This is a genomic window from Bacillus ndiopicus, from assembly GCF_000612805.1.
Taxonomy (GTDB): Bacteria; Bacillota; Bacilli; order Bacillales_A; family Planococcaceae; genus Metasolibacillus; species Metasolibacillus ndiopicus.
On sequence record NZ_HG964403.1, the window covers coordinates 1 to 57,671 of the forward strand.

At 37.6% G+C, this 57,671-nt stretch carries 61 protein-coding genes, 2 pseudogenes and 1 riboswitch (1 of these 64 running past the window's edge); of the genes and pseudogenes, 45 read left to right on the forward strand and 18 right to left on the reverse strand.

The window, feature by feature from the left end; genetic code table 11:
- Nucleotides 1–200 (forward strand): hypothetical protein (locus TY13_RS20925; RefSeq protein ID WP_042470113.1); only part of this gene is annotated, 200 nt, incomplete at its 5' end.
- A gap of 380 nt (nucleotides 201–580) precedes the next feature.
- A riboswitch (Lysine riboswitch) is annotated at nucleotides 581–762 on the forward strand.
- A 79-nt stretch (nucleotides 763–841) separates the two neighbouring features.
- The gene (locus TY13_RS00010; RefSeq protein WP_042470115.1) at nucleotides 842–2,305 is read left to right on the forward strand and encodes an amino acid permease; all 1,464 of its coding nucleotides are present in this window, start codon (nucleotides 842–844) and stop codon (nucleotides 2,303–2,305) included.
- Between the two features lie 196 nt (nucleotides 2,306–2,501).
- Here TY13_RS00010 and TY13_RS00015 read toward each other — a convergent pair whose 3' ends face one another.
- Both TY13_RS00015 and TY13_RS00020 read right to left on the reverse strand, forming a co-directional pair.
- The gene (locus TY13_RS00015) at nucleotides 2,502–3,767 is read right to left on the reverse strand and encodes an Nramp family divalent metal transporter (protein WP_042470118.1); all 1,266 of its coding nucleotides are present in this window, start codon (nucleotides 3,765–3,767) and stop codon (nucleotides 2,502–2,504) included.
- 252 nt (nucleotides 3,768–4,019) lie between these two features.
- Entirely contained in the window at nucleotides 4,020–5,906 is a 1,887-nt protein-coding gene (locus TY13_RS00020) for an SEL1-like repeat protein (RefSeq protein ID WP_081796890.1), read from the reverse strand.
- A gap of 162 nt (nucleotides 5,907–6,068) precedes the next feature.
- On the opposite strand from TY13_RS00020, the gene TY13_RS00025 reads away from it, so the two are divergent.
- The gene (locus TY13_RS00025; protein ID WP_042470120.1) at nucleotides 6,069–6,461 is read left to right on the forward strand and encodes a YkvA family protein; all 393 of its coding nucleotides are present in this window, start codon (nucleotides 6,069–6,071) and stop codon (nucleotides 6,459–6,461) included.
- A 28-nt stretch (nucleotides 6,462–6,489) separates the two neighbouring features.
- On the opposite strand, the gene TY13_RS00030 is transcribed toward TY13_RS00025, so the two are convergent.
- Together TY13_RS00030 and TY13_RS00035 are read right to left on the reverse strand one after the other, a co-directional pair.
- A complete protein-coding gene (locus TY13_RS00030; RefSeq protein WP_407637695.1) occupies nucleotides 6,490–7,401 on the reverse strand; it encodes an EamA family transporter in 912 nt (303 codons plus the stop codon).
- Complete coding sequence (locus tag TY13_RS00035; RefSeq protein ID WP_042470123.1) at nucleotides 7,401–7,961, reverse strand: GNAT family N-acetyltransferase; 561 nt, start codon at nucleotides 7,959–7,961, stop codon at nucleotides 7,401–7,403. The genes TY13_RS00030 and TY13_RS00035 overlap by 1 nt, the downstream gene beginning before the upstream one ends.
- A 194-nt stretch (nucleotides 7,962–8,155) precedes the next feature.
- On the opposite strand from TY13_RS00035, the gene TY13_RS00040 reads away from it, so the two are divergent.
- The 3 genes from TY13_RS00040 to TY13_RS00050 all read left to right on the forward strand — a co-directional run bounded on the left by TY13_RS00040 (nucleotide 8,156) and on the right by TY13_RS00050 (nucleotide 10,526).
- Nucleotides 8,156–9,100 carry a carbohydrate kinase family protein gene (locus TY13_RS00040; RefSeq protein WP_042470126.1) on the forward strand — a complete coding sequence of 315 codons (945 nt, stop codon included), beginning with the start codon at nucleotides 8,156–8,158 and terminating at the stop codon, nucleotides 9,098–9,100.
- A 12-nt stretch (nucleotides 9,101–9,112) separates the two neighbouring features.
- Entirely contained in the window at nucleotides 9,113–9,520 is a 408-nt protein-coding gene (locus TY13_RS00045) for a protein-tyrosine phosphatase family protein (protein ID WP_042470129.1), read from the forward strand.
- Between the two features lie 307 nt (nucleotides 9,521–9,827).
- Nucleotides 9,828–10,526, forward strand: coding sequence for a CBS domain-containing protein (locus TY13_RS00050; RefSeq protein WP_042470131.1), 699 nt, complete (start codon nucleotides 9,828–9,830; stop codon nucleotides 10,524–10,526).
- On the opposite strand, the gene TY13_RS00055 is transcribed toward TY13_RS00050, so the two are convergent.
- On the reverse strand, nucleotides 10,523–11,230 hold the full coding sequence (locus TY13_RS00055) for a YetF domain-containing protein (RefSeq protein WP_407637696.1): 708 nt from the start codon (nucleotides 11,228–11,230) through the stop codon (nucleotides 10,523–10,525). The genes TY13_RS00050 and TY13_RS00055 overlap by 4 nt on opposite strands.
- Nucleotides 11,231–11,305: 75 nt before the next feature.
- On the opposite strand from TY13_RS00055, the gene TY13_RS00060 reads away from it, so the two are divergent.
- Nucleotides 11,306–12,511, forward strand: coding sequence for an MFS transporter (locus TY13_RS00060; protein WP_042470134.1), 1,206 nt, complete (start codon nucleotides 11,306–11,308; stop codon nucleotides 12,509–12,511).
- A 53-nt stretch (nucleotides 12,512–12,564) separates the two neighbouring features.
- Here TY13_RS00060 and TY13_RS00065 read toward each other — a convergent pair whose 3' ends face one another.
- The gene (locus tag TY13_RS00065; RefSeq protein ID WP_042470136.1) at nucleotides 12,565–13,005 is read right to left on the reverse strand and encodes a DUF4279 domain-containing protein; all 441 of its coding nucleotides are present in this window, start codon (nucleotides 13,003–13,005) and stop codon (nucleotides 12,565–12,567) included.
- 88 nt (nucleotides 13,006–13,093) lie between these two features.
- On the opposite strand from TY13_RS00065, the gene TY13_RS00070 reads away from it, so the two are divergent.
- Together TY13_RS00070 and TY13_RS20930 are read left to right on the forward strand one after the other, a co-directional pair.
- Complete coding sequence (locus TY13_RS00070; RefSeq protein WP_042470139.1) at nucleotides 13,094–13,510, forward strand: hypothetical protein; 417 nt, start codon at nucleotides 13,094–13,096, stop codon at nucleotides 13,508–13,510.
- Between the two features lie 156 nt (nucleotides 13,511–13,666).
- Nucleotides 13,667–13,920 (forward strand): annotated as a pseudogene (locus TY13_RS20930) (IS3 family transposase); the annotation flags it as partial.
- A 1-nt stretch (nucleotide 13,921) separates the two neighbouring features.
- On the opposite strand, the pseudogene TY13_RS20935 reads toward TY13_RS20930, so the two are convergent.
- Nucleotides 13,922–14,200 (reverse strand): annotated as a pseudogene (locus TY13_RS20935) (IS3 family transposase); the annotation flags it as partial.
- Nucleotides 14,201–14,326: 126 nt separating this feature from the next.
- A complete protein-coding gene (locus tag TY13_RS00080) occupies nucleotides 14,327–15,013 on the reverse strand; it encodes an adenine nucleotide alpha hydrolase family protein (protein WP_042470143.1) in 687 nt (228 codons plus the stop codon).
- Between the two features lie 390 nt (nucleotides 15,014–15,403).
- Here TY13_RS00080 and TY13_RS00085 point away from each other — a divergent pair, with 390 nt between their 5' ends.
- The 23 genes from TY13_RS00085 (at nucleotide 15,404) to TY13_RS00195 (ending at nucleotide 32,825) form a co-directional block, all read left to right on the forward strand.
- Nucleotides 15,404–17,803: a Na+/H+ antiporter subunit A gene (locus TY13_RS00085; protein ID WP_042470146.1), complete on the forward strand. Its 2,400-nt coding sequence runs from the start codon at nucleotides 15,404–15,406 to the stop codon at nucleotides 17,801–17,803.
- Entirely contained in the window at nucleotides 17,793–18,215 is a 423-nt protein-coding gene (locus TY13_RS00090; RefSeq protein ID WP_042470148.1) for a Na(+)/H(+) antiporter subunit B, read from the forward strand. Before TY13_RS00085 ends, TY13_RS00090 begins: the two co-directional genes overlap by 11 nt.
- Nucleotide 18,216: 1 nt before the next feature.
- Nucleotides 18,217–18,555, forward strand: coding sequence for a Na(+)/H(+) antiporter subunit C (locus TY13_RS00095; RefSeq protein ID WP_042470150.1), 339 nt, complete (start codon nucleotides 18,217–18,219; stop codon nucleotides 18,553–18,555).
- A complete protein-coding gene (locus TY13_RS00100; RefSeq protein ID WP_042470153.1) occupies nucleotides 18,548–20,029 on the forward strand; it encodes a Na+/H+ antiporter subunit D in 1,482 nt (493 codons plus the stop codon). The genes TY13_RS00095 and TY13_RS00100 overlap by 8 nt, the downstream gene beginning before the upstream one ends.
- A gap of 14 nt (nucleotides 20,030–20,043) precedes the next feature.
- Nucleotides 20,044–20,526 (forward strand): Na+/H+ antiporter subunit E, encoded by a 483-nt coding sequence (locus TY13_RS00105; protein WP_042470155.1) that lies wholly within the window; start codon nucleotides 20,044–20,046, stop codon nucleotides 20,524–20,526.
- A complete protein-coding gene (locus TY13_RS00110; protein WP_042470157.1) occupies nucleotides 20,526–20,810 on the forward strand; it encodes a Na(+)/H(+) antiporter subunit F1 in 285 nt (94 codons plus the stop codon). Before TY13_RS00105 ends, TY13_RS00110 begins: the two co-directional genes overlap by 1 nt.
- Nucleotides 20,788–21,198 carry a Na+/H+ antiporter subunit G gene (locus TY13_RS00115; protein WP_042470161.1) on the forward strand — a complete coding sequence of 137 codons (411 nt, stop codon included), beginning with the start codon at nucleotides 20,788–20,790 and terminating at the stop codon, nucleotides 21,196–21,198. Before TY13_RS00110 ends, TY13_RS00115 begins: the two co-directional genes overlap by 23 nt.
- Nucleotides 21,199–21,373: 175 nt before the next feature.
- Nucleotides 21,374–22,264, forward strand: coding sequence for a nuclease-related domain-containing protein (locus TY13_RS00120; protein WP_042470163.1), 891 nt, complete (start codon nucleotides 21,374–21,376; stop codon nucleotides 22,262–22,264).
- Nucleotides 22,265–22,666: 402 nt separating this feature from the next.
- A complete protein-coding gene (locus TY13_RS00125) occupies nucleotides 22,667–23,038 on the forward strand; it encodes a GntR family transcriptional regulator (protein WP_042470166.1) in 372 nt (123 codons plus the stop codon).
- A gap of 2 nt (nucleotides 23,039–23,040) precedes the next feature.
- Complete coding sequence (locus TY13_RS00130) at nucleotides 23,041–23,904, forward strand: ATP-binding cassette domain-containing protein (RefSeq protein ID WP_042470167.1); 864 nt, start codon at nucleotides 23,041–23,043, stop codon at nucleotides 23,902–23,904.
- Nucleotides 23,888–24,598, forward strand: a complete 711-nt coding sequence (locus tag TY13_RS00135; RefSeq protein ID WP_154661479.1) for a hypothetical protein — start codon at nucleotides 23,888–23,890, stop codon at nucleotides 24,596–24,598. The genes TY13_RS00130 and TY13_RS00135 overlap by 17 nt, the downstream gene beginning before the upstream one ends.
- Nucleotides 24,595–25,302: a hypothetical protein gene (locus TY13_RS00140; protein WP_042470172.1), complete on the forward strand. Its 708-nt coding sequence runs from the start codon at nucleotides 24,595–24,597 to the stop codon at nucleotides 25,300–25,302. The genes TY13_RS00135 and TY13_RS00140 overlap by 4 nt, the downstream gene beginning before the upstream one ends.
- Nucleotides 25,303–25,323: 21 nt before the next feature.
- Nucleotides 25,324–26,142: a metallophosphoesterase gene (locus TY13_RS00145; RefSeq protein ID WP_042470174.1), complete on the forward strand. Its 819-nt coding sequence runs from the start codon at nucleotides 25,324–25,326 to the stop codon at nucleotides 26,140–26,142.
- A gap of 317 nt (nucleotides 26,143–26,459) precedes the next feature.
- Nucleotides 26,460–27,023, forward strand: coding sequence for a hypothetical protein (locus TY13_RS00150; RefSeq protein WP_042470178.1), 564 nt, complete (start codon nucleotides 26,460–26,462; stop codon nucleotides 27,021–27,023).
- Between the two features lie 311 nt (nucleotides 27,024–27,334).
- The gene (locus TY13_RS00155) at nucleotides 27,335–27,595 is read left to right on the forward strand and encodes a metal-sensitive transcriptional regulator (RefSeq protein ID WP_042470180.1); all 261 of its coding nucleotides are present in this window, start codon (nucleotides 27,335–27,337) and stop codon (nucleotides 27,593–27,595) included.
- A gap of 50 nt (nucleotides 27,596–27,645) precedes the next feature.
- A complete protein-coding gene (locus TY13_RS00160) occupies nucleotides 27,646–28,125 on the forward strand; it encodes a DsrE/DsrF/DrsH-like family protein (RefSeq protein WP_042470183.1) in 480 nt (159 codons plus the stop codon).
- Nucleotides 28,126–28,135: 10 nt separating this feature from the next.
- A complete protein-coding gene (locus TY13_RS00165) occupies nucleotides 28,136–28,483 on the forward strand; it encodes a rhodanese-like domain-containing protein (protein WP_042470185.1) in 348 nt (115 codons plus the stop codon).
- A 5-nt stretch (nucleotides 28,484–28,488) separates the two neighbouring features.
- The gene (locus TY13_RS00170; protein ID WP_042470188.1) at nucleotides 28,489–28,791 is read left to right on the forward strand and encodes a rhodanese-like domain-containing protein; all 303 of its coding nucleotides are present in this window, start codon (nucleotides 28,489–28,491) and stop codon (nucleotides 28,789–28,791) included.
- Nucleotides 28,792–28,796: 5 nt separating this feature from the next.
- Nucleotides 28,797–29,354 carry a sulfurtransferase TusA family protein gene (locus TY13_RS00175; RefSeq protein ID WP_042470191.1) on the forward strand — a complete coding sequence of 186 codons (558 nt, stop codon included), beginning with the start codon at nucleotides 28,797–28,799 and terminating at the stop codon, nucleotides 29,352–29,354.
- A 64-nt stretch (nucleotides 29,355–29,418) separates the two neighbouring features.
- Nucleotides 29,419–30,546, forward strand: a complete 1,128-nt coding sequence (locus TY13_RS00180) for an MBL fold metallo-hydrolase (RefSeq protein WP_042470192.1) — start codon at nucleotides 29,419–29,421, stop codon at nucleotides 30,544–30,546.
- Between the two features lie 171 nt (nucleotides 30,547–30,717).
- Nucleotides 30,718–30,945 (forward strand): sulfurtransferase TusA family protein, encoded by a 228-nt coding sequence (locus tag TY13_RS00185; RefSeq protein ID WP_042470195.1) that lies wholly within the window; start codon nucleotides 30,718–30,720, stop codon nucleotides 30,943–30,945.
- A gap of 113 nt (nucleotides 30,946–31,058) precedes the next feature.
- A complete protein-coding gene (locus TY13_RS00190; RefSeq protein WP_042470196.1) occupies nucleotides 31,059–31,832 on the forward strand; it encodes a sulfite exporter TauE/SafE family protein in 774 nt (257 codons plus the stop codon).
- Between the two features lie 66 nt (nucleotides 31,833–31,898).
- Nucleotides 31,899–32,825: a dipeptidase gene (locus tag TY13_RS00195; RefSeq protein ID WP_042470198.1), complete on the forward strand. Its 927-nt coding sequence runs from the start codon at nucleotides 31,899–31,901 to the stop codon at nucleotides 32,823–32,825.
- 63 nt (nucleotides 32,826–32,888) lie between these two features.
- On the opposite strand, the gene TY13_RS00200 is transcribed toward TY13_RS00195, so the two are convergent.
- Nucleotides 32,889–33,374, reverse strand: a complete 486-nt coding sequence (locus TY13_RS00200) for a PCYCGC motif-containing (lipo)protein (RefSeq protein ID WP_042470201.1) — start codon at nucleotides 33,372–33,374, stop codon at nucleotides 32,889–32,891.
- Nucleotides 33,375–33,791: 417 nt separating this feature from the next.
- On the opposite strand from TY13_RS00200, the gene nhaC reads away from it, so the two are divergent.
- On the forward strand, nucleotides 33,792–35,222 hold the full coding sequence (gene nhaC, locus TY13_RS00205; RefSeq protein ID WP_042470203.1) for a Na+/H+ antiporter NhaC: 1,431 nt from the start codon (nucleotides 33,792–33,794) through the stop codon (nucleotides 35,220–35,222).
- A gap of 48 nt (nucleotides 35,223–35,270) precedes the next feature.
- Here nhaC and TY13_RS00210 read toward each other — a convergent pair whose 3' ends face one another.
- The 6 genes from TY13_RS00210 to TY13_RS00235 all read right to left on the reverse strand — a co-directional run bounded on the left by TY13_RS00210 (nucleotide 35,271) and on the right by TY13_RS00235 (nucleotide 40,900).
- A complete protein-coding gene (locus TY13_RS00210; protein ID WP_042470205.1) occupies nucleotides 35,271–37,676 on the reverse strand; it encodes a heavy metal translocating P-type ATPase in 2,406 nt (801 codons plus the stop codon).
- Between the two features lie 78 nt (nucleotides 37,677–37,754).
- Nucleotides 37,755–37,961 carry a copper chaperone CopZ gene (copZ, locus tag TY13_RS00215; RefSeq protein WP_042470207.1) on the reverse strand — a complete coding sequence of 69 codons (207 nt, stop codon included), beginning with the start codon at nucleotides 37,959–37,961 and terminating at the stop codon, nucleotides 37,755–37,757.
- Nucleotides 37,962–37,975: 14 nt separating this feature from the next.
- Nucleotides 37,976–38,299 (reverse strand): metal-sensitive transcriptional regulator, encoded by a 324-nt coding sequence (locus tag TY13_RS00220; protein ID WP_042470208.1) that lies wholly within the window; start codon nucleotides 38,297–38,299, stop codon nucleotides 37,976–37,978.
- Nucleotides 38,300–38,662: 363 nt separating this feature from the next.
- Nucleotides 38,663–39,175, reverse strand: a complete 513-nt coding sequence (locus TY13_RS00225; RefSeq protein WP_042470211.1) for a peroxiredoxin family protein — start codon at nucleotides 39,173–39,175, stop codon at nucleotides 38,663–38,665.
- The gene (locus TY13_RS00230) at nucleotides 39,168–39,725 is read right to left on the reverse strand and encodes a hypothetical protein (RefSeq protein WP_042470212.1); all 558 of its coding nucleotides are present in this window, start codon (nucleotides 39,723–39,725) and stop codon (nucleotides 39,168–39,170) included. Before TY13_RS00230 ends, TY13_RS00225 begins: the two co-directional genes overlap by 8 nt.
- Complete coding sequence (locus TY13_RS00235; protein ID WP_042470215.1) at nucleotides 39,722–40,900, reverse strand: serine-tRNA(Ala) deacylase AlaX; 1,179 nt, start codon at nucleotides 40,898–40,900, stop codon at nucleotides 39,722–39,724. Before TY13_RS00235 ends, TY13_RS00230 begins: the two co-directional genes overlap by 4 nt.
- Nucleotides 40,901–41,022: 122 nt before the next feature.
- Here TY13_RS00235 and TY13_RS00240 point away from each other — a divergent pair, with 122 nt between their 5' ends.
- The 7 genes from TY13_RS00240 to TY13_RS00270 all read left to right on the forward strand — a co-directional run bounded on the left by TY13_RS00240 (nucleotide 41,023) and on the right by TY13_RS00270 (nucleotide 49,358).
- A complete protein-coding gene (locus TY13_RS00240) occupies nucleotides 41,023–41,313 on the forward strand; it encodes a DUF6509 family protein (protein WP_042470217.1) in 291 nt (96 codons plus the stop codon).
- Nucleotides 41,314–41,718: 405 nt separating this feature from the next.
- Nucleotides 41,719–43,128 carry a VanZ family protein gene (locus TY13_RS00245; protein WP_042470220.1) on the forward strand — a complete coding sequence of 470 codons (1,410 nt, stop codon included), beginning with the start codon at nucleotides 41,719–41,721 and terminating at the stop codon, nucleotides 43,126–43,128.
- Between the two features lie 495 nt (nucleotides 43,129–43,623).
- On the forward strand, nucleotides 43,624–44,676 hold the full coding sequence (locus TY13_RS00250) for a DUF418 domain-containing protein (protein ID WP_042470224.1): 1,053 nt from the start codon (nucleotides 43,624–43,626) through the stop codon (nucleotides 44,674–44,676).
- A 50-nt stretch (nucleotides 44,677–44,726) separates the two neighbouring features.
- A complete protein-coding gene (locus tag TY13_RS00255) occupies nucleotides 44,727–46,037 on the forward strand; it encodes an FAD-dependent oxidoreductase (protein ID WP_042470226.1) in 1,311 nt (436 codons plus the stop codon).
- Nucleotides 46,038–46,394: 357 nt separating this feature from the next.
- A complete protein-coding gene (locus TY13_RS00260; protein ID WP_042470229.1) occupies nucleotides 46,395–47,162 on the forward strand; it encodes an ABC transporter ATP-binding protein in 768 nt (255 codons plus the stop codon).
- The gene (locus TY13_RS00265; protein WP_230199372.1) at nucleotides 47,140–49,005 is read left to right on the forward strand and encodes an ABC transporter permease; all 1,866 of its coding nucleotides are present in this window, start codon (nucleotides 47,140–47,142) and stop codon (nucleotides 49,003–49,005) included. Before TY13_RS00260 ends, TY13_RS00265 begins: the two co-directional genes overlap by 23 nt.
- The gene (locus tag TY13_RS00270) at nucleotides 49,002–49,358 is read left to right on the forward strand and encodes a YxeA family protein (RefSeq protein WP_042470232.1); all 357 of its coding nucleotides are present in this window, start codon (nucleotides 49,002–49,004) and stop codon (nucleotides 49,356–49,358) included. The genes TY13_RS00265 and TY13_RS00270 overlap by 4 nt, the downstream gene beginning before the upstream one ends.
- Before the next feature lie 165 nt (nucleotides 49,359–49,523).
- Here TY13_RS00270 and TY13_RS00275 read toward each other — a convergent pair whose 3' ends face one another.
- Together TY13_RS00275 and TY13_RS00280 are read right to left on the reverse strand one after the other, a co-directional pair.
- A complete protein-coding gene (locus TY13_RS00275) occupies nucleotides 49,524–50,897 on the reverse strand; it encodes a sensor histidine kinase (RefSeq protein WP_042470234.1) in 1,374 nt (457 codons plus the stop codon).
- 12 nt (nucleotides 50,898–50,909) lie between these two features.
- Complete coding sequence (locus TY13_RS00280; protein ID WP_042470235.1) at nucleotides 50,910–51,611, reverse strand: response regulator transcription factor; 702 nt, start codon at nucleotides 51,609–51,611, stop codon at nucleotides 50,910–50,912.
- A gap of 305 nt (nucleotides 51,612–51,916) precedes the next feature.
- Here TY13_RS00280 and TY13_RS00285 point away from each other — a divergent pair, with 305 nt between their 5' ends.
- Entirely contained in the window at nucleotides 51,917–52,744 is an 828-nt protein-coding gene (locus TY13_RS00285; RefSeq protein WP_042470237.1) for a VOC family protein, read from the forward strand.
- A gap of 24 nt (nucleotides 52,745–52,768) precedes the next feature.
- On the forward strand, nucleotides 52,769–53,530 hold the full coding sequence (locus TY13_RS00290; protein ID WP_042470238.1) for a helix-turn-helix domain-containing protein: 762 nt from the start codon (nucleotides 52,769–52,771) through the stop codon (nucleotides 53,528–53,530).
- A gap of 43 nt (nucleotides 53,531–53,573) precedes the next feature.
- Here TY13_RS00290 and TY13_RS00295 read toward each other — a convergent pair whose 3' ends face one another.
- Nucleotides 53,574–53,981 (reverse strand): VOC family protein, encoded by a 408-nt coding sequence (locus tag TY13_RS00295; protein WP_042470240.1) that lies wholly within the window; start codon nucleotides 53,979–53,981, stop codon nucleotides 53,574–53,576.
- A gap of 88 nt (nucleotides 53,982–54,069) precedes the next feature.
- On the opposite strand from TY13_RS00295, the gene TY13_RS00300 reads away from it, so the two are divergent.
- The 3 genes from TY13_RS00300 to TY13_RS00310 all read left to right on the forward strand — a co-directional run.
- Nucleotides 54,070–54,756 carry an RNA polymerase sigma factor gene (locus tag TY13_RS00300; protein ID WP_042470242.1) on the forward strand — a complete coding sequence of 229 codons (687 nt, stop codon included), beginning with the start codon at nucleotides 54,070–54,072 and terminating at the stop codon, nucleotides 54,754–54,756.
- 178 nt (nucleotides 54,757–54,934) lie between these two features.
- Nucleotides 54,935–56,272, forward strand: coding sequence for an acetamidase/formamidase family protein (locus TY13_RS00305; protein WP_042470243.1), 1,338 nt, complete (start codon nucleotides 54,935–54,937; stop codon nucleotides 56,270–56,272).
- A gap of 199 nt (nucleotides 56,273–56,471) precedes the next feature.
- Nucleotides 56,472–57,671, forward strand: the 5' portion of a protein-coding gene (locus tag TY13_RS00310) for a hypothetical protein (protein ID WP_042470244.1). The gene runs 213 nt beyond the window's last position; the window shows 1,200 of its 1,413 coding nt (coding positions 1–1,200); it begins with the start codon at nucleotides 56,472–56,474; its stop codon lies beyond the right edge, outside the window.

Here is a 57,671-nt window from a genome sequence, read left to right on the forward strand (position 1 = left end):
GAAGGCTAACAATCGCTATCAAGCGTATCTCACATGAAGCAGTGCAGATGAGCAATTTTTTGTATGCAAATAGAATTTTCTATGGCGTTCCTGATAGAACTCAAAAACTTCCTGATAGAAACCTAAAAGTTACTGATAGAACAAAAAAACATGCGGATAAAACATCAATAGATGTTAAAAATCCCTTCATTTTAGGGTGAATTCCCTATAATTTCTTGAATCATTACTCCGGATCAAGCTAAAATAGTTTTTATAAAGGGTGTGTTCCCAAAAAGCATTCGGAAACATCAATATTTTATGAGAACTTGATATAACTCAATGCTTGTTAAGTCATACATGAACGCCACAAATGATATAGATAATAAAACAATGCTATGTTAAAGCATTGATAGTAGAATGCTGCTTCAAACCAATAAATATAGATTTTATATTTTTGGGCAATCCCTTCTTTTTTGTAATATAACTCAAAAAGTCTAAAAGGTTTTACTTATACTGAAGTATAAATCGCATAATGTTGCAATTAAACTATTATTATGTTAAATTAATATGCGTTGAAAACTTAATAATAAACCTCAAGTTTAATTGAGGTAGAGGTCGCAATATTTAAGAGTACATTAATGGAAATGACAAGCATTGATGAAATTTGTGGAAAGGAAATATTGCCGAAGTGTGAAGGGACTTGAAAACTTCATGCTGGGGCTGCGTTCGAAAGGAGCAGAACTGTCACGTTTGATTTAGGCAGCGTGTTGAGCTATCAAAGGAAAAACTAAGGATGAATGTAGCCATCACAATGTCTTGTGGTGGTATTTTTTTGTCTAAAAATTAGGAAGGAAGCTACATAGTGAGTGATATTAAAATTAATCAGCTTGGTAATAAACCACCACAGCTGCAAAAAGCATTAAAAAGTCGTCATATTACAATGATTTCTTTAGGAGGGACTATTGGAACAGGGCTGTTTTTAGCCAGCGGGGGAGCTATAGCACAGGCAGGTCCTGGGGGAGCGTTGTTAGCATATGCATTGATTGGTATAATGGTTTATTTTTTAATGACAAGCTTAGGGGAAATGGCAGCTTATATGCCGTCCTCTGGTTCCTTTAGCACGTATGCTAGTAAATTTGTCGATCCAGCGTTAGGATTTGCGATAGGATGGAACTACTGGTATAGCTGGGCAATTACGATTGCAGCAGAAATTGCAGCAGTATCCTTGATTATGAAGTATTGGTTTCCAAATAGCTCATCAACGCTTTGGACCGTGCTATTTATCGTTATTGTATTAACTCTTAATCTTTTATCTGTTAGAAGCTATGGAGAAAGCGAATATTGGTTTGCGATGATAAAAGTAGCAACCGTTATTGTTTTTATTATCATAAGTTTTTTAATGATTTTTGGCATTTTAGGTGGGCAAGCACCAGTAGGTTTTACAAACTTTTTTATTAGTGATGGACCGTTTCATGGTGGATTTTTAGCTACCTTTGGTATTTTTCTTGCAGCGGGATTTTCTTTTCAGGGAACAGAACTAGTGGGCATTACAGCAGGTGAGACGGATGATCCAGAGAAAAATATTCCGAAGGCTGTCAAATCAGTATTTTGGCGTATTTTATTATTTTATATTTTAGCTATTGCGGCAATTGGACTGCTAATTCCATTTACTGATGAGCGCTTATTATCTGAGGATGTTGCGATATCACCATTTACTTTAATATTTGACCGTTTAGGGATTGCTGTGGCTGCCTCTTTCATGAATACGATTATTTTAACGGCGATGTTATCGGCAGGTAATTCAGCACTTTATGCGTCTTCTCGTATGCTTTGGCAGCTAGCTGTAGAGGGGAAAGCACCGAAATTATTCGCGAAGCTAAACCGTCGAGGTATTCCAATATATGCGTTAATTGCGACAATAGCAATTGGGTGTTTAGCATTTTTAGCTTCCTTTTTTGGCGATGGAGTTGTCTATATTTGGCTACTTAATGCTTCAGGGATGTCAGGCTTTATCACATGGCTTGGGATTGCTTACAGCCATTATCGATTCCGTCGAGCGTTTATCGTACAAGGTATGGACCTATCCTTGTTACCATATAAGACAAAATGGTATCCATTCGGCCCTTTGTTCGCACTTACGGTTTGTATAGTTGTTGTACTTGGTCAAAATTACACAGCATTTATTGGAGATAAAATCGATTGGTACGGCATTCTTGTTTCGTATATCGGAATTCCGCTATTCTTGATACTGTGGATAGGCTATAAAATTAAATTTAAAACAAGGCTTCTTCCACTAGAAGAATGTGATTTAAAGATAGAGAAATAAAAATGAGATTGATCAAGAAGCTGAAATTACCTTTGACACAACAAGAAATGTAATTTTACTTATTTATTTTGAAATAAAATAGAATCCAGTGTTTCCAATCATTTAATGAATACTTACATGTTTGAACAATTTAATAAAATAGCAAAAGTTGTCCGGAAAGCGGCGTGCTAGCCTGCTTTTCGGACAACTCTATTTTTTAAGCAAATAATGTTTCCCAAATTAAATAAATATTTAAGGTAACCACAATAAATACGACAAACCATCCCAGAATAGTTGTAATACGATGGTTTACTAAGCTACCCATAATATCTCGTTTGCTTGTAAACATAACAAGTGGTACGAGGGCAAAGGCGATACCAAATGATAAAACTACTTGGCTTAAAACAAGAGCATAGGTTGCATTAACACCTGATGCAATAATGAGAAGAGGTGGTAGCATTGTTATGGTACGTCTTAAATATAGCGGAATTTTCCTTCTAATAAACCCTTGCATCACAACATCGCCTGCCATTGTTCCGACAGATGAGCTTGCAAGCCCTGCAATCAATAGACCAAGGCCAAAGGAGATTGCAGCCATTGGGCCAAGTGCATTGTATAGACCATCGTATGCTACATCTAAATCTTCTACAACAACACCTTGTGTATGGAAAACAGCTGCTGCAATAATCAGCATCGTCATGTTGATAGCTCCTGCAATAACCATCGCAATAATTATATCTACAAGTTCAAAGCGGAAAATCTGTCTTTTCTCATTGTCGTTGCGACCAACAATACGATTTTGTGTTAAAGAAGAATGTAGATAAATTGCATGTGGCATAACAGTTGCTCCTAAAATTCCTGTTGCAAGTAAAATTGATTCTACACCATCAAAGTGAGGGACGAACATCCCAACTGTTACTTCTCCCCAATTTGGCTGTGCTAAAAATGTTTGAAATGCGAATGCAAGCACAACGATAAGTACCATACCTGAAATCCCTGCTTCAAATGCTCTAAAGCCCCTACGCTGTAATTCTAAAATAGCAAATGAACCCACGGCAGTAATAAGTGCTGCAGGCAGCATTGGAATATTAAATAATAAATATAATCCTAATGCGGCACCAATAAATTCTGCAAGATCAGTTGCAATGATAACTAATTCTGCTTGAATCCAAAGAACAATAGACGTTTTTTTTGAAAAATGCTCACGTGCTACTTCAGGTAAGTTTTTTCCTGTGGCAATTCCAAGCTTAGCAGATAGAGATTGAATTAGTACTGCCATTAAATTAGAAAAGACAATTACCCACAGTAATAGATATCCGTATTTTGAGCCAGCAGTGATATTTGTCGCGAAATTACCAGGATCAATATAGGCAACTGCCGCAATAAAAGCTGGACCAAGAAATGGTAGAAATCGTTGCCATCCTTTAATATCACCATTTAGCACAGCTTCAGCGGATATTTGGGTTGTTTGTTTATCTAACATTTTTCCTTCACCTCAAAAAGTATCCCTGTATAAAAAAAGTTTCTCAAAGGAAAATTTAATGCTCTTATTCTACTCCTAAGATGGTAAAATGTGAAGTGATTTTTAAAATAATAATGAATTTTTTATTTGCCTTCGGTGGATTTTATTAATTTTGGGTAAGTATTCCTAAATGGATTAATAAAAAGAGCTGCTAGGGAAATGGGGTAAAATCTATATTTCCTGACAGCTCATTTTTATTATTTTTTTGAAAGACTATTGGATTGACTTTTTCAGCCAATATGTTGCCTCTGTATAGTCCTGTGCAACACCAAGCCCTTTTTTATAAAGCATACCTAGTTGAAATTGTGCTTTAACGTGTCCATTGGAAGCAGCTCGCCGATACCATTTCGCGGCTTCTGTATAATCCTGTGCAACGCCCTCACCATTTGCATACATTTGACCAAGCTGAAATTGTGCTTTTGAATAGCCCTTAGAGGCAGAGAGTAGTATCCATTTGGCAGCCTCTGTATAATCGATGTTGACGCCTAAGCCTTTGTCGAAAATATTACCTAACTTGTATTGCGCTAGCATATGATCGCGTTCAGCTGCAAGACGGTAGCAGTGGCGAGCTTCATCATAATTTTTCTCAACGCCAAGGCCTTGCTCATAAAGCAATCCAAGTTCGTATTCTGCTTGTAGATGACGTTGTTCAGCAGCCGATTGAAGCCATTTGGCAGCCTCTGTATAGTTTTGTGTAACACTTTGTCCATACAAATAGCAAATAGCTATTTCAAATTGGGCATCTGCGTTACTGTGTACTGCGGCGCGTTTTAACCATTTCATAATAAGCGGATTTTCACTATCTAATGTTTTATATAGCATAGCTAAGTCATAGCATGCGCTAATATGCTCATTAGCAGCAGCCTTGGAAAGCCAGTCTATTGCTAGCTTTGTAGATTTTTCATTGTTTTGCAGCTTGTAAATAAGGCCAAGTGTATATTGTGCATTTGTATGATCTGCATTAGCAGCAAGCAGGAGCCATTTAGTAGCCTCATCAATATTTTTTTCTACGCCATTTCCTGCCCGATATAATAATGCCAGTTGAAACTGTGCATTCGTATGGTTTTGCAGGGCAGCGCTTAAAAACCATTTGGCAGCTTCTTTATAGTTAATGGGAGCACCCCGTCCTTTGCTGTACATATAGCCTAGGTTATATTGAGCACTTGCATCACCTGCTAGTGCGGCTTTTGAAAATAGATCAATTGCTTGTTCGAAGTTTTGATTTACTCCAGTACCATTATGATATAAGAAGCCTAGATTATTGAGCGCACTCGTATTGCCCTGGTTAGCTGCGAATTGGTACCATTTAGCGGCCTCTGTGTAGTTTTGAACCACACCTTTCCCATGATTGTAAAGTGAGCCTAAATTGTATTGTGCATCGGCATTCCCATTTTGAGCGGCCAGGGTGTAAAGCTCCGCGGCACGTTCATTGTTTTGTGGAATACCAACTCCTAACTCGTATAGCACACCTAATGCATATTGAGCGTCAGCTTCATTTTGTGCAGCCGCTAAGGAGTACCATTTTATAGCCTCCTCATAATTTTGTGCAACGCCTTTGCCATGATTATAAAGAACACCTAAATTGTACTGGGCGCTAGCATTTCCAGCAGTAGCCGCTACTAAAAACCATTGAATCATCGCATCAAAGCTGTCACTAGTTTGTTCGTTATTATGCGTGAGACCGACAGCAGAGGAGGCTAGGCCATCATTTTCCTGTAGCTCACTTAAATACCATTCGCAAATATCTATTATATAATCAAGAACAATTTGCGCCGCTTTCGTATCAACTTTTGAATTTGCTTGTGTTGTTGTCATTTGATAGACCAGATTCATTAATAGATAAATACGACTTGGCTGAATTTTTGATATAAACGTTTTGTTTTTTAATAAAGTGCGTAATGTAGCATATGCAACTGGCTGGAGCATTTTTTTCTCATACATATCTTTTATGATTATGTTCAACGCTTCATTTGAGTGCTGTAAAGAACGTGATGGGTAATCGTTCATATTTACAGCGGCTTGCTGCAACGCTATTATGAGAGGCTGATGTGTGCTAGGAATAGCGCTTAAAATAGATGAAAGCTCTTCAAGTTTGTACATGCTAATCACTCCTTCTTATAAGTTTTATCGGGCGAAAAGCATAATAGTGTTGAAACTTTTTTTAAGAAGATTCGTACATATAGGCAAGTACTACATCGGGCTACAATCTTGCAGGGGCTTTGTAGTACTTGGTACTTGAAATATAGTAAAGGAGGAATGAATATGAGCAAGTTTCAAATGGAAGAAATGATTGCTGGTAAGGACAAGCATTTCTCTAATGATAAATTTTTAGCAAAGGTGAAATCAACAGGTTTAAAATTGGGAATGTCGACATTGCATGCGGCAAGTACGTTATTTTTCGCTGTGAAAAATCCTGATATGTCCAAGGCCAATAAATTAATTATTTTAGGGGCATTAGGTTATTTTGTTTTACCTTTTGATGTCATTGCAGATATTTTACCGTTTGTCGGCTTAACAGACGATATTTTTGTGATTACTACAGCATTAGCGAAGGTTTATTCATCAATTACAGATGAAACAAAGCTTGAGGCACATCAGTTTTTGAAAAAAACATTTGGTGAGCATTATGAGTATGAGCTAACACCTAAAGAATAATAAGAGGAGCTGTAGGAAGGTCAGCCTTTTATCTGACCTCCTGGACAGCTCCTTTTTTAGCTTTTCTCATAGATATATAAGAAGGTAAAGTCATTCCGATAAGTACGAGAGCAATACCGACAAATTGTAATATGGACAGTGTTTCCTTAAGCACAAGCATAGACGTTATAATAGCTACAGGTAGCTCCATTGCACTTAGAATAGAGGCAAGACTGCCACCTACTTTCGGAACGGCAATTGAGAATAACAAAATCGGTAAAATAATGCCGAATGCCCCTAGTGCTAAACCAAACTTCCAAAGACCTGCGCCAAACAATTGACCATTCCATAGAATTTCGGGTGTTAATGCAAGACTTATGACAATTAGCGCTACAAGTGATACAAGGAAAGTACGTGAAACTGTCGTGATTCCTTCAACTTGTCGTGAATTTACTTGAATAAATAGCGCGAAGCTTAAAGCCGATAGCAAGCCAAGTCCCCAACCTTGCCAAGCAATTGCTGACAAGTCTACGTCGACAATTCCCGCAGCAAAAATGGTTCCACCTATTAAAAAGATGAGCGAAATAGCTTCTCCGCGGCTTGGTAAACGTTTGTTCAAAGCGCAATCAATAAAGAGGCCAATCCATGTAAATTGAAATAGCATTACGACCGCTAGTGATGCGGGCAAATAATTTAAAGCTTGTCCGTAAACAATGCCTGTAGTAGCAGTAAGTGCCCCAGCTAACAATAAGATAATGACACCAGATTTATTGAGCTTAGGCAGAGTACGCTGTGTTATGACAAATAGTATAAGGGCAAGGAAAAATCCAACCATATATTGGCTTGTGACGGCTTCGGCTGTAGTGAAGCCATGCTGCATAGCAACTTTAACAATTGTTGATAGAATACCGTAGCTACTTGATGCAATCACAACCATTAAAGGGAAAATAAAATTCTTCATTATAGCACTTTTACCATATGGTGAAAAGGTTCGTCGATAATTGTCCAAGACTCTGTAATAACGAAGCCAAGTCGCTCATATAAAGCGCGTGCCTTTTCTTTTTCTAGCTCGACATTTAAAGAAAGCTTTTTATAGCCATTTGCTTTCGCTTGTTGTTCTGCAAAATGTAATAGCTTTGTGCCGATTCCAAGGCCACGTGAGCTTGATGTTACACATACTGTATCGATGTAAAACTCATCATCATGTGCTTCAGCATCAATTATTGCTGAGGCATTTTTGGTTTCTAGCCATGCAGATAGATTCGCATCAAGGGTTTTCGCAGTTAGGCCATCGTATAATACCGCAATACCAAGAAGTGTATCATCTTGTTTTGCAACATATGTATATAAATAGCTATGTCGATTATCTGTTCGTTTAACAAGCTCTGCTAATGTTGCTAATACTACCTGCTTTTCAGTTTCTCCAGTTAAGCGATGAGCAATATCACCAATTGCATCATAAATAAGAGGTGCAATCTGTTCTGCATCTATCGGTTGTGCTTGTTGAATAGAAATTTCCATTATTGTTCGCTTCTTTCGTTATAGTTTTCTGTCTAGATAGTCTTCACTAAGTGAAACTGTACCTTATAGAAGTATATCAAAATTATTAGGGAAAGGTTGCTTTTTCTATTTATCAAAATACTTTAAAACTTTAATGAAACTACAGTTTCGTGGTAATCTAAAGTAAGCATAATTTCGGAGGTTAGAAGGTCAAAATGAGCCAGTCAAATAAAGACTTCATTCTTATTTATGGAGATGCGTTTGTTGATTACATCGCAGACGATATAACAAATACAACATTTACAAAATATTTAGGCGGGGCAACAATTAACGTAGCGGCAGGTATAAGTCGTATTGGTGCACCATCAGCCTTAATTACAATTACAGGCGATGATGAAACATCTGAATTCGTTCGTAATGAGATTACGAACGAGGGAGTCAATTTAGATTATGCTGTTTATGTACCAGAAAAACGGGTAAGTGGTGTGTATGTGCATTTAACAGCTGATGGCGAGCGCATTTTCAGAGATTATATAGATGAAACGCCAGATTTACAAGTAGTAGAGGAGCAGCTACAATTAGCGGCATTTAAGCGCGCATCGATTTTCAACGTCTGCTCAGGTACAATGTTTCATCCAACTGCACTGGCAACGACGACAGCGGCAGTAGAGTTGGCGAAGGAACACGGAGCCATTATTGCGATTGATGCGAATATTAGACCACTACGTTGGGACAGTGAGGCAATTTGCCGTGAGACGATTACAAGCTTTTTTGAGGATGCTGATATTTTAAAGCTGACAGATGAGGAGCTATTTTTCTTAACGGAAACTGAAACAATTGAGGATGGTATTGCGAAGCTGGATTCATTGCTTGTACCAATCATATTGATTACAGTTGGAGCAGAAGGCTCTTATGCAATATTAAATGGCGAAACTATTCATGTACCAGCTGAAAAGGTAATAGCAGTTGATACAACGGGTGCAGGAGATGCATTTATGGCAGGGGTGTTGCGCTATGTTCATTATAACGGTTTACCGACAACTACGGAGGAAATCGTGGAGTGTGTTGCATTCGGTAATAAATTAGGTGCGCTTGCTGCGACAAAGCCTGGAGCTTTAACAGCATTGCCACAATACGAGGAAATTAAAGATCTGCTGTAATGGAGGAATAATATGAGCTACGATGAATTAGTAAAAGGTCGAATTTATTTTGGTGGCGCTGCAGATACTAAAGATGCTGTTGCGAAAGAAAAAATTGATTTAGTAGTCGATGTACGTCTTAATGGTACAGTGGAGGCAGCAAATTGTAAAACGGTTCATGCCTCAATTGAAGAACAATCTCCAGCTGAAAGCATTAAGGCGGGGGTAGAGCGCATTGCTCAATCTTATAAAGCTGGAGAAAATATATACTTGCATTGTGGTAGCGGTGGCGGCCGTGCGGGTGTAATGGCAACTGCCGTGCTAATAGAGCTAGGACTAGCAGACAATTTAGCCAGTGCTGAGCGGATGGTAAAGGAAGCCCGCCCAATAGTAAATATACGCCCGAATATGCGCGAGGCGTTAGAGAAGCTATATAAGTAATATTAAAGCTGTAAGTAAGCCTGATGAAAGAGTCAGGTTTACTTACAGCTTTTTATCTTGGTTAGGCAAATTTACTTACCAACAGGAACAAAAAAATTCCTATTTGAGCAGAAAGGGCATTTGTTAAAATAAAGTTTGTTTGAGGAACTATGAATTAATAATAATCAAGTATTTTATATTAGCATTATATTTTATGAGAAAGTTAAGGGGTTTAAGTAAAAATCTGCCTTCCTAACTATCCTTTATTTCAAAATCCGAAAATTAAGACTATAATATATCATAATAATGCAAAGTAAGGAGGGACTAAATGTCTACAAACTCTGATCGCTTTATAACTGCTTTTAATCGGATTGACCATACATTGCGTGAAATTGCTGATGTAAGAGAGTTTATGCCGTTTTATCGTCTGATTGAACGTGCGCGTAGGAAAAATCCACTTGTGCAAAAATATGAGGATGATTTGCGGGCATATGCTGATTTGCGCAATGCTATAGTGCATCATAGGACAGCGATTGAATTTGTTATTGCTGAGCCCCATATACAAATTGTCGAAGAAATCGAGGCAATTGATGCCGCTCTAGCAAAACCTAAGCTTGTTGGAGAGTTATTTCGAAAGCGTGTAATGGTGTTCCAAACGACAGATTCACTTACATATATGTTAAAAATCATTCGTAGGCATAAATATACACAGTTTCCTGTGTATATGGGGCAACAATTTCAAGGGCTGATTACGACGGTTGGTATAACGAATTGGCTTGCGACATCAATGGGGAAAGGAAATTGGTCGAACCGCGTTACTTTGCAAGATATTTTATTACATGAAAAGAAATCAAAAAACTACAAATTTATTAGCAGGTCAATGACTATTTATGAGGCGGAGGAAATTTTCAAACAAGGAGTGGAGCGAGGGCAACGTTATGAGGCACTCTTAATTACAGAGCATGGTCGCCCGCACCACAAGTTAATTGGTATGGTTACACCTATTGATATTATGAAAGTAGATTAAGTATTTTGTTTTTCCTTTAAGCTTACATAAAGAGAGTGATCATCTAATACTTGGGCAAAAAGAACTTCTTCTACAGATTGAACTTTTTTGCCTCGAAGCTTTTTCAACAGCCATTCTTCGGTTAAATCTAGCTGCTGTAAGTTTCGGTGAATAATTTTCCCGTTGGAAATAACTTCTGTAGGCATACAAAGAGGTGGTGTTAAATTAGCCTGCGTATCCTTTTTAGTGGCGCCAGCAAAAGGGGGCTTTTTCATAACACTTAATTCCCCATTTGTTTCGAAAACGGCGTAGGCAACTTCATTTGCTGAAAAAATACTTTGCTCACGTAATAGCATCATTAATTCATCCAAGTGGAGTCGTGCTTTTTTTAAATTTTTTTCACAAATAACGCCATTTTGAATAATGATAACTGGTTTATCGTCAACGAGCACGCGCATTTTCGTTGATTTTAATGCGATAGCGCTTAGTACAATGGTTAAAATTGACCACCAAATAAGTGAAATCATACCATCCCAAAAGGGCGTTTCCTCCTGAGAAGATATTTCACCTGCGATAGAGCCGAATGTGATGCCTGTCGTATAGTGGAAAAATGTTAGTTGACTCAATTGTTTTTTACCGATGATTCTAGCTAAAATCAGTAAGGCAATAAAAGTAATCGTTGTGCGAAATATCATTTCCCAAAAATTAATATCGTTCATGCTCATATATATCACTCCTTGATACTTAGCATGAACGAAAAGTACATATGCTATACAGCATGGAAAGCGTGAATATAAATTATGAATGCAACTACAAAATATAACCAACCAATTTATGCGATGATGGTTGCAATTGGTATTTGTCATTTAATTAACGATACGATGCAGTCTGTTGTGCCTGCGATGTTTCCACTTTTAGTGGATAATTTGGGTTTAACCTTTACACAATTAGGGCTTATATCCTTTGTATTAAATATGTTTGCTTCAGTTTTGCAGCCAGTGGTGGGCTTTATTACAGACAAAAAGCCTATGCCGTTTGCTTTACCAATAGGCATGGTAAGCTCCTTTGTTGGAGTTGCAATGCTGATTTTAGCAAGTAGTTATTGGATGATTTTAATTGCTGTTTTATTTTTAGGATTGGGTTCCGCTGTGTTTCATCCTGAGGGCTCTCGCGTATCTTATATGGCTGCTGGAACAAAGCGCGGCTTAGCACAGTCTATTTATCAAGTAGGAGGCAATTCTGGACAAGCATTAGCACCACTGATTAGTGCCTTTATCCTTTTACCATTCGGCATGAAGGGGGCTTCAATTGTTTTAGCCTTATCAGCTATTGGTATTGCTATGTTAACTAAAATTGCTCAATGGTATAAGGCACAGCTAGAGGCTGAGAAATTATCGAAGGTGAAGCGGCAGCTTGTATCATCGTTACCACCATTGACGAAAAAGCAAGTAATGATGGCTTTAGTGTTATTGTTTATTATTATTTTTGCTCGTTCTTTTTATACGACAAATATTACAAGCTTTTATGTATTTTATTTAGTTGAAAAATACGGATTAACGATTACGGTAGGTCAAATTTTTATATTCATATTTATGGCTTGCGGTGTAATCGGAACGTTTTTTGGAGGCCCATTATCAGATCGTATCGGACGCAAAAATGTAATTGTCTTATCAGTAGTCGTACCAATACCATTTTGCTTAGTGTTACCATATGTACCTTTATGGCTTGTTCCCGTTTTCTTAATTATTATTGGAACATTAATAATGATTAGCTTTTCGGTGACAGTCGTTTACGCACAAGAGCTTGTACCAAGTAAAATTGGGACAATGGCTGGTTTAACAGTAGGTCTTTCATTTGGGATGGGAGCGATAGGTGCTATCGCAACAGGTAGGCTAATTGATATTTATGATATTACGGTAACGATTATTGCGGTGTCTTGTTTATCTATTTTACTGCTAGTTGCGTTCTTGCTGCCGAAGGATAAGGCGGAGAATGCGGAAGGATAAAGGGATTGTGGGGGAAGGTAGGCCTTCTTCCCCACAGTTCGGATATTTTCCATTTAGCTCAATTCACCATCTTCTGATGGTCCAATACAGTAAGTATCCAGTGAATATGTTGAATTTGTGTCATACGCAAATTTAATTAATTTGTGATCTAAGTTAAGACCAGGTGATTGATTTTCTGGGTAATGAACCACGATAACGATTTGTGATTGTAGATTAAATTCTTTTTTAAAGTAATTAATAAAATCTACTTTATTTATAAGTTTACCCACTAATTCATGCAATTGTATAAGTGGGTTAAGTGTAGGTTGAAAGCCTGTTTCATAAGTCCAATCAGTAGTGTAGCTAACATGCTTAGTTGTTCCTTTCATAAAAATTTCCCCTTGCTTTCTACTTTTTGTCGGTATTACCTCCATTTTTTTGGTGAATTCATCTGTTGGGAAGTCATCGCCATAAATACAGAAATATATATTTGCTTCCATGGTTGATTCTAGCATTCTATAGTCCTCCGTTATTTTTAATTTTTAGAAAATACTTGATAATAATTATATCACAGCTTATAATATTGTCAAAAAGAGGTATTTTATGTTAAAAATATTTAAATTGTCATTTTGTGGATTATTTACTTTTGTACTGATGTTGGGGTTATTAGTTCCTGCTGCGGGTGCACAAATCTTTAGTTTACCAATTGAAAATGAAGTGCCAGCTGAGCTAAATTATATAGAAATCGAGGTGACACCTTATTCTAGAAATCCAAACCTACAACGCTTTGATATTGGTAGCTTGAAAGGGCTTACAAAAATGTCAGATTCACAAGCGATGAGTTTTACGAGAGCCAGAGGGTATGATGGAGGGCCACATGAATTTAAAGAGAGCTATTTAGGTAAATATATTGATAAATCATTATTTAATATTTATTATATAAATGACAAGGTCAATAGAGGAGATGTGTACATACTCGATAAACAACTTCGAGGTGTCAAAGCATATGAAAAGTATTGAAAAATACTTTCAATAAATAAAAAAAGCTGTAGGGAATGTTGTGGTACTGAGTACTATTTTTGAGATAGTAAGAAAACACCTTATTTTACAACCAGTTGACGGTAATGAACCGGCGACTGGTTGTTTAATTTCGTTTTAATTCGAATACTGTTACTTATGGACTGTAATGAGGAAACTGTGCAACGTGTGATGCGAAAATACGGCTGGCAATGTCGCGTAAAGGTAAAGAAACGTAAGCGTACAGACAGCTGGCTCACATTATTCCTAACTTATTAACACGTGATTTTACAGCATTAAAACCGCTAGAAAGGCTCGTAACAGATATTACTTACTTGCCTTTTGGACAATCCATGATGTACCTTTCAAGTATTTTAGACCTATTTAATGGCGAGATTATTCCGTATACAATTATTTTAACACGTCAATTTGTTGCTTTAAATAACGACTCTCTGCTTGTAACTTAGCGGTTTCACTTTCATATTTAGGTCCTTTGCCAAATGTATATTGTTTTCCAACAGGCTGTTCAAGACGATGTAATTCGCCGTTTTTGTACCATTTCGCCCATGTTTTCAACTGAGAATGGTTACAAATATTTGGCTCTGCTAGTATTTATTTTACAGGAATCCTTTCTAATCTCATTTCAATTGCTTTCATTTTCACTTCTACTGGGTAACTTACTCTTGTCTCCATAGAAAAACACCTCCACGTTGATTTGATAAGGTACAATACCCGTTTTTCAACGAAAGGTGTTTTTTATTTGTCTCATTTTTTTAGGTCAGTGCAAGTTAAAAATCTGCTTCCTACAGCTTTATTTGTTTAGCGAGTCAACGATGGTTTGCATTTTACTGGGATAACGTTAGGGTTTGTTACTACACCCTCTACAATGTCCAATTCATGCATTTTTCGCTCATAAGTAAATTTGAAAATACCGTTGTCGAAATCTGTGCCAATCTCTTTAAAGAAGATACCTTCAAGAGAGGCAAATTTCGGGCAAGTAAAGGCTACCTTGTATTCCCCATTTTCGCAAATTAAATAGGCACGCACACCTTTTTCATAAATATCGAAGGATTCATCCTCTGTTGGACGCTTTACTGCAACGATATGGAAATCTACGAAAGGAATTTCACGTAATAATACGTTTAGGAAGGAACCCTTCGTAATTTCCTCCCAGCGGCTTTGCGCACTTTGACCAACGATAATTTGTGTAATATTATACTGCATGGCGATTTCTGTAATAACTTTATGAATTGGTAGCTTTTCGTTATCACGGATAATAAATTCTTCAACTGCTAATTCATTTGTTAATTGCTGCCAATGCTCGATGTAACCTGACTTTTCTGCATCGAATGCGTCGATTGGCTTAGCATCTACTGTTAAAACATATAGAGGACAGTCAAGTAATGTCGCGAGCTTATGTCCTCGACGGATTAGACGTTCACCATTAAGTCCGTAATATACACAAACTAAAATACTTTCGTCCATTCTGCTTTTAACATGCTTCATGATGATTTTGCACCTCTTTATTATATTTATAAACATGACAATCAAGTAATCCATTTTTGAAAAATCAAGTGTAAATGAGCTAATATCGAAGCCATTGCAGTGCATTTCGTCATATTCTAGTGTATACTTTTCTTATATGATGTATTTTTGACTAGCTAAGGGCACTGCGTGTTGAAAAACACCATTTTGACTAAAATAGATTGTGCTCTTTATGACACACTATTATGCTATGACTTGTATTGTTAGTCAAGCGAATTGGTAACAAATTGCTATGAGTAACAATTGTCAAAATATTAATGGATAAAAAATATGTTTTTTAGCAAAGCTTTTGTTAAAGAATGTTTGACCATTATCATAGTGCGTTAGTTTGAATTTGGGAGGTTTTGGCGTATGATTGTTGAACTTGCAATACTTTTACCGTTTATAATGGCGGCTGTTATTCCGTTTATATATAGGCGATTCAAAAAAGTACATATCGGTTGGCTTGTACTAGCTGTGCCAGTCGTTTTATTTAGTATATTAACTACATATATCCCTCGTATAGTGAATGGACAAACATTTACGAAAACTTATGAGTGGATCCCCTCTTTTAACATAAGCTTTACAACCTATTTAGATGGGCTAAGCATGATTTTTAGCTTGCTTATTACTGGGGTTGGTAGCTTAGTCATTTTGTACTCTATTTTTTATTTATCAACGAAGGAATCACTTCACCACTTTTATTGCTACTTATTACTTTTCATGGGCGCTATGTTAGGCGTTGTTTTTTCAGACCATTTAATGGTGCTGTATGCATTTTGGGAGTTGACAAGCGTATCATCATTTTTACTTATTGCGTTTTGGCATCATCGTAAAGCGTCACGTGCTGGTGCACGCAAAGCAATGACGATTACTGTGACAGGCGGCGTCGCAATGCTTGCAGGCTTTTTAACTTTATATACGATTGCTGGGACATTTAGCATTCGTGAATTAATTGCCGATGTGGGCATAATTCAAGAGCATGCGTTATTTATTCCAGCTATGATATTAGTGCTTTTGGGCGCTTTTACGAAGTCAGCACAATTCCCATTCCATATTTGGCTACCAGATGCAATGGAAGCACCAACACCAGTGAGTGCCTATTTACATTCAGCTACGATGGTTAAGGCGGGTATTTATTTAGTTGCTCGTATGTCTCCCGTTTTTGGTGGGCATGAAGTATGGTTTTGGGCAGTGGCGGGTGTTGGTATTATTACGCTGTTTTGGGGCTCATTTAATGCGGTACGCCAATTCGATTTAAAGGCACTTTTAGCATATTCTACCGTTAGTCAGCTTGGTTTGATTATGTCGTTATTCGGCCTTGGCTCTGCTGCACATGCACTTGGCTACAGCCAAGAGTCACTACTTTATACGCAGGCAACGTTTGCTGCACTTTTCCATTTAATTAATCACTCCACATTTAAAGGCGCTCTCTTTATGATGGTCGGAATTGTTGACCATGAAGTAGGGACGCGCGATATTCGTCGTCTTGGCGGGCTTATGGCGTTGATGCCATTTACATTTTCGATTGCAGTAATTGGAAGCATGTCGATGGCTGGTTTACCACCGTTCAATGGCTTTTTAAGTAAAGAAATGTTCTTTACAGCAACAGTTGATATTTTGACGCTTAATATTTTTTCAATTGAAAGCTTTGGCTTGCTGTTTCCTGTCATTGCATGGTTTGCGAGTGTATTTACTTTTGTCTATTCCGCAATTATTGTAGGGAGAACATTTTTTGGTAAGCTGCAGCCAGAGCGTTTAGAAAAACCTCCTCATGAAGCACCAATTGGCATGTTAATACCGCCATTCATTTTAGTTGCTGTTGTTGTGGGTATTTTCTTCTTCCCGAATGTTTTGGGACGCAATATTTTAGGTCCAGCAATGAAAAGTATCTACCCAAGCTTCCCTACAAAAGAGCTAATCGTGGATATTAGTCCATGGCATTTCAACACAGCGCTATTAATGACAATCGGTGTTATTATCGTTGGCGTTCTTTTATACCGATCATTGCCAAAATGGCGTGCGGTGTACCAGCTATTCTCACAGAAGTACACATTAAATGCTTATTATGAACGCATTATCGGTTTTAGTGAATCGAAATCAGGCTGGTTCACCCGTTTATATATGAATGGTAATTTAACATATTATTTCATTTATATTTACGTTATATTTGTTGGGATTGTTGCGGGTTATTTTGTACTTAGTGATGCATTTGTTTGGAGTCCAGCAAAAGATTCGGCAATTGAGTATTACGAGTTTATTTTGCTATTTATTATGGTCTTTGCAGCAGTAGCATTACTGTTCACAAAAGGGCGTATTACGGCTGTTTTATTAAACGGTGTGCTAGGCTATTCTGTTGCCTTTTTCTTCGTTATATTTCGTGCACCAGATTTAGCTTTAACACAGCTTGTTGTGGAGTCAGTAACAACAGCGCTGTTCCTATTATGCTTTAAGTTTTTACCAGACTTAACCAAGGAAAACATATCGCGCGCGGTGAAATTTTCAAAGGCTACAATTTCAATATTAGTGGGAGCGACGGTAACACTTATCGGGTTAACTGTTTTACATTATGAGAAATTTATGCCGATTTCTACTTACTTTGAGGATTCCTATAACTTAGCTGGAGGTAAAAATATCGTAAATACGATTTTAGGTGACTTCCGTGCATTTGATACGATGCTAGAGGTTGTTGTATTATTTATCGCTGGCTTAGGCATTTATACGCTTATTAAGCTAAAAGCAAAGAAGGGAGAGACGGACATTGAAAATTAATGATGTCATTTTACGTACAGTCGTAAAAGCGGTGGTCTTCATCATTTTAACGCTCGGTGTATATCTCTTCTTTGCAGGACATAACGCGCCTGGGGGCGGCTTTATTGGTGGTCTTGTGCTTGGCTCGGCCGTTGTTTTACTTTATCTAACTTACGATATTGAAACGGTGCATAAAGGAATGCCGTTTGACTTTAAAAAAGTGGCAGCATTTGGGGTACTTTTAGCAACAGGTACTGCGATTGGTTCAATTTTTTTCAATGTCCCATTTTTAACGCAGGCTGCTCGCGAGTTTCATTTTCCGCTTTTAGGTGAAACGCATTTATCGACTGTGATGATTTTTGAAGCAGGCGTAGCATTAACAGTTATAGGTACACTTGTGACAATTATTCTAAGTATAAGTGAGGATGAATAGAATGGAGTCTTTAATTGTTATATTAGTAGGAATTCTAGTTGCAGTAGCGACCTATTTAATCCTCTCACGCACAGTTATTCGAGTTATTCTAGGTACTGCTGTTTTATCTCATGCGGTACATTTGCTTATTTTAACAGTAGGTGGCTTGAAAAAAGGGGACGTGCCGCTCTTAAGTCAGTCGGATGGACCATACACAGATGCACTTCCACAAGCACTTATTTTAACGGCAATTGTTATTAGCTTTGCAGTTACAGCATTTGTCTTAGTCTTGGCCTACCGTATGTATGGTACGAATGGGACAGATGATTTCAGCAAGCTAGGGGGATCATCAGATGAATAATATCATTGTATTACCGCTTATTATTCCTATCGTCACGGCGATTTTACTCGTTTTTTTGCGCCATAATATTCGTCTACAGCGAATTGTTAGCTTGGTGACGGTTGCTGCGGTTAGTATAATAGCATTTATTTTGCTTCTTGAAGTACAGACAAATGGCATTATGAAAATTGATTTTAGCGGATGGCTACCGCCATTTGGCATTTTATTCGTAGCAGATTCATTTTCAATGCTACTTGTTTTGACAGCAAACATCATTACTGCTATTTGTTTAATTTATGCCTTTTCAACAATTGGAGGGCGTCATGAACGGATGTTTTTTTATCCGTTTGTTTTGTTCTTAATTGCAGGTGTAAATGGTTCTTTCTTAACAGGAGATATTTTTAATTTATTCGTGTGCTTTGAAGTCATGCTGCTAGCTTCTTATGTGCTCGTTGCGCTAGGCGGAGAAAAGTTTCAACTGCGAGAATCATTGAAATATGTGCTTATTAATGTAGTAGCTTCATGGATGTTTTTGGTGGCGCTAGCTTATTTATATGGCACTTTAAAAACATTAAATATGGCACATATTGCAGTACGTGTTGCAGAAGCAGGGCAAGACCCAGTATTAACGACGGTTGCGATTTTATTTTTAATCGTCTTTAGTTTAAAAGCTGGTTTGCTACTATTTTTCTGGTTACCAGGCTCTTACAGTGTGCCGCCAACAGCTGTACAAGCTTTGTTTGCAGCGCTATTAACGAAAGTAGGGATTTACGCATTATTCCGCACATTTACGTTAATGTTTACACTGAATGCTAGTATTACTCATATGTTAATAGGCGTAATGGCAGGCATTACGATTGTGCTCGGTTGTTTAGGCGCACTATCAGGTCGCGATGTGCGTACAATTGCCGCCTATAATGTTATTATCGGTGTTGGTTTTATTTTAATTGGCTTAGCAATTGGCACAGAGCAAGCTTTTGCAGGGGCAATTTATTATTTAATTCACGATATGGTAGCAAAAGCGTTGCTGTTTTTAATAGTTGGAACAATGGTTTATTTAACAGGTGAAATCATTGTAAAAAATATGAATGGCTTGATTCGTCACTATCCTCTATTCGGTTGGATTTACTTTATCGTGATGTGTGCATTAGCTGGTATTCCGCCATTGAGTGGCTTTCTCGGCAAAGTGTTGATTGGTCAGCAAGCAGTAGAGGGTGGCTTTTATGTTTTACTAGCAATCGGATTTGGCTCGAGCATTATTGTACTATATTCTTTACTTCGTATTTTCCTTGCTGCATTTTTTGGAGAAACGTCTATCAGTGAAGAGGATAAAAAGCCTATTCCAAAAGGGGCAATGGCATCATTTGTTGTACTTGCGCTTTGTATTATCGCACTTGGCTTAGGTGCAGAGGGAATTGCACCATATGTAGAGGATGCAGCGCGTACTTTAGCTGATCCAGCTATTTATATTGAAGCAATTCTAGGAGCTAAGTAGAAGGAGGGCGTACTATGTTCGGTCAGTTTATTTTAAATTTATTTATCGCATCCCTATGGTTTTTATTGAAGGACGATCCTAATGCTGGTTTTCCTACGTTTGTAGCTGGTTTTCTAGTAGGAATTTTTATTTTATACGCGATGCATCGTTTTTTCGGCACACAGTTTTATTTACGCCGTGTATTTAAAGTATTTAAGCTTATAACATTATTTATTCGGGAGCTTACTTTATCAAGCTTCGCAGTTGTTCAGCAAGTATTGACACCACAGTTAAACATTACACCGGGCATTATTACATATCGTACAGAGCTTCGCGGAGATTGGGAAATTACAGTGTTAGCGTTGTTACTAACATTAACTCCTGGCTCTGTTGTGATGGAAGTGACGGAAGAAGGCGATATGTTTTACATCCATGCAATGGATATAGAGGAATCGAAGGAAACTTTACTTCGTTCAATAGGTAAATTTGAGAAGGCGATTATGGAGGTGACACGTTAATGATTGAGAAAATTTTACTTATTTCACTTGTTTTGTTTATGATTGCGATAGCGCTCCTTCTTTATCGTGTTATCGTGGGACCTTCAATGCCTGATCGCGCTATTGGGCTTGATACAATAGGTGTTAATTTGATTTCTTCCATCGCTATTGTATCAATTTTATTGAAAACGAAAGCTTTTTTAGAGGCAATTTTGATATTAGGTATTTTGGCGTTTATCGGTACAATAGCCTTTTCAAAATATATAGAAAGGGGTGTTATCGTTGAACGTAAGTCAAATCGTTGAGTGGGTAGCTGTGCTGATGATTTTGTTTGGTTCAATTATTAGTGTTGTTAGTGCATTCGGTATGATTCGTCTGCCTGATGTCTATACGCGCTCACATGCTGCAACGAAAAGTGCCACTTTATCTGTATTAGCCTGTCTTTCAGGTGCGTTTATTTATTTCTGGAGCCACGATGGTTATGTGAGCATCCGTTTGATATTGGGGATTATTTTCGTGTTTATTACAGCACCAGTTGCGGGACATTTGGTATGTCGTGCAGCATATCGTTCACGTGTGCCACTTGCTGAAGGGTCTGGTGAGGATTTATTAAAGCCTGTGTTGTTTGGTGATGAGGTAACTGTGCCTGAGCATAATGAAGAGACGTTAATCGAACGCGAACAAAAAGAATAAAGTTATCCACAATTTTGCGCTTACTTCTTTTGAGAAGTAGGCGCTTTTTTTGTAGAAATAAAAGAGTATATGTCGAATTTTTTGAATTGTGGATAATTTTTTACTAATCCCCTATTTTTTATGTGAATAACTCTCTTAATTGAGGATAACTTTGTGGAAAAGAGGAGGAATATGTGTGTTAAATCGTTTCGTTGTGGATAATTTAGAATTTGCTGAAATGAAGTGGAAGGCCATGCAAGCTGGAGATGCAGGAGAAGCGCAGTTACGAATATTATTAGAAAATTACCAGCTAACAGAGCACGTATTATTCAATGTATCATTACAGGCTAGTGGCAAATTTCAAATAGATTGTATTGTAGTGACCGGAGGGTTTGTACTAGTACTTGAAAGTAAAAATATTGCGGGTGAGCTATCCTTTGAGGAAAATCCAACTCGCTTAGTACGAGTGCGTAATGGTGTGGTTACGACTTTTGAAAGTCCTGAAATTCAGTTAGAAAGAAATATGCAATTATTGCGTCAGTGGCTTACGCGCCATCAAATATCAATACCCGTCATCGGTGCAGTCGTCTGGACAACATCGAGCTATCCACTAATTATGAAATCCCCAAAACATTTACCGATGATGTTTTTATCAACAGTACCTACATTTTTTACACAGCAGCAGGCACATTTTCCAAAAATTTTAACTAAAGAAGATTGCAGCGAATTAACGAAGTTGCTAGTAGAGGAAAATGAACGCTGCAAATTTTCGAGGTATCCGCTATTTCCTAGATGGCAAACTAAAGTATTATCAATCAAACAAGGCGTGCGTTGCGTTTGTGGCTCCTTTGCTATGCAGCGCAACAAAAGTAGCTGGCACTGTGAGGTATGTGGTATTTATGATAAACGAGCACATATTGCTACATTGAAAGAATGGTTTATATTTGTAAAGGATACAATTTCTAACCGTGAGGCGTGTTATTTGCTAGGGATAGAAAGTCGCCACATCGCAAAAAGATTACTGAAATCAGCGGGATTAATTGAAACAGGTGGCGGACGAAGCATAGTTTATAAATGGCCCTGGTAGTTTTGGAAATTAAAATGGTGCCACCTAAATGATAGCTTCATAGGGAGAGTCATATGCTTAGGTAAAAAAGAATTGCCCGATTAGGTGAGGAAGTATGCCTAAATAAGGGAGATGCGCTCAATTAGGTAGGAAAAGCGCTCAAATAGAGTGAAAAAGCGCTCAAATAGACGGAGAGTATGCCTGAATAAGGGAGAAACCGCTCAATTAGGTAGGAAAAGCGCTCGAATAGAAGAGGAAAACGCTCGAATAAAGTGAGAAACTGCTCAATTAAAATACCCTTCACGTCTATGCATCACATATAAAGGAAAATATATAGCGTTTGATTGCAGTGCTTGACAAAAACATGGAAATTATATATAGTGCATTACAACACTAATGTACTAATCGAGGGGGTGTTCTAATTTGAATTTAAATATAGATGGAACGACGCCTATTTACGTGCAGATTGCGGAATGGCTACGAAATGAAATATTGGCAGAGCGCCTTGTGGCAGATAGTAAGGTGTATTCGCAGTATCAACTGGCAGAGTTATTTAATATTAATCCAGCGACTGCTGGGAAGGGATTAACACTCTTGTTAGAGGAAGAGATTTTATATAAGAAAAGGGGTCTCGGAATGTTTGTGACAGCACAGGCGAAAGAGATGATTTTACAGAAAAGGCGTGGTGAGACGTTGCAGCAGCTAGCTAGAGAATTGGTGGTTGAGGCGCGACGACTTGCGGTGACAGATGATGAGCTAATAGAGCTTGTTCAAAAAATGCAAAGAGGTGAATAGCTTTGATCAAGTGTGAAAATATCGTGAAAAGATACCGAGGCAAAGAGGTGCTAAAGGACGTCTCATGCCAGATAGAGGAGCATAAAATTATTGGTCTTATTGGGCGCAACGGTGCTGGTAAATCGACATTTTTAAATATTTTAGCAGGGCATATTAAACCAACAGCAGGAAAGGTAACTATTTATCAGGATAATCCGTTTAATAGCATAACAACTGCAACGAATACAATGTTCATTGAGGAAGGGATGACATTTCCAAATGGCAACAATATAGCTCGAATTTTGGAAATAGCGAAATGTTTTTATCCAAATTGGCAGCAGGAGCTAGCAGAGAAGCTATTGCAATATGTCGGTATTTCCTTAAACGGTTTGTACGACAAGCTATCAAAGGGGCAACGTTCTACTTTTAATTTAGTTTATGGATTGTCGGCACGTTGTGCAATTACGTTGTTAGATGAGCCGATGAATGGAATGGATGAGGCAGTGCGTGCGGATATGTATCGAGCTATTTTAAAAGAATATATCGCATATCCACGTACAATTATTATTTCGAGCCATCATTTAAAGGAAATTGAGCATTTAATTGAAGAAATTTTATTAATTAATAATGGGCAGGTGGCACTACATAAAGAGCTTGAGGAAGTACAGCAATTTGCAGTGCGTCTTATAGGGCAGCCTGAGCAGTTAGAGCCTTATCGCAATCATGCTTTATTTGAGAGAAACGAAGGACCACTAGCGGAAATTATTGTAGAGAAAAAATATTTCAATGGACATTCGAGTATTCAATCTGAAGCAGTTTCAGCAAGTGATGTATGTAAATATGTGACAGCCAATAGGATGGGAGGGATTGATGATGTATTCAAATAATGTGTCGATATGGAAAAATATCGTGTCGCAAGTGAAATGGAAACTAGGGGCACATAACAGCGCTGTACTGACAATAGTTATTATTCAACTAATTATTGCGGCAATAGCGAATCATGGGAGTATGCGTGGTAGCGGTCTAAATAATATGCAAGTTACAGAGTACATTTATAGCTTAGATAGTGTAATGATGGTATCAGTAGTTGCGGTAGCAGCAACTTGTATCGCGCTATCATCTAAAAGAACACAAAGCGATAATTTAGCAATTCCGACCACTAGATTAACAGCGAGTATTTCAACAATTTTATTTATATGGATTATCACATTTATTACAACTGTAACAGCAATCGTTTCGCAAAATTTGGTACAGGTTGTGAAAATACTTGTTTTAGATCTTGATATTATTGGAAGGACACTAGTTCCAAGTGTGACAGTATTTTTTGTATTTTATTTTATATTGCTTTGTGCTGGGGCAGTGGGCTATTTTATTGGAGTCATGTTTAGTTTATCAAAAATAGTAACGATTTTAAGTGGCGTATTGTTTATAGTCTATCTAGCTAAGGTTGAACAAAATATATTCATTTGGTTATTAGACGAAAGTTACGGAATGTTTATGCTGAAAATATTGCTAATCGCAATTGTATTTTATGCTCTAGCATTGTTCGTCAACAATAGGCAGGAGGTGCGTAGAGGATGATTATATCGCTAGTACCAATATTAATTTTTATATTCATTATTTTTGTTATAGTAAATGGATTAGGCCGGCTACCTTTGCGCTTTAAAACGTTGTTTACGAAACGTTTTTATCAGCTACTAGCAGTATATATCTTAATAGGATTAATTGCGACATTTGCTTTCCCTTATTTACCAAATGCACAAAAAGCATTATTATCTGAAAAAGAAATAAAGAAAAAGCTAGACGAATCACAGTATTTGGAGCAGCTTGTGTTGAAAAAACGCTTTGCTGAAATTGATCCAGCATATTTGAAGGAAGAGCGAACATTTACTGTACCAACAGAGGAACTAATAGTAAAAACAAACTTAGATTATCCAGCAACCCGTATTATTGTGACATGGCGAGATGATGCAACGTCAAACGATATTTATGCTAGCTACTATGAATTTCCATTTATATTTTCTGGCATTGATGTAACAGATCAGGTAGTAATTCCTGAAATTAGCTTCAAAAGTAATATTTTATCGCTTTTTGAAAGAGAAGGTCAGGCTACATACCGACGTATTGTGCCAGAAATTTCATTATTTGGGGGATATTACAGTATGCATAGTACTGATGAAAAATACTATAATTATGTGATGGGGCAGCAAATGTTGCATTTAAATGTTCCAAAACATATAAATATTATTGATAATAGTGGTATGATTCAGTATATATATTATTAATAATGAATTGAGCGGTGTAGTTTGAAAAAGTTAGCAAAAATTATTTTTATTATTGTCGTAGTTTATGTCTTTTTGCAAGTAAATAACAAATGGCTTGTTGTGACGGAGCATGTGTATGAATCGGAGCGTGTGCCAGCAAGCTTTGATGGCTACCGTATTACGCAGGTAACAGATTTGCATGATGCGATATTCGGCAATAGGCAGAAACGATTGATTGAAAAAGTGCGGGCTACCAATCCAGATGCAATTTTCATTACAGGAGATTTGATCGATAGCAATCGTTATAATTTGGAAAATAGTTTAGAGGCTGTGAGAGGCTTTGTTGAAATCGCAGATGTTTATTATGTGCTTGGTAATCATGAGGTTGCAACGAGGAAGATGACCGAGATTTATACGGCATTGACCGAATTAGGTGTGCATGTGCTGCCAAATAGTGCGTTAACGATTGCACGTGGCAATGAGCAAATAATTATAGCGGGTATTGAAGACCCTTTAATGGGCTATACAACACAGGAAATGCTAGTTATGACATTTGAGGATGTGCCTAGTGGCATGTTTACATTGTTATTATCACATCGTCCAGAGCGCTTTAACACGTATGTCGATAATGCCGTTGACCTTGTTTTTACAGGCCATGCGCATGGTGGGCAAATTCGCCTGCCATTTATAGGTGGACTAGTTGCACCAGGGCAAGGATTTTTGCCTAAGTATACGGCAGGCACATATGAGGACGATGCAACAATGATGGTTGTGAGTCGAGGATTAGGGAATAGTGTTGTGCCATACCGCATTTTTAATTTGCCCGAGATTGTGACAGTAGAGCTACGAACTGCAAAATAATGAGGGAGTTGTCCGAAAAGCAGCGCGTTAGCCTGCCTTTCGGACAACTTTTGCTGTTTTATTGAAAAGTTAACTATTAAAAAAATGTAAGTAATCTTTATATCCTGTCCTGTAAATAGTATTGGGGGTATATTGTCTTTATTGAATAATGTAAGACGAGCTATGCCATCCTTTCCCACTATATTTAGTTGTTCCACTTTCAATATCTTTTGCCTATTCATAATATTTCCTTTTCCTCCAGGTACTTAAATTTTCTGAAACTTTTGCATATTTAATTCGTATATAAGCTATACAACGAATGAGGAAGGTGAGGTTACATGATTCATCGAGAAAAAAGGACTATTTATATTATATTTGCAATAGCAATTGCATTAATCGCGCCAATTATCGTTATTTTTACGCCGTTTACTGTGGGGATGATTTTTTATGATAACGCGGATAAAATTGTTTTTATTCCATCGCCATCAAGCTTAGGTGTCTATGCTTCAGCATTTATAGCAGCTTCGGCAAGTTTAGTTATCATTTATTTTTTGCAAAAGAGGATTTTAAAAATTGCTGTAGGTATTTTGGCAATTGTTGCTTTTCTGTTTTTATTTGTTAGTGGGACGAAAAGTTATATTTATATAGATAAAGAGTTTATTGAAAGCTCGCATGGGCTAAAGGGGCAAAAACAATATACATGGGAAGAGATTACGCAGCTCGATTTAACGAAAAAAACAGTTGGTCGAGAGCGGGAAGATCATATTATTTTCATATTTAATGACCAATACAAGTTGTCTATTTTAGTAGATGGAGTAGTGAATTATCACGTTGAAGGCCAAATTGTTGAACGTGCGCAAAAATTTAATATTCCTGTGAATCAAATTATAGTGAACGATTAATATATTTTGGCGAAATACCTAGGTAGGTATAAATTATTTGGGGCATCGACTACTGTACGCATATGTCATTTAGATGAAATTCCATGAGATATATGCATTGTTGTTCAGATTAACGCTGCTATAATGTGGCGATGGATATACAAAGCGATTCTGGACAATTTTGGTGAAAAATAAATAGTAGGTGTTGATAGTTTGAAGCAACACCTACTTTACTAATGATAATCGTTATAAATTTTTTAGTTGACAATATACCTATAGGGGTATAATATGAATGACATAAACAATAAATCAATGTCTGGAGGTGTTGTAATATGACATATGATAAAAAAGTAATGAATCGTGTTAAGCGTATGGAAGGTCAATTGCGTGGCATTTTACGCATGATGGAGGAAGGGCAGGATTGCCGAGAGGTCATTACACAATTGTCTGCCGTGCGCTCTGGTGTAGATAGAGCCATTGGTGTAATTGTTAGTGAAAACCTTGTCGAATGCGTACAAAAAGCTGGCGATAATACAGAGGAAGTTAATGCTTCAATTCAAGAAGCAGTTAGCTTATTAGTGAAAAGCCGTTAAATCGAAACGGCTCTATATTTTATAAAAATAAATACCTATGGGGGTATAGAGTGTTGGAAAAGAAAAAAACGACAATTGTATTGTTTAGTGGGGACTATGATAAGGCGATGGCAGCGTATATTATCGCCAATGGGGCAGCTGCTTATGACCACGAGGTAACGATTTTTCATACATTTTGGGGGATTAATGCCTTACGTAAGCAGCAGCCTGTCGAGGTGCAGAAGGGCTTTCTTGAAAAAATGTTTGGACGCATGATGCCACGTGGTGCTGAAAAATTAGGCTTATCAAAAATGCAAATGCTCAGTATGGGACCAAAAATGATTAAGCATGTAATGAAAAAACATAATGCTTTAACATTAACACAGCTTATCGATATGGCACAGGAGCAGGACATTAAGCTCGTATCTTGCACGATGACAATGGATTTATTAGGGCTTCAAAAAGAGGAGCTTTTAGATGGTGTGCACTATGCAGGTGTAGCGGCTTACTTGGCTGATGCTGAGCAAGGGCATGTCAATCTGTTTATATAGGAGGATTCGCATGACAGCCTTTATTATTTTTTTGATTGTTATTGCATTTTTAACATGGCGTATGTTGCCAGCTAAGGGCATAAAGATCATTTCCGTTGAGGAACTTAAGAAAATTATCAACGACAGCAATAATCTATTTATTGATGTGCGTACACCCGCTGAATATAAAGGGCGACATATTCCACAATTTAAAAATATGCCACTTGGCACTGATTTTTCAAAGCTACCAAAGGACAGAGAGATTTTTGTCATTTGTCAAAGTGGTATGCGTAGTACGCAGGCATGTAAGCAAATGAAAAAGCTAGGCTATCATAATGTTACGAATGTTCGTGGTGGTATGAATGCATGGAGAGGATGAGGAAGATGAAGGAAATTTCTACAGAGCAAGTAGAGCAATTGTTGAAAGCAGGTGAAAAAGTACATTTGATTGATGTGCGAGAAGTAAATGAGGTGCAGATGGAGCATATTCCAGGAATAATGCACATACCATTAGGGTTGCTAGAGTTTCGTATGCATGAGTTAGATAAAAAAACGCCATATATTATAGTATGTCGCTCTGGTGGGCGCAGCGGCCAGGCAACTGCATTTTTGCAAGACCAAGGCTATGATGTTACCAATATGGTGGGCGGCATGCTAGCTTGGCAAGGAATAGTGAATAGGGGGTAAGTGATATGGCTGTAAAGGCAGATATACAAATTGACGCAAAGGGCTTAGCATGCCCAATGCCAATTGTACGTACAAAAAAAGCAATGAATGACTTAGTAGATGGGCAAATTTTAGAGGTGCAAGCAACAGATCGTGGTTCTACGGCTGATTTGGCTGCATGGGCACAATCTGTCGGACATCAATATATTGGAACAGCGGAGCAGGGAGAAGTGCTCTATCATTATCTCCGTAAATGTTCGAATGAAGATATTGTAGAAACCCCATTTGAACAGACTGTAACGAATGAACAATTGCTAAACTTAACGAATGGTGTCATTTTAGATGTACGTGAGGAAGCGGAATATGCATTTGGTCATATTACAGGAGCAAAATCGATTCCATTAGGAGAGTTAGATGAACGTTTACATGAGTTAACTGAGGAACAGGCGATTTACGTAATTTGTCGCACAGGAAAGCGCAGTGATTTGGCAGCACAAAAACTAGTAAATGCAGGTTTTCAAAATGTCTATAATGTTGTACCAGGGATGGTCGAGTGGCAAGGCGAGTTAGAAAAATCGATATGAAATACAGCAGTGGGGGAAGCCCCGCTAAAAAAATCAAAAAAATAATACCTACGGGGGTAATTTTATGGCAGTAAATAAATGGACAGCAGCAGAAGTAGCTCAAAAAGTAATTGATAATGAAAAGCTATTTATTTTAGATGTACGTAATAAAGATGCCTTTGAGGATTGGAAAATAGAAGGGAAGCAATTCGATTATTTAAACATTCCCTATTTTGAATTGCTTGATGGCGTAGAGGAAATATTGCCACAAATTCCAACAGATAGAGAGCTATTAGTTGTTTGTGCAAAGGAAGGTTCATCCATCATGGTTGCACAGATGCTAGATGAGGTAGGGCGTAAAGCAGCCTATTTAGAAGGTGGAATGAAATCTTGGAGCACATATCTTGAGCCCATCAAAATAGGAGATTTAACAGGCGGCGGTGAGCTGTATCAATTTGTTCGCTTAGGTAAGGGCTGCTTATCTTATATGATTATTGCGGATGGGGAAGCAGTAGTAATTGATGCAGTACGCTTTGCGGATATATTTGTTGATTTTGCTAAAGCAAAAAATGCGAAAATCACCCATGTATTTGATACGCATTTACATGCTGACCATATTTCTGGTGGACGACAAATTGCGGAGGCAACAGGTGCTGTGTATTATTTACCAGCAAAAGATGCAGAGGAAGTCGTGTTTGATTTTGAGAATTTAACGGATGGGCTTAAAGTGCAAATCGGAGCAGCAGATATTGCTGTAGAGGCACTATACTCACCGGGGCATACAATTGGTTCAACATCCTTCGTCATTGACAATCGCTATTTATTAACAGGAGATATTTTGTTTATTGATTCGATTGGTCGCCCTGATTTAGCAGGCTTAGCGGAAGATTGGGTAGGTGATTTACGTTCAACATTATACGAGCGATATCGAGAGCTAATTGACGACTTAATCGTCTTGCCAGCGCACTTCATGATAGTGGAGGAGCTAAATGCAGATGGCTCAGTGGCGAAGCGCTTAGGTGATTTATTTGCAGAAAATCACGGCTTAAATATTAACGATGAAGAGGAATTCCGCACAACTGTAACAGACAATTTACCACCACAACCAAATGCGTATAAGCAAATTCGCCAAGTTAATATGGGCAAATTAAAACCTAGCTACGATGAGCAAATAGAAATGGAAATCGGTCCAAATCGTTGTGCTGTAAGATAAAGTGAATCTACAATCAGTGGGGGTTTTCTCATCCCCAACTGATTGGAAGTTTCACCAATCGGGTTTTTACAGGCTGTTTAATCTCCGATTTAAACATCTCGATTTTATCTGATGTTTTGAAGGGGTTCTTACAGCCTGTTAATACGAGATAATATTAAGGAGGAATTTTCAATGGAAAATACAAAAATTTTAGATGCAAAAGGCTTAGCGTGTCCAATGCCGATTGTACGTACAAAAAAGGCAATGGATGCACTTCAATCAGGTGAGATTCTAGAGGTACATGTAACAGATCAAGGTTCATTAGCGGATATTCCTGCATGGGCAAATGCAGGAGGCCATGAAATCATCGAGCAATCGGAAGTGGCGGGCGTGTTAGTATTTCGTATTAAAAAGGCATAGCTAAATCAAGATAAAGCCTCTGGCGGACATCACATATTTTTTCGAGAATAATCGTAAAAATCTTGATGAAGTTTAGTTAGAGGTACTTGATTTAATAGAAAGAAGGAACAATGATGGGCTTAACATCTATTATAGTGCTTTTAGCAATTGGCTTTATTGGCTCGTTTATTTCAGGGATGCTTGGTGTGGGGGGCTCTATTATTAAGTATCCGATGCTCTTGTATATACCGCCATTATTCGGCTTAGCGACATTTACAGCACATGAAGTATCTGGTATTAGTGCTGTGCAAGTGCTTTTCGCTTCGCTTGCAGGTGTGTGGGCTTATCGTAAGGGAGGTTATTTAAATAAATCGCTTATTGTAACGATGGGAAGTGCTATTTTAGTAGGGAGTTTCGCTGGTAGCTTTGGCTCATCTAATTTATCTGAAGCGAGCGTTAATATTGTTTACGGTATATTGGCGACAATTGCTGCTGCTATGATGTTTGTTCCCAAAAAGCAGCTAGATGATAAGCCTTTAGAGCAGGTGACATTTAATAAACCGCTTGCAATCATTCTTGCATTTATTGTGGGCGTAGGGTCAGGTATTGTTGGGGCAGCAGGTGGATTTTTACTTGTGCCAATTTTACTTGTCATTTTAAAAATTCCAACACGCATGACGATTGCGACGAGCCTGGCGATTACATTTATTTCATCCATTGGTGGTAGTGTCGGTAAGCTGATAACGGGTCAGGTTGACTATGCAGCGGCAATAATTATGATTATCGCAAGCATTATCGCAGCTCCTCTTGGCGCAAAAGTTGGCAAGGTACTGAATACAAAAGCATTACAAATGATTTTGGCATTTCTTATTTTAGCAACAGCTATTAAAATTTGGGTGGATATGTGAAGGTACTAAGATAGCAAACCTCTTTCGTATGCGTCATAATATTAGATACGAAAGGGGAGCTGTAACATGAATTTTCCAATTATTGATTTACATTGTGATGTGCTGTATAAGTATGAGCAGCAGGAAGTTGATTTTATGAATGCACCACAATTAGATGTGAACTTACAAAACTTGCGAGGAGGAAATGTCAAAGTACAGGCATTCGCTATTTTTATTAATCCAAAAATTGCAAAGGTCGAAAAAATAAAGTCTGCTCTACGTCAGCTTTATTATTTCAAAACGTATGTAGTGCGACCAGAAAATAAAATCGTGCATATTAAAAATTGGTCTGATATTGAGCGGTTACAGGATGGCGAAATCGGTGCAGTACTAACAATTGAAGGTGTCGATTTCCTTGAAGGCGATATTAAAATGTGGCATTTATTTCGAGAATTCGGTGTTTTAAGCATTGGTCTAACATGGAATAATGCGAATGAGGCAGCGGATGGTGTTGAGGAAGATTTAGGTCGTGGCGTAACAGCATTCGGACGTGAAATTATTCAATTGAATAATAAACATAAGGTGTTGACAGATGTGTCTCATTTAAGCGAAAAAAGCTTTTGGGATGTGATGGAGCTTGCGGATTATGCTATTGCTTCACACTCAAATGCTAAGGCGCTATGCTCGCATCGACGAAATTTAAATGATGAGCAAATTAAAGCGATGGTTGCGAAAAATGCACCTATTCATATTGTCTACTTCCCAATGTTTATCGTAGAAGAGGGAGAGGCAACGCTCGCGCATTTAATAAAACATATCGATCATATTTGTGCACTTGGTGGTAAAAATTTAATTGGATTAGGCTCAGATTTTGATGGAATCGATAGAAAGGTTATAAATTTAGAAAATGCTAGTAAGCATCCAAATTTATTGAAGGAGCTTTTAAAATATTATTCAGAAGATGAAGTGCGTGGCTTTGCTTATCAGAACTTCTTAAATCATTTGCCGAAATAGGTTTGCCGTTAATTTAAAAGCGCAAGAAATCAGAAGTTGATTTCTTGCGCTTTTAAGCTTCTATTATGCTGGGAAAGGTGTGTCTGTTGGCTTTTCGTAGCCTTCTTTGTACATTTCATCAATTGCTTTTCGAATTTCTTTTAAATCCATGCCGTCCTTATACATTTTTGCAGATTGTAATGCGATTTCTAAGCATGCGAGGCAGCGAGTTCCGTGATCATCCCACACAATAGCCCCGTTATCCTTCACTTCTTGAATAAAGCAATTTAAGTTGCTGCGATGCCCTGCTGATTCTCCACAGCCACAATAACAAGGAATCCATTCTAAAATACCTGTAGCTTGTCCTGCTATTTGATACGTAAGACGAATATTTTCAGATTGTTCGTCTAAAAAAGTAGGTAGTATTTCAGCGCTTGCTGTTTCTTCTTGAATATCTCCATTGCTATGCGCATGACCGTCACTTTCACTTTCGTCATGTACCACTTCCTTCGAACCACATGCAGCTAACAATAAAACCATAACTAATAAACTAAACAGTAATTTTTTCATTTCATCAGCCTCCCCTTTAAAATTAATATTAATTATAGCATAGGGGGGTATGGTACAAGAATGGATAATTCATGACAATGTTACATTTTAATTTAATGGGAACCTCATTAATCAGTAATATTTTCATACATCAGATAAGTTTTGGGGGAAATTTACTAACATTCAAACTATTGTTCTACTATGAGAATTAGAGTAATTTTAAATTTCAGCAAAAACTGCTTGAAAGCGTTTTTTTTCTGCTCGAATTAGATGAATTTCTTAGAACGGTCGAAAAATTTTGCGTTGATTTTTATTTTTCAAACTATTAAGCTGAGAAAATGTGAGGACAAACTATTTTTTTTCACATATTTAAAAGAAGTTTGTATGTAACTACATCAAACGATAAAGGGATAGCATAAATGTAAAGGGGTTAAGGTAATGAAAAAGGAAATAACTGCAAAATGGGCATTGCTTACTTTTGTTATTATGATTACAGCGATGATTATTACTGTAGTAAAATTAGAGCAGGGACCGCATGTACCATTAATTATTGGTACGGCTGTAGCGGCAATTGTTGCCAAAATACATGGCTTCAAATGGAGCGAAATTGAGGAAATGATGTATAAAGGAATACGTCTAGCCTTGCCAGCAATTGTTATTATTATTTTAGTAGGCTTAGTTATTGGCGCATGGATTGGTAGTGGAGTAGTTGCCACAATGATATATTATGGTTTAAAACTAATTTCTCCAGCATGGTTTTTAGTTACAATTATGCTGTTATGTGCAATTGTATCTTTAGCAATTGGTAGCTCTTGGTCAACGATGGCGACAATTGGTGTTGCAGGTATGGGTATTGGCTTAAGTATGGGTATCCCAGCAGCAATGATTGCAGGTGCCGTTATTTCGGGTTCTTATTTTGGTGATAAAATGTCGCCATTATCAGATACAACAAACTTAGCAGCAGGTTTAACAGGAACAGATTTATTTGCTCATATTAAACACATGCTTTATACAACAATACCAGCTCTAGTTATTACATTCGCAGTTTTTGCTGTTATGGGTCGAAAATTTGCAGATATTTCAATGAAGTCAGAAGAAATTTTGACAACGCTTAAAGTAATGGAAGAAAGCTTTGTGATTTCTCCATGGTTACTTCTTGTTCCAGTAGGGGTAATTGTACTTGTTGCGATAAAGGTTCCAGCAGTTCCAGCATTAGTTGCAGGTATTGTAGCAGGCTTCTTATTACAAATTTTTGTACAAGGCGGAACGGCAGCAGAGGCGGTTACGGCGTTACAAGAAGGTTTCTCCATCACAACAGGAAATGCAATGGTGGACGATCTCTTTAATCGCGGTGGTTTAGATTCAATGATGTATACGGTTTCAATGACGATTGTTGCGATGACATTTGGTGGCGTTTTAGAGTATTCAGGTATGTTAAGAGCCTTGATGAATGTTATTTTAAAGTTCGCAAAATCTACAGGAAGCTTAGTTGCTTCTACGATTGCGGCATGTATTACGACAAACGCAACATGCTCAGAGCAATATATTTCAATTGTTGTACCTTCACGTATGTTTGCGGAGGCTTATGAGAAGCGCGGTTTACACTCTAAAAACCTATCACGTGCTTTAGAGGATGGCGGAACATTAACATCTGTTTTCATCCCATGGAATACTTGTGGCGTATTTATTTTTGCTACATTAGGTGTAGGGGCAATGGAGTATGCACCATATGCCATTTTAAACTTCCTAGTACCAATTATTTCGATTATTTATGCATATGTAGGCTTCGCGATTGTCAAGCTAACGCCTGAAGAAATGGCAGCAGCAGAGCAACGCAGAAAGAAGCAGGAGCAGGAAGTTATAGTTTAAAGTGAAAAATCGCATGAAATCTATTTTCAGAGATTTCATGCGATTTTTTTAATGAAGTTTTACACGCTGTAATCGGAGTGCATTGAGTACCACTGATACAGAGCTAAATGCCATTGCAGCACCAGCAACCCAAGGTGCTAGTAGACCAACTGCCGCAATTGGAATACCTAAGGTGTTGTAGGCAAAAGCCCAAAATAGATTTTGTTTAATATTGCGCATCGTTTTGCGACTCATTAAAATCGCATCAGCAATACCATTTAAATCACCACGAATTAATGTAATATCAGCGGCCTCCATTGCGATATCTGTTCCTGTCCCAATTGCCATACCGATATCAGCAGTAACGAGGGCAGGGGCATCATTGATACCATCACCAACCATTGCAACCTTCTTTCCAGCAGCCTGTAGTTTTTTTACTTCCTCAGCTTTGCCTTCTGGAAGCACCTCTGCAATAACTTGATTTACACCAACTTCAGCACCAATAGCGCGCGCTGTACGTTCATTGTCACCTGTCATCATAATAACTTCGATGCCCATTACTTGTAGGCGTTCAACGGCTGCCTTCGAAGTTTCCTTCACCGTGTCAGCAACTGCAATAAGTCCAGTATACTGTCCGTTTATCGCTATAAGCATAGCTGTTTTCCCGTTTTCCTCTAACGATTCCATCGATGGTAAAATTTTTGTAATATCAATGCCGTATTGTGCCATTAATTTGCGTGTACCAACCACAACTGCTTGCCCAGAAACGGTAGCCTGCACACCGTAGCCAGGAATTGCCTCGAAATATTGTACATCGCCTAATGTAATATTGCGCTCTTCAATACCTTGCACAATTGCTTGTGCTAATGGATGTTCAGACTGCTTTTCAGCTGCGCCGACTAATGATAATACGGTTGTTTCTTCAGCTCCGTCTGCTAATAATACGTCTGTTAATACTGGTTTACCATATGTTACAGTTCCTGTTTTATCAACAACGACTGTATCAATATGTCCAGTTTGTTCTAAATGCTCTCCACCTTTAAATAAAATTCCGAATTCAGCTGCACGTCCAGAGCCTGCCATAATCGATGTTGGTGTAGCAAGACCGAGTGCACAAGGGCAGGCGATAACGAGAATTGTAATGAAAATTTCAAGTGCAGGTGTGAATTCACCAGGTTTTACCCAGACAATCCAAACGATAAATGCTAACACAGCAATTGCGACTACAATCGGTACGAAAATGCCTGAAATTTTATCAGCAAGTCGCTGAATTGGCGCTTTAGAGCCTTGTGCATCCTCAACTACTTTAATAATTTGAGCAAGTGCAGTGTCACGTCCAACCTTTGTCGCCTTCATGCGAATAAAGCCATTGTTATTGACTGTCGCACCGTATAATAAATCGCCGACTTTTTTATCTACAGGTAAGCTTTCACCAGTCAGCATAGATTCATCCACTGCTGTACTACCTTCGATTACTTCACCATCTACAGGGATTTTTTCACCAGGCTTTACTAGTATAATATCGCCAATGATTACTTCCTCTACTGGAATTTCTTTTTCAACACCATCACGTACAACTAAGGCAGTTTTTGCTTGTAGCCCCATTAATTTTTTAATTGCCTCAGATGAACGACCTTTTGCTTTTGCTTCGAATAATTTACCAAGCAAAATTAATGTAATCAAGACGGCACTTGTTTCAAAGTATAGTTGTGCATGATGTGAATTGCCATGTAAAATTGCTTGATACACACTGTAAAAATAGGCAGCAGATGTTCCCATTGCAACAAGCACATCCATATTGGCGCTGCCATTGCGTAATGCTTTATAGGCACTCACATAAAACTGCCAGCCAATAATAAATTGTACAGGAGTAGCTAGTGCCATTTGCACCCATGGATTCATCAAAAAGTCAGGTACATATAAAAAGGATGTAAAAGAGAAATGTCCAACCATCGTCCAAAGTAATGGAAGTGATAGAATCGCTGATGCGATAAATTTACGCGTTTGTTTTTGAATCGCTTGTTGACGATGGTCTGTTGCTTCTTGCGCAACAGGCTGAGCTGCGCCATAGCCGAGTTTTTCAACACGTGCAATAAGATCAGCCACTGCAATTTCAGCAGGGTTAAATTCAATTGTCGCCTTTTCCAACGCTAAGTTGACATTGGCAATTGTAACACCAGGTAATTTGTTTAAGCCTTTTTCAATGCGCGTCGCACAGGCTGCACAAGTCATACCTGTAATATCTAATTCGGCCTTTTCCTTCACGGTTCCATAGCCAAGTGACTCGATTTTCTTCTCTAAATCAGCGGTGTTAATTTTATTCGCATCGTACTTAATTGCAGATTTTTCGAGAGCTAAATTGACAGTTGCTTCCTCTACGCCATCCATTTTGTTTAAACCTTTTTCAATGCGTGTTGCACATGCAGCACAGGTCATCCCTGTGATTTGTAATGTCGTTTCTTTTGTTGTTGACATTTTGCTCACCTCACATACTGTATAGGGGTATGTATTTTTGTAAAGAATAGAGTGCTTTTATAAGCACTCTTCATCATTTTACTGGACGTCATAACCTTGATCGTCGATTGTTTCCTTGATTTGTTCAATTGACACTTGCGCCTCGTCAAAAGATACAGCTACTGTTGCTTCCTCCAAGTTTACTGATACTTGCTCAACACCTGCAAGCTCTCCAACGCTTCCCTCAACTGCTTTCACACAATGACCACATGACATACCTTTAACATTTAACGTTACGTTTTGCATAAATAATCCGCTCCTTATTTTTTCATTAATTTATGAATCGTTACAACTAGTTCATCAATAATTGCATCATCGCCTTGTGATAGGCGATCAACTACACAGCCTTTTAAATGACCTTCAAGTAAAATTTTTGCGACGCTATTGAGTGCAGATTGTGTTGCTGACAGCTGTGTAATGACATCATCACAATATACATCCTTCTCAATCATCCCTTTGATACCGCGAATTTGACCTTCGATACGATTTAAACGTGTCGTTAAGTCTTTTTTTACAGACTCAGGATGGTGACTTTGTCGACAAGCAGTATTTTCATCCATATTATGAGTAGTTTGCTCCATCATGCTCGCCTCCAATCTTTAAATTCAATTTACCATACCTATGTAGGGTATGTCAATGGGCATGTTTTGCAAAAGAAAAATTAATTAAATGACAGATGAAAAGAAGGAGGTGTAGATAAATGTTTTGAAATAACAAATAACTAGGGTAATTTGCAGGTAAATTATAGGAAAGCACAGATAAGTCGTGAGAAAACGCAGATAACATAGGGAATTCGCAGATAAGTCATGAGAAAGCGCAGATAACCTGGGAAAATCGCAGATAAATCATAAAAATTCGCAGATAACTCAATAAAGATTGCGAATAAACTGCAAAATAATAATCAATAAAATAAATAGCCCACCGATTTCTCAGTGAGCTAAGATTATTTAATAAGAATCAATAATGTTTTCCATTGTTTCTTCGTCTAAGGCGCCGATAAATTTCTCGACGATATTGCCATCTTCATCAATGAAATAAGTTGTAGGGATTGTGATGACCTCGTATAGCTGACCTACTTCGCCATCAACATCAAGCAAAACAGGGAATGTCAGCTCATAGGCGTCTACAAAATCCACTGCGTTGCTAACTGAATCAGAGGCTGTTAAATTAACAGCAAGCAATTTGACGTCGCTATTTTCATTATTCTCATGGAAATTTTGCAGATGTGGCATTTCTGCTTTACATGGTGGACACCATGTAGCCCAGAAGTTTAAAACGACCTTTTGTCCTTTGAAATCTGATAAAGAAATTTTTGTACCATCAAGTGCCTCTAATGTGAAATCGGCTGCCTGCTCAGTGCTTTCAGGTTTTTCTTTTTTATACATAGCGTTTGCTATAGCGAATGCGACAAGGACAATTGCAATCGCTAGAATGACGATGGATGTAATTTTTTTAACCATTTGTTCTCTCCTTTATTGTAAAAAGAATTGAGATGAAAATGAACATGCTAAATGTAAAAAACTTCGTTAATGTTAGCGTATGCTGTAGCGATAAAGTTAGTAGTTCAATCATGAAAAATAATATAACCCATTGCAGCTTAAGCTTTTTACGCAGGGACAAAATGAGGCAAGCGATGCCACCTTGTATGATTGTGAATAAAAAATCGCGCTGCAATAAATTAAAAATCGTTTCAAAAGTATACATATAAAGCAGCAAAACGATACCAGCTTGAACCTTGATGGAAGGATACTTTTTTGGTGCTAATAGAATAATGTATATAGCTGAACTCACAAGTCCTAGCCAATGCCCCTTAATCCCACCATTAAAATAAAGCAAGCCAAGTATGCTCTCCCAATAAAATAAGACATAGCTAAATTTCCACACGAGCACATAAATAAAAAGCGCGTTGCCGAACCAATCATCTATCTTTAAAGATATTAAAAAGGCTGTTCCTAGAACCGCTATCCATAGCGCTGGAATGGAAATACCGAACAACTGAAAATAGGTCATTGCCCCAAAGTTTTAACCATATATTCTAGTAATTCTGAGGTAGTAACCAATTTTTCTCCTCCGCCTTGTGCAAGCGCATCGCTACCGCCACCTTTGCCATTTACAATAGATAAAGTGGCTGCCGCCAAATTTTTCATGCTGACAGTGACATTTTGACCGCGTGCCGCCACAAATTGCAGCTTGTCATCGTTGCTTGCAACGAGAAGGGCAATGACTTCAGCATCTTGTTGGGTAATGCAACGACCTAGCTTTTGCAATGTTTGAATTGGGCGATTTTCAAATTGTGCAGCGACAACATGCTGCTGTGCGTCTGCTAATAATTCTTGTGCCTCATATTGTAATAAAGCCTCTTGTGCCTCTGCTAAATTTCTATCAGTTACTTTCGCGCTATCCATTATTTTTTTCAATGCAATGGCAGACTGCTCCTCCGGTACGCTTAATTGCCTTGCAACATCTGTAAGAACAGCCTTCCGCATTGCAAGCTCCTGTAACACACGCACACCGCAAACGAAATAAACACGAATTTGCTTTTTCATTTTTTCGGTCGACATAATTTTTAACATACTAACTTGCCCTGTTGATGTAGGATGCGTGCCACCACAGCCGTTATAATCGTAGTCTGGAATAATAACGAGGCGAATATCTTCATCGACCGCTACATCTTTCCGTAAATTGTACTGTTCTAATTCATTCTTCGTTACCCATTTCGTTTCAATTGGGCGATTTTCTAAAATAATTTCATTGGCACGTGCCTCTGCCTGCTGTAGTTGCTCTTGTGAGATTTCCTCTGTGTCGATATCAATCGATACAAGACCTGCTCCTAAATGGAAGCTTGTCGTCGCATAATCGAATAATTCGACAAAGGCCGCTGTTAAAATATGTTGACCTGTATGCTGCTGCATATGGTCAAAGCGACGCTGCCAATTAAGCTTACCAGTTACCTCCCCTAAAGATAGCTGTCCATTAATATAGTGACGAATTTCTCCATCAACCTTCTCAACATCGTTAACTTCTACATCGTCAAGCCAACCCGTGTCATGGGGCTGCCCGCCACCTGTCGGATAAAAGGCTGTATTTGAAAGCACGACGTAATCACGACCATCATTGCCAATATGTAAAACCTGCGCTGAAAACTCTTGTATTGTCGAATCGACATAATATAGTAAATTTTCCATTTTCCCATCTCCTTTGCATTCTATTTTGGCATATGACTTACAAGCTGTCATCTAGTTGACGCATAGTAAATTTACGTTATCATTAATAAGACGACATATATTTCGCAAAGGGAGCGAGCAAATTGAATATTACACAATTTTCGATTGAAGAAATTAAGGACCCGACAAATATTATTGAAGGCAAGCGCTATGAATTTTTGTTAGATGTAGAAATTGATGAGGAAGATGAACTATACTCTGAGGCAGGCATTGAGGTACGCGTGTTAATCGGTCATCATAATGATGACGTGCGTATTTTAAACTACTTCATTATCGATAAGGCGGAAAATGAGTATTTAGATTTCGCGTTAGAGGATGATGAGGAAGCGATGATTTTAGCGTTTTGCAAGGAGCAGCTTACAACGGAACAGTAAGCTTTAAGCAGAGTGGCAATATATTTTTATTAAAAGTGAAGTTATTTTCTATTTAATAGCTTTTTAGCAGAATTAGTTGAAGGACTAATTCTGCTTTTATTTTTATCTTGATGTAGATTTTTAATAAAGCTGGATTAAAAGTAAGTTGCAAACGCTGATTTTATACAGAAAGAAACCAACTGTTTTGAAACAAAGTTTGATCAAAACAGTTGGTTCTTTATTTATCTAGTTTGGTTATTTCGGGATGCGAATATTCAATTAAAGCCTCCGTTAGTCGAATAACAACCATTATTAAATACTTAATAACTAAACATACTTCATAAAATCTTAAGTTTTATAATTAAAAAACCTTAAGAACTTCTTGCTACAATGAACAAGTCAAATTATTTAGGAGGTTACGTTACAATGGATTTAATTAGTATAGTATCTGGTCTTTTACCATATGTAAAATATTCCATTTCCATCATCGCAATCTTGATTATTGGATATTTTATATATAGAAAATTTTATCAGGGAAAGTATCCAATACGTCTTTCTAAATTTGTTTTTATCACTTTACTTATTTGTTGGTTCATTGTTGTATTTGGAATCACTACTCTCAGTAGAGGGGCACATTATACAGAACAGATTAATTTCAGTCTATTCACCAGTTATGTGAATGCATGGAACAAGTGGTCACTGATTGAATTTCAATTAATCATCTTTAATATGTTAATGTTTGTACCTTTAGGTGTGCTATTACCGTTGATTCATCATAAAAACGAATCATTTTGGCGTGTACTCGTCATATCAATTACTTTCACGTCTTGTATTGAAATTTCCCAATTGATTACAGGTAAAGGGATTTTTGAATTAGACGACCTTTTACATAATACCATTGGGAGTTTAGCTGGGTACTTTATCGTGATGGTATTCATTTTATGGACCGAACAACGAAAGTTAACATTCAAACCGATTGTGAAAGCTATTTCTATTCCACTAGTTTTTATTGCGTTATTTAGCGTAGCAAATGTGGTGTATAGTGCACAAGAATTTGGGAATCTGCCATTCAAACCTGCACAAAAACAAAATATGGAACATATACAGGTGCAACTTGAAACGGAACTTTCCAATAAATCACTTAACGCATGTGTTTATTACAATAAAGATGTGAATGATATAAAGAGAGGAAAATTAATTGCCCAATCCATTGCTAAACAATTTAATTTGAAACAACAAGGTGGCATGCGGATTGAAGTGGATAATCGTATATTTACATTTCAAGACGATGAAGGCAGTGTCTATTATTTAACTTATTTCATGTTAAATGGTTCTTGGTCCTTATCATTCGATAATATAAATGATGCCCCTCTAAAAGTTGATATTAAACAGCAAAAGCAGCTTTTAGAAGATTGGTTAAAAAATGAAGGATTATTACCTAATAACGCTATCTATCAGCAGCAAGATGAGCGTACAATTCGTTGGGATTTAGCTGAACCAGAGAATTTACAATCCACATGTGAAAATTTCTCTAAAGGTCTGGTTATGATTAGTCTTTTTAATCAGCAAGTACCCGATATATTATTTGACATCAGTGACAATGAAATGGTTGCGAAAAAGCAATTAATTTCACAACAGCAAGCTTATAATGTATTGGTAAACGGAGAGTTTAGCACGTACAGTCCTTTACAAAAAGGTGATACATTAACGATAACGAATGTTCGCTTAACTTATACTTATGATACAAAAGGTTATTATCAGCCTGTATATGTATTTACATGCATTGTAAATGATTCAGACTATCTAATTGAAGTTTTAATATCAGCTATTCAGTAAATAAAAAACTGAACTTGCCCGAATAATGGACACTAAAAAAGTGTAGCTATTCGGGTTTTTTGTTCAATACTAGTCATTCAATGAAAGATATTTTTCTTTATATAATACTATTAGGTCAGTTTAAGAAATACGAATAATTCCCACTAACACCGTGGGAAGGTAGGTAATAGGAATTTTGATTTCAAAAAATACCTATACTAACATTCTTCTTAGTCATTGTAGAGTGTTTAATCTTTTAACAAATGTAGATAAGAAAAATAATGAAAAAAAAAAGCACATCACTAAAATTTACATTTAGTGATGTGTATTTTTATTAAATGTGTAACATTGTAAGTAAAACACTACTAAAAAAGACTTAATGTACAATTACTTGTACGTAATCTTACAGAGTAGCCACTCTGCTTTTTTAAGGTTTTTGTAAGCTTGCCATTAAATACACGTAAGGTGGATAAATTATATTTAGAGCATGTTATTTAAAGAAGGAGCTGTTCATAAATGAATACATCTGTGACACCGAAGGAAAGGATTCAATCCCTTGATATTATTCGGGGCTTTGCCTTGTTTGGGATTTTATTTATTAATATTGCGGCCTACCAAGTAATAATTGAAGGTGGACCAATGGCTGATTACACTGGCATTAATAAAACGATTGATTCGTTAATAAATGTTTTTGTTGAAAAGAAATTTTTCTCTATGTTTTCATTCTTGTTTGGGGTAGGTTTTTACATTTTTGCTTCGCGAGCTGAAGCGCGTGGAGATAAGCCGAGATGGCGCTTTGCTAGAAGATTATTAGCGTTATTATTAATTGGGATTGTCCATGTTTTTATTTTCTGGGGTTCAATTTTAGTTTTTTATGCAGTGATTGGCTTTTTATTAATTCCATTTTATAAAGCAAGCCTAAGAACAATTCGCAATTGGCTGCTTGGATTAATTAGCATCCACCTTATTGCGACGGTATTGCCGCTTATTGTACCTGCTACAGATTCAAATTTGACAAGCTTTTTTAGCAATGATTTAACACTCGTATTTATTATGTTTTTATCAGGCTTCTATGTATCCAAAGCGGGCTGGATTCAAAATGTAAAAGAAGTGAAGCAATTAAAAACGTTATTTATCATGCTACTACCATTTGCAATTGGGAGTATGCTGTGGATTTGGTTTGCATCGGAAGGTAATAATGACCAAGTAATGAAGATTATGACGTTAGGCACAGTGCCGATTACGTACTGCTATTTAATTATGTTATTTTGGATTTTCTCAAATACAACTGCTGTCAAGCTGTGTCAGCCTGTTGCGAAAGTTGGGCGCATGGCATTAACAAACTATATTGCACAAAGCTTCATTGGCTTAGCGATTATCTCAGCAATGGGTCTTGAGGTTGTCAATTCAAAGGATGTTGTAATTATTGCACCAACCATCTTTATTATTCAAATTGTGTTTAGTGTAGTTTATTTTAAATTTTTCAAGATGGGGCCAATGGAAAAACTATGGCGCTGGATGACGGGGAAACCAAAAGAAACAAAAGTGCTAGGCACACAAACAAATTAGAAACAAGTTAATCGCAATTCGGGTATTATAAAGTAAAGGGAGTGATTGCGATGAAATATGTCATTATAGGTGGGGATGCTGCTGGTATGAGTGCAGCGATGGAAATTTTGCGGAATGTGGATGAGGCAGAAATTACTACACTTGAGCGTGGAGAAATTTATTCATATGGGCAATGTGGGTTGCCCTATGTAATTGATGGGCGTATTTCTTCGCCAGACAATTTAATTGCACGTTCGGCGCTAGAGTTTCGTAAACGGGGAATTGATGCACGCATCCAGCATGAAGTGCAGGAAATTGATTTTGATGCACAGATTGTGAAGGGGGTATATCAAGAGGAGCCGTTTGCAGTACCGTATGATAAATTGTTAATTGCTACAGGTGCTAGCCCTACTATGCCCAATTGGGAAGGTAAATATTTGGCAAATATTCATACAGTGAAAACAATTCCACAGATGAATACATTGCTTGAGAGCTTGAAAGATACGCGTCATGTCACGGTATTAGGAGCAGGCTATATCGCGCTTGAAGTAGTGGAGGCTATGAGAGCATGCAATTTGCAAGTTCGTCTAATTCATCGTGGCGGACAGTTAATGTCGCTTATTGATGAGCAGTTAGCTGAGCATGTGCTTGCCGAGGCTAAGAAAAATGGTGTTGAAGTGCTATTGAACGAGCATATTACGGGCTTTACTGGAAATGAAGCGGTTGAAGCTGTCGTGACGGAGCAAGGTAGCTACCCAACAGATCTTGTCATAGTTGCAACGGGTGTGCGTCCAAATACAGCATTTGCTGATAAACTGGAGCAATGGAAGAACGGTGCAATTATTGTTGATGAGCATATGCAAACATCGATACAGAATGTTTATGCTGCAGGGGATTGTGTAGCACATTTCAACTATGTAAAAGGTGAATATGATTATGTCGCGCTTGGTACAACAGCGAATAAGCAAGGGCGTATTGCAGGGCTTAATATGGCTGGCAAGACAACGCGCTTTAAAGGTGTAGCAGGCACAGCAATTTTAAAGTTTTTCGACTTAGCAATTGGTATGACAGGCATTACATCAAATGATGCAGACAAGCTTGGCATAGCGTATGATGTCTACACACATAAAGCAAATCATATTGCAGGCTATTATCCTGATGTACAGCCGATTTATTTGCGAATGGTAGTGCAACAAAATACGCAAAGGTTACTAGGCTTACAGGCAGTTGGTGCAGGAGTCGACAAACGCATTGATGTTTTTGCAACAGCATTAGCAGCAGGTATGACTTTGCCAGATTTATTGGATATTGATATTTCCTATTCACCTCCATTTAACGGGGTGTGGGACCCATTGCTTCAAATTGCGAAGCGTTATAGTTAATAGAAAATCGATTTTCATACAACGAAAAAAGGATTGCCATGCGCAGGAGGCAATCCTTTTTTTGTTTTTCTGTTTTTATTAATGAGAGGTGTTTTCTCATGTCCAAATGGTTGGTTGCACTTGTATTTAAAATAGCGAGGCGATGCTATTTTGCGGAATGTAAATACAACTGCAGGTGATTGGAACAGTTATAGCATAGCGCAATTTTATGCAAAATGGTGGATTTTCATCAAACCTTAAATGAATTGTAACGTTTGTTGTAGCATTGTTACAAAATTAAGGTTGTTGTAAGCTTTGCACAATTTTAGTGTAAGGCACACCTGTTAAAGTAAAGATATCAAAGCGGAGGTGCAAATGATGAAACCAGTTTTACAAGTTGAAAATATAACAAAAGCATATGGCAAAGGAGCCAATATATATAAAGCATTAAATGGTGTAAGCTTCGAGGTGCATAAAGGTGAGTTCGTTGGTGTAATGGGACCGTCTGGCGCGGGGAAATCGACATTGCTGAATGTAATTGCAACAATTGATAGCGCGACAACAGGTTCGATTATTATTGATGACACAAATATCGCCAATATGAAGGATGAGCAGCTTGCAGATTTTAGACGCGATAATTTAGGATTCATTTTTCAAGATTACAACTTGCTCGATTCGTTAACAGTGCGCGAAAATATAGTGCTTCCGTTAGCGATTGCGAAAAGGCCAGCAGCGGAAATTAACGAGCGCGTAGAAAGGATTGCAGAGCTATTTGGTATTGCAGATTTGCTTGATAAATATCCATACCAAATCTCAGGGGGACAAAAGCAGCGTACAGCTTCATCACGAGCGCTTGTAACAGAACCAAAGCTATTATTTGCAGATGAACCAACTGGAGCCTTGGATTCAAAATCGGCAACTGACTTATTAGAAAATCTTAGCGAGCTAAACGCTAAGCAGCAGTCAACGATTTTAATGGTAACGCATGATGCATATGCGGCGAGTTTTTGCCAGCGTATTCTTTTCATTCAAGATGGTCAGCTATCGAAGGAAATTTTCAGAGGCGAAGAAACACGTAAGCAATTTTTCCAAACAATTTTACAGGAGCTTACGGTGATTGGCGGTGACGCAAATGACGTTATTTGATTTAGCGCTAAAAAATATGCGACGCAATATGAAGAGCTATGCATTGTATTTTGGCTCTGTCTTATTCAGTATCGTCATCTACTTTACGTTTGTCACACTGAAATATAGCGACGATATTAGCGCCTTAGCAGATTCATCGATGAAGGTACAAGGCATTATGAGTGCCTCGTCTGTCGTGCTATTAATTTTTGTAGCAATGTTTATTATTTATGCGAATTCATTTTTTATAAAAAAACGCAAGAAGGAAGTTGGGCTTTATTCACTGTTAGGTGTGCGTAAAAAGCAAATAGGCTTGTTGTTGTTTTTTGAAAATATCGTGCTCGGCATATTATCGTTGGTAATTGGGATTGTACTTGGCTTCTTATTATCAAAGGGCTTACTGACAATATTAGTGCGTTTAATGGGGCTTGATGCAGTAGCGAGCTTTACATTATCAAGTGAAGCGGTTATTAATACAACAATTGTTTTTATGATTGTTTTCTTATTCACATCATTGCAGGGCTACCGTGTTATTTATCAATTTAAGTTAATCGAATTATTCCAAGCAGATAAAAAAGGAGAAAATTTACCAAGAGCAAAATGGTTTGCAACAATTGCAGGGGTTGCTTCATTAACATTTGGCTATTGGCTTGCATCACAGGATTTGATGACTTCAGTAATGTGGAAAATACTTGGTATATCAACACCAATTGTTATTATTATAGCGACTGTTGCCGGGACATATTTATTATTCCATAGCGTACTAGTATTCGTGCTAACAAAGCTAAAAAATAATGAACGTTGGGCATGGCGTGGGCTTAATCTTTTAGGTGTTTCGCAGATTTTATACCGCATAAGAGGGAATGCGAAAACACTGACAACTATTGCTGTATTAAGTGCAACGACAATTACATCTGGTGGCGCAGTGTATGGGCTATATTATAATGCGGGTGAACAAACACATCACTATTTACCAAATACATTTATGTGGGAAGGTAAAGAGGTTAATCTCACGTCAAAGGATGTCCTTTACAATGAAACGGTTCACGCTAAGCAGGCAGAGTTAGAGCTTGCTGGAACTACCTACCGTTACACATTTGTTGATGTCGATACGTATAACAAGCTTGCACAACTACAAGAGCGTGAGCAGCTAGCAGTACAGAATGGGGAAGCAATTATGCTAGATCCATATTATGATGAACGCTTCTCAATAAACCACACTGGGCAAAAATTAGCTGTTGGAGATGTAGCTGTCAAGGTGAAAAACCTCCACGCAGAAAGCATTTTTAACGCAGATGTGATAGGGCAAACAATCATCGTTTCAGCATCGGATTATCAAGCATTAGCGGCTGAGCACAACACATATCAATTAGTTGGGATGGACAATGATAAAAAACAAGTAGCGTCTTCTGATAAGCTACAGCAACAATTAGGCGATGTTTATTTATCAAGCTTCCCAGCAAGCTATAAATCATCAATTGAAGGTTTAGGCTCATTACTATTCGTTGGTAGTTTTTTAGGTTTAGTATTTTTAGTGGCAACAGGTAGTATTATCTACTTCAAAATTATGACAGAAGCTGAAGAAGACCGTGGTAAATATGAGATTTTGCATAAAGTTGGCGTAGGTCATAAAGAAATGAAAAAAACAATTCGCATGCAAATCGGCTTTATATTTGCAGCACCATTAGTAATGGGTATTTTGCATAGTGCCTTTGCCTTAAGTGCTTTCTCAGGCTTGATAGGCGCAAATATCTTAGTGCCAGTCATTATATGGATGGTCGTTTACATGGCAATTTACGCAGTAATTGGGTATTTAGCACACAAACAATTTTCACACACTTTACAATGGAGGGCTATAAAATGAAAAAGGTTTTTATCGTACTAGCATCACTTATCGCTGTTGTAATTGCAGGACTAGTTATTATTGCAACTGTTGATTTTAATCGCTTAGGGAAAAATTATGTATACGTGCAAATCGCAGGTGATGGAGAAGTGGAGAAATATACAGCATCTAATGGCGAGGTGTTGGAAATGTATTGGTATAAACAGCCAGCTTATAAGGAAAATGGTGAAGCTATTAATGTTGAGTTTTCAGCAACCAAAAATTTACGCCACGATGCATATTTAAAGCTTTATGTGAAAAATGGCAATGAAGTAACATCATATGATGAAGTGACATTTGATGAGTTGCCAGAAAAAGTGAAAGAAAAACTATAAAATATAAAAAGGGCGTTCGAAAAAGCTAGCAGACATGCTGTTTTTCGGATAGCCCTTTTTGTGAGTAGAAAGTCCTAGTTCGCCCGTCGAAATGTGAGAGGAGGTTAAACTAGGGAGATATTTTGTTATTCAGAACTAACTACGGTTTGCTGAACAATGCCTTTTTCATAATCGTACAACAACAGTCGTCCCAACGCCAATTTCGCTTACTAACTCAACCTCGCCACCATGTGCATGGATTACGTCACGGGCAATTGCCATACCAAGCCCTGTACCTTTAATATTTTCTGTATTCGTGCCGCGATAATAGCGTTCAAATACTTGTGGTAAGTCAGCTGCTGCGATGCCTTTCCCGTTATCACGAATCGTAATAACAGCAGCTCCGTCCGTTTCTTCAATAAAAATCTCCAGCGATACATGCTCCTTATTATGCACCAATGCGTTATAAATAAAATTAAGCAATGCTCGTTTCATTAAATGTGCATCAATGCTTTTCACTAGTTTATTGATTTGCGAATCAAATGAAACTTCGCGCTCACTAAATGATGCGTCATTTAATACATCAATCACAAGTTCACGAACAAAGGAAACGATATTTATATCAACAAGTTGCAAAGGCATTTGCTGTTGGCGTAGTCGCATTGTTAATGTGAAATCATCGAGCAACTCGCGCATATAGACTGATTTTTTTTCAATAATTTCTGCGTAATCGGCCTTTTCCTCAGTTGAAATCTCGCCTTGTAGTAGCTCTGCATAGCCTTGTATCGAGGCGAGTGGTGTTTTCATATCATGCGAGACATTGCTTACCCATTCGTTGCGCATTTGCTCTAGCTTACGACGCTCCTCCTCATGTAACTTCAAATTTTCGGCTACATCATCTAAATTTTGAAAGACTGAACGATAAATACCTTGATTACGCTTATCAGCAACGGAGAAATTGCGACTTTTTAGCTTCTGAATACGTTCAATCATGCCATAAATCGGCTTTGTAAGGAATGAGCTGAAAATAAAGCCAATGATTATCGCAATAACAATATCAACTATAATGATAATCAGGGAAAGCTGTGCGATAAACTGTGGTATTGAGCTAGTATTTGAGGTGAAAATAATTTTCGAAATGCTACTATCTTGAATACCTACCAAATACGTAATGCCCTCATGCTCAGTGACGAATACAGATGTATTATATTTATCGCGATACTTATAAGCATGGATAAGCTCAATGGGTGTATAATGCACTGGAGCTGTGCTTGGTGCGAGCGCATCACCAATCACATTTCCGTTATCGTCTAAAAATTGCACCCATGCATTGCGTTGTTGTAATGCAGCAATCCCTTCATCTGAAATTGTAGGTGCGCCATCTACTTCGGAAATATAGCGTGCAAGTGCACGAGTAAAATCTGTTGGTGAGGTAGGTATTTCCTCGTTAGTCTGATGGTAGATGTATAACGCAATCGAAATAATGCCATTTATTAAAATCACACAAAATACTGTACATATAATTGCTGTTAAAAAGCGACCTGTTATTTTCCATCTCATAGGCACTTCCCCTTACTTCGCAACAAAGCGATAGCCCAAGCCTTTAACTGTCGTAATATAAACAGGGCTAGATGGATTGTCCTCAATTTTTTCACGTAGGCGGCGAATATGCACCATTAACGTATTATCCGCTCCGAAAAATTCATCTCCCCATACTTGCTCAAACAAAGTTTCTTTACTCAAGATACGATTCGGATTGCGTAAAAAACAAGCCATCAAGCCAACTTCCTTAGCCGTTAAATCAAGCACAGTCCCTGCTTTGGATACCTCTGTTTCATCCTCATTAATGGCAAAAGGACCAATACGATTGACAGCCGTTGCTGAGACATCAGCCTGCGTTTGATAGCCTGCGCGTCGTAACTGTGCCTTTACGCGGTAAGCAACTTCCTTTGGGCTAAATGGCTTTGTAATATAATCGTCGCCACCGATTGCTAGTCCAAGTAATTTGTCAATCTCATCTGATTTTGCAGATAAAAATAAAATTGGTATATGCGAAATCTCTCGAATTTTTTTACACAAATCATAGCCTTCACCATCAGGTAACATAATATCAACTAATGCGATATTTGGTGAATGCTCTCTGAACATTTCCCATCCTTCTGTTACAGAGCCCGCACTAACAATGTTTGAAAAGCCCTCCTTTTGCAAGGTAGTCGTTAATAAATTTCGTAAGTCTGCTTCATCATCTATAATTAAAATGCATGGCTGTTCCATACAAGCACCTCTTCCATCAATAAATATCTTCTTTATAGTATAGGGGAAAGAGGTGGGGAAGTGAATTTTTAGCATTGCTTTATTATTCGATAAATTAGCGGAATAATAAGGCGATATTCTGTATAACTAACTATTTCGGCGTAATGCTCTTCAACAGAAAGATTGGATTCAATCCATCTATCACAGTTACAACATTCCTTGATTTTTTGTTGATTGACTTTTCAGAAAAAACTAAAAATCAATTGACATTAAACTAGGTTTAACCTTTATCCTTAAGATATAAAAAGATTAAAGGAGTTGTTTAGATGTATCGTTGGGATGGAGGATTTATAATGGTAGACCCTGAAAAATTTGAGGAGGCTGTTAAGTGGTATCAGGAAGTATTAGGGTGGGTTTGTTTAGATAAAATTACTTCATGGGTTGGTAGGAAAGGCTTTATGAAGCTACCAAGGTCGGGGATAGTTACTATTAAGTCGTTTGAAGGTATATATGAACATTTACAGTCGTCTGATGCGGAAGGAAACGTTAAGCTAGTATTTGTCACTTATGATCTTGATAAGACCTTGAACTATTTAGTAATGAAGAATGTAAAATCTACTGAAATATCTGTGTTGCCAAATGGTCAAAGATATTGTGAAATTTTTGCTTTTAACAACACCAAGTTGACAATAGTAGAGGAGCAGAGAATAGAAGATAACAATGATTATCCCGCTTCGGGAATAATAGGATTCGGAAATGTTAATGCCATTATCCATGTGAAAAATCCAAAGGTATCTGCCGAATGGTATGAAAAGAACCTTGGTTTTGAAGTGCTTGAGGTGAATGAAGAAGCAGGCTTTGCACACATGAGGACTGAAGATGCTTATGACAGAAATGTGTTAGGACAACAATTTTGGGATAATATTTGGTTGCTCCAATGCACGCAAAATTCAGTGGAGAAACCGAATGATACTAAGGCAAGAACCTACTTTGATATTAGACCTTCAGTTTTCTTTGAGGAATACAATAAACTGATTCGTAATGGGATTAAACCATCAGAGATTGCGGGAGACCCTATAAATGGCTGGGGCGGGTTTCATATTTATGATCCAGATAACAATCGTATAAATATTTGGTCATATGTAGCTAATTAAAATAAATACTAAAGGGAGGTAAATATGTATCTTACAATACAGGAATTTTCAAAAAGGACAGGATTACCTCCTAGTAGGCTGAGATTTTATGATAAAAAGGGATTGATTCAGCCAACAGCCCGCTTAGAAAATGGTTATAGGGCTTATTCGGTAGACCAAGTACATTTAGCAAAAATGATTGATTCTCTTAGACAAGCAGATATCTCTATTCCAGATATAAAGCTTTATAGTGTAGCTAGCGAGAAAGAGAAAAAAATATTACTCGATAAATGGAAGAAGGATTTGAACAGAAGAATCGACGTACTCCTTGCTGCAAAAAAGTATATTGGAGGCATTAATGTAGAAAATCCTCAAACTCTTTTACTATCAAAGTGGGAGACAGCAAAGAGCTTCGTTTGGCAAAGGTTTGAAGCAGATAGGAGTCCGCACCCATTTCGCCAACATTTTATTACTGCAAAATGTCTATTAGAAGAACAAGGTATACAATGCTCAAATCAAATATACTTAAAAAACGAGTCCATTACTAAGGACAAAATAATTGGGGAAATAGGGTTTGAGGTAAGTAATGACTACGAGATGAAGGATAATAAACTTTTTCGATATGAACAGTTTCCCCCTACTTTATTTGCTATATTGCAAGATTGCAAAGCAGAGGATGCATTTCTTTGTTTTTCCTACATTCAAGTAATAATCCGTTATGGTTTTCAGCCTGCGGGTGCTAAGATTGAGAGGTACTCTAGTATAGATGATGACTCGTTTGATTATTTAATTCCTTTAGTGAATTAAAAAAGTGGAAGAGCCTCTTCACCTCTTCCACTTTATGCTTATTTTAGTTCCCTCTATAGTAAGGTGAGTTAACGTCCTCACTTACTACACTAAAGGAATTACCATCAGGGTCAAAGAAATCAAATCCTTTCATTAGACCATAATCATGTATATCTGTTGTTTCAACTCCATTTTGTTTCAGCATATCTAATACGGGCTCGATTTGATCAACTACAAAATTATAATAGACGTTTTTGCTTTTTTTATTAATGATAAATTCTGTTGGTTGAGGTTTTTCTACCTTTATTAAGGCAAGGCCCACAGTGTCACCTTGAAAAACATACCCAACACCATGATCCTCTCCGTTTTCTTGCCATTCCTCAACTTTCGTTACACCTAGATTTAATTCATACCATTTTTTAGATCGCTCCAAATTTGTAACAGGGATAAAAATACCGCCTACTTTAAACACCAAAATCACTCTCCTTATTTTTTGTTCCTATACAAACGATTATAATGAAATAAAAGTTACATACTTTATAAAAATTTTTGGAGGTACAATGGTTATTGAAATAAATAAAATCGAAGAAATATCTTTGAAGCTATATAAATATTGTTTGTCATTAACCTTCTCAGAATGGCAAGCAGAAGATTTAGTTCAGGAGACATTGATAAAATTCATTAAAATAAAACAAAAAGAGCCTAATCGAGAAATAAATCTAACATTCCTATACAAAATTGCAAGGAACCTTTTTATTGATGAAAAACGTAAGAAAACTGAAATTCTCACATCTCCTAATGAATTATATATAAGTAGCTTTGATTCAACTGAATGGGATAGCTTATTAGAAATCTTATATAGTACTCTACCAATTCGACAAGCTATGCTATTAACATTAAAGGATGTTTTTCAATATACCTCTGAAGAAATCGCTGAAATGTTGAGAGTCAGTAATGAATCAGTAAAAACTGCCCTTCATCGTTCTAGAATGAAATTAAAGGGGAATACATCTGTACCTACCACTAAGCGTGATGCCAATCCTAACATAGTCAAAGATTTTTCATTAGCGGTTAAAAAACAGCAGCCATTAAAGATATTTTACTATTATCGATTACTACAAACGGCTGAATATAAAGTATTTGGCAATAGAGAGAAAGGTCTACATATCATTTTTATATCTGATCCTGATGGTAATATTCTTCAAGTGCATTCAAATAAAAGCCCCAGTGGATGTCACAAAACGTGACGATTTTAGGTTAACTTCCACTCAGTTCGAAAAAAATCTGGACGCAATTACACCGAGGCATAACTAATTTATTTGTTGAATTTACAGAAAATTCGACGAAATGTGCGTAAAAGCTTGTACTATAATTTTCCACTAGTTACACTAGTAATATAAAGTATAGAAAGGGATGGTGGCTTTAATGACGAATGAACAACCACTCGAACACGAGCAAAACGAAATGATTCAAGCAGTAGAAACGCTTTTTGTGAATGAGTTTACGAATGGTGTATTAGATCCAAATAAGCCGATGCTTGGTCCGCTACGAGATGGTGGTACGATTATTGCAAACACAGCGCCTGGCTGCTGGGGACCAATGCTGACACCTGAAATACGAGGCGGACATGAAGTAACAAAACCGGTATACATAGAAGGTGCGGAAATTGGAGATGCACTTGTTATTAAAATTAAATCCATTCAAGTAACATCCATTGCAACTGCATCTGGTACGGATGAAGCGCTACAGGACCGCTATATAGGCGATCCATTTGTAAAAGTAAAATGCCCAGGCTGTGGCAAACTGCATCCACAAACAAAGGTGCAAGGGATTGGGCGTCAGGCGATTCGGTGCTCCATTTGTGATACAGAAACAGCACCATTTGCTATTACGAACGGCTACACGATGGCTTTTCATCATAATGAAAAATTAGGTGTGACAGTTGGGAAGGAGGGGGCACGTAAAATTGCACTAGAAGCGAACAACTATATGCGTATACCTGAAAACTCGAAGCAAAACCCTGTCGTAAGCCTTGCTCCTTCTGATTTAGTCGGAGTAATAGCAAGAATGCGCCCATTTTTAGGGCAGTTAGGTACAGTACCTTCAAAGGCGATGCCAGATTCGCATAATGCAGGGGACTTTGGCTCGGCATTAATTGGTGCACCACATGAGTTTATTTTAACTGCGGAGGAATTGGCAGCGCATAAAACAGACGGGCATATGGACATTAATCGTGTGCGCCAAGGGGCTACTATTATTTGTCCTGTTAAAGTGGAAGGTGGAGGTGTTTATATAGGCGATATGCACGCGATGCAAGGTGATGGTGAAATTGCGGGACATACGACAGACGTCTCGGGCATCGTGCAATTGCAAGTAAGTGTCCTGAAAAAGGTAGCAATCGATGGACCTATCATTTTACCAAATGAAGAAGACTTGCCATATACAGCGAAGCCATACACGAAAGAGGAAAAACGTTTAGCACGCGAGCTAGCTGAGGAATATGGAGTAAAGCAGCTAGAGGAAGGGCTACCAATTTCAGTTGTAGGCACAGGTATTGATTTAAATATAGCGACAGAAAATGCAGTAGAACGCACAGCAACTTTACTAAATTTATCGACTGAAGAAGTAAAAAATCGGATCACATTAACAGGTGGTATTGAAATCGGTCGTCTACCAGGTGTTGTAACAGCCACATGCCAAGTGCCGAAATCATTACTAAAGCAAGCAAAAATATATAAACCAATAAAACAGCAGTATGATTAAAATAAGCTGACGGGAGATGTAGGGAAGTGCCTGCATCTCCCGTCAGCTATTTACTTTTAGAAAAGAAAATTAGTATGGCAGATGAAAGGCTTTTTTTCGTATTATTTAATCGCTCCAAGAATCAGTAAAAAAAACTAAAGCATCCTTACATGGCGTTTGATATAGTAGAAATAGAATGGAATCAGAAGGGGGAAAGCGTATGCTGCAAATAGACGAGCGATTGTATAGCATGACGCAAGGAAAAATAGGGGAACCATTTATGCGTGCTATTGCAGAGATTTCGAACGAAACGTCTATTATTTGGGGTGAGCTTCTTCCATTAGAACAAATTTTAGTAAATGATGAACAGGTCTTAGCTTTAGTGAAAAGCTACTGCGTCGAGGATGTTGCCGCCTTTTCAAGTGCAGAGCAAGGTGTAAAGAAGGTACTGCAAGATTTACTACAGCATAATTATGATGCGCATGTATTGCAGTATATGATGCTTCATCAAACAATTGAAACGCAAGGATTGCTCCGTTTTTTGACTGGAGTTGAGATGAGTCTTCCTGTACAAGAGATTAAAGCATTGGTAGTACATAAAGTAGAAAATAAATGGCTAATTCATCCGATTTGGAGAGAAGATGAGCCTTTTTGGCGCACTCTTTATGCCAAAAAACTATATAGCATATTAATGCAGGTGAACATTGTAAATATACCAAATCCCGCATTGATCATTTTAGAATTGCAAAAAGCGCTAGCAAATACGATGTCGAAAAACCGTGTAGCGACAATAATCCATCAATTAATCAATCATATAACGCAGCAGAGTGAGCTCTCATATGAATTAAAAATGCTCCATTTAAATGATGTAATTATTCACTTTACGAGCGGCTCAAGGCATTTTCGCAAGCTAAGAAAGCGCATCGCACAGCTTGAAGCGATGTGGAGCGAAGAGGGGCAGTGGGCATTAACAGAAAAGGAGCGCACATTGCTCGCTTATATATTGCTTGAGGAAGCTGTATCCCGTAAAGATACAGAGCAAATTTTGATACAAGGTCTATTTTTAATTGAGGATGATCGTTTAAACAATCATATCGTTGAATTGATGGTTGAATATAATGAAGTACTTAAAATTATTCCGCCACAGCCAGAAACGATTGTTAAAGCTTATGATAAAAATTGTGGCGAATTTATTCTATATCATGTAATAGGGGCACTTGCTAAAGCAAACCAGTTTGAACGTATAGTCGCATTGTTGAAAGACTATGAAATCGCATCCTGCTTAGAAATCTATCAATATATAAACGGCGCACAGGATGTGGATTTATTGCATAAATTAGAGGCTAGTGTACAAAGAGGTATTGCGAGTATTGTCGATGGCTCACCGCAGAATATTCGCCAATCTTTGGCTAAGTGGCAG

Excerpts from the sequence above, each read along its gene's own strand:
- TY13_RS00185 (WP_042470195.1), top strand. The coding sequence starts at position 30,718 with ATGGAAAATACAAAAATTTTAGATGCAAAAGGCTTAGCGTGTCCAATG.
- TY13_RS00220 (WP_042470208.1), bottom strand. The coding sequence starts at position 38,299 with ATGATGGAGCAAACTACTCATAATATGGATGAAAATACTGCTTGTCGA.
- TY13_RS00290 (WP_042470238.1), top strand. The coding sequence starts at position 52,769 with ATGTATCTTACAATACAGGAATTTTCAAAAAGGACAGGATTACCTCCT.
- TY13_RS00135 (WP_154661479.1), top strand. The coding sequence starts at position 23,888 with ATGATGTATTCAAATAATGTGTCGATATGGAAAAATATCGTGTCGCAA.
- TY13_RS00245 (WP_042470220.1), top strand. The coding sequence starts at position 41,719 with ATGGATTTAATTAGTATAGTATCTGGTCTTTTACCATATGTAAAATAT.
- nhaC (WP_042470203.1), top strand. The coding sequence starts at position 33,792 with ATGAAAAAGGAAATAACTGCAAAATGGGCATTGCTTACTTTTGTTATT.
- TY13_RS00055 (WP_407637696.1), bottom strand. The coding sequence starts at position 11,230 with ATGAGCATGAACGATATTAATTTTTGGGAAATGATATTTCGCACAACG.
- TY13_RS00200 (WP_042470201.1), bottom strand. The coding sequence starts at position 33,374 with ATGAAAAAATTACTGTTTAGTTTATTAGTTATGGTTTTATTGTTAGCT.
- TY13_RS00225 (WP_042470211.1), bottom strand. The coding sequence starts at position 39,175 with ATGGTTAAAAAAATTACATCCATCGTCATTCTAGCGATTGCAATTGTC.
- TY13_RS00025 (WP_042470120.1), top strand. The coding sequence starts at position 6,069 with ATGAGCAAGTTTCAAATGGAAGAAATGATTGCTGGTAAGGACAAGCAT.
- TY13_RS00030 (WP_407637695.1), bottom strand. The coding sequence starts at position 7,401 with ATGAAGAATTTTATTTTCCCTTTAATGGTTGTGATTGCATCAAGTAGC.
- TY13_RS00250 (WP_042470224.1), top strand. The coding sequence starts at position 43,624 with ATGAATACATCTGTGACACCGAAGGAAAGGATTCAATCCCTTGATATT.
- TY13_RS00045 (WP_042470129.1), top strand. The coding sequence starts at position 9,113 with ATGAGCTACGATGAATTAGTAAAAGGTCGAATTTATTTTGGTGGCGCT.
- TY13_RS00100 (WP_042470153.1), top strand. The coding sequence starts at position 18,548 with ATGAATAATATCATTGTATTACCGCTTATTATTCCTATCGTCACGGCG.
- TY13_RS00040 (WP_042470126.1), top strand. The coding sequence starts at position 8,156 with ATGAGCCAGTCAAATAAAGACTTCATTCTTATTTATGGAGATGCGTTT.
- TY13_RS00190 (WP_042470196.1), top strand. The coding sequence starts at position 31,059 with ATGGGCTTAACATCTATTATAGTGCTTTTAGCAATTGGCTTTATTGGC.
- TY13_RS00140 (WP_042470172.1), top strand. The coding sequence starts at position 24,595 with ATGATTATATCGCTAGTACCAATATTAATTTTTATATTCATTATTTTT.
- TY13_RS00070 (WP_042470139.1), top strand. The coding sequence starts at position 13,094 with ATGTTAAAAATATTTAAATTGTCATTTTGTGGATTATTTACTTTTGTA.
- TY13_RS00260 (WP_042470229.1), top strand. The coding sequence starts at position 46,395 with ATGAAACCAGTTTTACAAGTTGAAAATATAACAAAAGCATATGGCAAA.
- TY13_RS00165 (WP_042470185.1), top strand. The coding sequence starts at position 28,136 with ATGACAGCCTTTATTATTTTTTTGATTGTTATTGCATTTTTAACATGG.
- TY13_RS00175 (WP_042470191.1), top strand. The coding sequence starts at position 28,797 with ATGGCTGTAAAGGCAGATATACAAATTGACGCAAAGGGCTTAGCATGC.
- TY13_RS00150 (WP_042470178.1), top strand. The coding sequence starts at position 26,460 with ATGATTCATCGAGAAAAAAGGACTATTTATATTATATTTGCAATAGCA.
- TY13_RS00035 (WP_042470123.1), bottom strand. The coding sequence starts at position 7,961 with ATGGAAATTTCTATTCAACAAGCACAACCGATAGATGCAGAACAGATT.
- TY13_RS00280 (WP_042470235.1), bottom strand. The coding sequence starts at position 51,611 with ATGGAACAGCCATGCATTTTAATTATAGATGATGAAGCAGACTTACGA.
- TY13_RS00015 (WP_042470118.1), bottom strand. The coding sequence starts at position 3,767 with ATGTTAGATAAACAAACAACCCAAATATCCGCTGAAGCTGTGCTAAAT.
- TY13_RS00235 (WP_042470215.1), bottom strand. The coding sequence starts at position 40,900 with ATGGAAAATTTACTATATTATGTCGATTCGACAATACAAGAGTTTTCA.
- TY13_RS00110 (WP_042470157.1), top strand. The coding sequence starts at position 20,526 with ATGATTGAGAAAATTTTACTTATTTCACTTGTTTTGTTTATGATTGCG.
- TY13_RS00210 (WP_042470205.1), bottom strand. The coding sequence starts at position 37,676 with ATGTCAACAACAAAAGAAACGACATTACAAATCACAGGGATGACCTGT.
- TY13_RS00080 (WP_042470143.1), bottom strand. The coding sequence starts at position 15,013 with ATGAAGCATGTTAAAAGCAGAATGGACGAAAGTATTTTAGTTTGTGTA.
- TY13_RS00105 (WP_042470155.1), top strand. The coding sequence starts at position 20,044 with ATGTTCGGTCAGTTTATTTTAAATTTATTTATCGCATCCCTATGGTTT.
- TY13_RS00155 (WP_042470180.1), top strand. The coding sequence starts at position 27,335 with ATGACATATGATAAAAAAGTAATGAATCGTGTTAAGCGTATGGAAGGT.
- TY13_RS00255 (WP_042470226.1), top strand. The coding sequence starts at position 44,727 with ATGAAATATGTCATTATAGGTGGGGATGCTGCTGGTATGAGTGCAGCG.
- TY13_RS00300 (WP_042470242.1), top strand. The coding sequence starts at position 54,070 with ATGGTTATTGAAATAAATAAAATCGAAGAAATATCTTTGAAGCTATAT.
- TY13_RS00275 (WP_042470234.1), bottom strand. The coding sequence starts at position 50,897 with ATGAGATGGAAAATAACAGGTCGCTTTTTAACAGCAATTATATGTACA.
- TY13_RS00270 (WP_042470232.1), top strand. The coding sequence starts at position 49,002 with ATGAAAAAGGTTTTTATCGTACTAGCATCACTTATCGCTGTTGTAATT.
- TY13_RS00305 (WP_042470243.1), top strand. The coding sequence starts at position 54,935 with ATGACGAATGAACAACCACTCGAACACGAGCAAAACGAAATGATTCAA.
- TY13_RS00065 (WP_042470136.1), bottom strand. The coding sequence starts at position 13,005 with ATGCTAGAATCAACCATGGAAGCAAATATATATTTCTGTATTTATGGC.
- TY13_RS00180 (WP_042470192.1), top strand. The coding sequence starts at position 29,419 with ATGGCAGTAAATAAATGGACAGCAGCAGAAGTAGCTCAAAAAGTAATT.
- TY13_RS00060 (WP_042470134.1), top strand. The coding sequence starts at position 11,306 with ATGAATGCAACTACAAAATATAACCAACCAATTTATGCGATGATGGTT.
- TY13_RS00195 (WP_042470198.1), top strand. The coding sequence starts at position 31,899 with ATGAATTTTCCAATTATTGATTTACATTGTGATGTGCTGTATAAGTAT.
- TY13_RS00020 (WP_081796890.1), bottom strand. The coding sequence starts at position 5,906 with ATGTACAAACTTGAAGAGCTTTCATCTATTTTAAGCGCTATTCCTAGC.
- TY13_RS00085 (WP_042470146.1), top strand. The coding sequence starts at position 15,404 with ATGATTGTTGAACTTGCAATACTTTTACCGTTTATAATGGCGGCTGTT.
- copZ (WP_042470207.1), bottom strand. The coding sequence starts at position 37,961 with ATGCAAAACGTAACGTTAAATGTTAAAGGTATGTCATGTGGTCATTGT.
- TY13_RS00230 (WP_042470212.1), bottom strand. The coding sequence starts at position 39,725 with ATGACCTATTTTCAGTTGTTCGGTATTTCCATTCCAGCGCTATGGATA.
- TY13_RS00050 (WP_042470131.1), top strand. The coding sequence starts at position 9,828 with ATGTCTACAAACTCTGATCGCTTTATAACTGCTTTTAATCGGATTGAC.
- TY13_RS00285 (WP_042470237.1), top strand. The coding sequence starts at position 51,917 with ATGTATCGTTGGGATGGAGGATTTATAATGGTAGACCCTGAAAAATTT.
- TY13_RS00170 (WP_042470188.1), top strand. The coding sequence starts at position 28,489 with ATGAAGGAAATTTCTACAGAGCAAGTAGAGCAATTGTTGAAAGCAGGT.
- TY13_RS00095 (WP_042470150.1), top strand. The coding sequence starts at position 18,217 with ATGGAGTCTTTAATTGTTATATTAGTAGGAATTCTAGTTGCAGTAGCG.